The 57,671-nt window shown below is 36.7% G+C and carries 50 protein-coding genes and 3 tRNA genes (1 of these 53 running past the window's edge); 35 read left to right on the top strand and 18 right to left on the bottom strand.

From position 1 onward, the window contains the following. The 9 genes from BQ2683_RS13320 to BQ2683_RS00115 all read left to right on the top strand — a co-directional run. On the top strand, positions 1-918 hold a 918-nt coding region (locus BQ2683_RS13320), incomplete at its 5' end, for a hypothetical protein (RefSeq protein ID WP_159427338.1). Between the two features lie 10 nt (positions 919-928). After that, positions 929-1,588 carry a hypothetical protein gene (locus tag BQ2683_RS00080; protein ID WP_069986655.1) on the top strand — a complete coding sequence of 220 codons (660 nt, stop codon included), beginning with the start codon at positions 929-931 and terminating at the stop codon, positions 1,586-1,588. Positions 1,589-1,598: 10 nt separating this feature from the next. Beyond that, on the top strand, positions 1,599-1,826 hold the full coding sequence (locus BQ2683_RS00085) for a hypothetical protein (RefSeq protein ID WP_069986657.1): 228 nt from the start codon (positions 1,599-1,601) through the stop codon (positions 1,824-1,826). Beyond that, a complete protein-coding gene (locus BQ2683_RS00090) occupies positions 1,801-2,901 on the top strand; it encodes a right-handed parallel beta-helix repeat-containing protein (protein ID WP_069986659.1) in 1,101 nt (366 codons plus the stop codon). The genes BQ2683_RS00085 and BQ2683_RS00090 overlap by 26 nt, the downstream gene beginning before the upstream one ends. Next, a complete protein-coding gene (locus tag BQ2683_RS13575) occupies positions 2,898-3,602 on the top strand; it encodes a hypothetical protein (RefSeq protein ID WP_235843866.1) in 705 nt (234 codons plus the stop codon). Before BQ2683_RS00090 ends, BQ2683_RS13575 begins: the two co-directional genes overlap by 4 nt. After that, the gene (locus tag BQ2683_RS13945) at positions 3,603-3,941 is read left to right on the top strand and encodes a hypothetical protein (RefSeq protein ID WP_069986660.1); all 339 of its coding nucleotides are present in this window, start codon (positions 3,603-3,605) and stop codon (positions 3,939-3,941) included. Then, positions 3,931-4,206 (top strand): phage holin, encoded by a 276-nt coding sequence (locus BQ2683_RS00105; protein WP_083256300.1) that lies wholly within the window; start codon positions 3,931-3,933, stop codon positions 4,204-4,206. The genes BQ2683_RS13945 and BQ2683_RS00105 overlap by 11 nt, the downstream gene beginning before the upstream one ends. Positions 4,207-4,221: 15 nt before the next feature. After that, positions 4,222-5,283 carry a GH25 family lysozyme gene (locus tag BQ2683_RS13770; protein ID WP_069986662.1) on the top strand — a complete coding sequence of 354 codons (1,062 nt, stop codon included), beginning with the start codon at positions 4,222-4,224 and terminating at the stop codon, positions 5,281-5,283. Between the two features lie 289 nt (positions 5,284-5,572). Further along, on the top strand, positions 5,573-6,802 hold the full coding sequence (locus BQ2683_RS00115; protein ID WP_069986664.1) for a Fic family protein: 1,230 nt from the start codon (positions 5,573-5,575) through the stop codon (positions 6,800-6,802). Between the two features lie 260 nt (positions 6,803-7,062). Here the strand turns inward: BQ2683_RS00115 and BQ2683_RS00120 are convergent. The 4 genes from BQ2683_RS00120 to BQ2683_RS00135 form a co-directional block, all read right to left on the bottom strand. Further along, positions 7,063-7,153: transfer RNA gene (locus BQ2683_RS00120), tRNA-Ser, on the bottom strand. Between the two features lie 108 nt (positions 7,154-7,261). After that, a tRNA-Ser gene (locus BQ2683_RS00125) sits at positions 7,262-7,350 on the bottom strand. A 355-nt stretch (positions 7,351-7,705) separates the two neighbouring features. After that, positions 7,706-9,874, bottom strand: coding sequence for a heavy metal translocating P-type ATPase (locus BQ2683_RS00130; RefSeq protein WP_083256302.1), 2,169 nt, complete (start codon positions 9,872-9,874; stop codon positions 7,706-7,708). A gap of 30 nt (positions 9,875-9,904) precedes the next feature. Next, positions 9,905-10,282, bottom strand: a complete 378-nt coding sequence (locus BQ2683_RS00135) for an ArsR/SmtB family transcription factor (RefSeq protein ID WP_083256303.1) — start codon at positions 10,280-10,282, stop codon at positions 9,905-9,907. A gap of 282 nt (positions 10,283-10,564) precedes the next feature. Between BQ2683_RS00135 and nuoE the strand changes: the two genes are divergently transcribed. The 5 genes from nuoE to tnpA all read left to right on the top strand — a co-directional run bounded on the left by nuoE (position 10,565) and on the right by tnpA (position 20,163). After that, entirely contained in the window at positions 10,565-11,056 is a 492-nt protein-coding gene (gene nuoE, locus BQ2683_RS00140; RefSeq protein ID WP_069986668.1) for an NADH-quinone oxidoreductase subunit NuoE, read from the top strand. Further along, a complete protein-coding gene (nuoF, locus tag BQ2683_RS00145) occupies positions 11,046-12,929 on the top strand; it encodes an NADH-quinone oxidoreductase subunit NuoF (protein ID WP_069986671.1) in 1,884 nt (627 codons plus the stop codon). Before nuoE ends, nuoF begins: the two co-directional genes overlap by 11 nt. A 5-nt stretch (positions 12,930-12,934) precedes the next feature. Further along, on the top strand, positions 12,935-14,632 hold the full coding sequence (locus BQ2683_RS00150; RefSeq protein ID WP_069986673.1) for a [FeFe] hydrogenase, group A: 1,698 nt from the start codon (positions 12,935-12,937) through the stop codon (positions 14,630-14,632). 374 nt (positions 14,633-15,006) lie between these two features. Beyond that, positions 15,007-19,491 (top strand): family 78 glycoside hydrolase catalytic domain, encoded by a 4,485-nt coding sequence (locus BQ2683_RS00155; RefSeq protein WP_069986675.1) that lies wholly within the window; start codon positions 15,007-15,009, stop codon positions 19,489-19,491. 213 nt (positions 19,492-19,704) lie between these two features. Then, complete coding sequence (tnpA, locus tag BQ2683_RS00160; RefSeq protein ID WP_069986677.1) at positions 19,705-20,163, top strand: IS200/IS605 family transposase; 459 nt, start codon at positions 19,705-19,707, stop codon at positions 20,161-20,163. Positions 20,164-21,012: 849 nt separating this feature from the next. Here the strand turns inward: tnpA and BQ2683_RS00165 are convergent. From BQ2683_RS00165 to BQ2683_RS00175, 3 genes are all read right to left on the bottom strand, one after another. After that, on the bottom strand, positions 21,013-25,155 hold the full coding sequence (locus tag BQ2683_RS00165; RefSeq protein ID WP_069986679.1) for a glycosyl hydrolase: 4,143 nt from the start codon (positions 25,153-25,155) through the stop codon (positions 21,013-21,015). 991 nt (positions 25,156-26,146) lie between these two features. Continuing rightward, positions 26,147-26,239 (bottom strand) — tRNA-Ser (locus BQ2683_RS00170). 88 nt (positions 26,240-26,327) lie between these two features. After that, a complete protein-coding gene (locus BQ2683_RS00175; protein WP_069986681.1) occupies positions 26,328-26,576 on the bottom strand; it encodes a Smr/MutS family protein in 249 nt (82 codons plus the stop codon). A 78-nt stretch (positions 26,577-26,654) separates the two neighbouring features. Here BQ2683_RS00175 and BQ2683_RS00180 point away from each other — a divergent pair, with 78 nt between their 5' ends. Next, on the top strand, positions 26,655-26,900 hold the full coding sequence (locus BQ2683_RS00180) for a FeoA family protein (protein ID WP_069986683.1): 246 nt from the start codon (positions 26,655-26,657) through the stop codon (positions 26,898-26,900). Between the two features lie 323 nt (positions 26,901-27,223). Here BQ2683_RS00180 and BQ2683_RS00185 read toward each other — a convergent pair whose 3' ends face one another. The 4 genes from BQ2683_RS00185 to BQ2683_RS00200 form a co-directional block, all read right to left on the bottom strand. Next, entirely contained in the window at positions 27,224-27,670 is a 447-nt protein-coding gene (locus tag BQ2683_RS00185; protein ID WP_069986685.1) for a GatB/YqeY domain-containing protein, read from the bottom strand. 58 nt (positions 27,671-27,728) lie between these two features. Further along, a complete protein-coding gene (locus BQ2683_RS00190; RefSeq protein WP_069986687.1) occupies positions 27,729-27,947 on the bottom strand; it encodes a hypothetical protein in 219 nt (72 codons plus the stop codon). 10 nt (positions 27,948-27,957) lie between these two features. Next, positions 27,958-28,614 carry a Crp/Fnr family transcriptional regulator gene (locus tag BQ2683_RS00195; RefSeq protein ID WP_069986689.1) on the bottom strand — a complete coding sequence of 219 codons (657 nt, stop codon included), beginning with the start codon at positions 28,612-28,614 and terminating at the stop codon, positions 27,958-27,960. Positions 28,615-28,765: 151 nt separating this feature from the next. Next, the gene (locus tag BQ2683_RS00200; RefSeq protein WP_069986691.1) at positions 28,766-30,022 is read right to left on the bottom strand and encodes an ROK family transcriptional regulator; all 1,257 of its coding nucleotides are present in this window, start codon (positions 30,020-30,022) and stop codon (positions 28,766-28,768) included. 282 nt (positions 30,023-30,304) lie between these two features. Between BQ2683_RS00200 and BQ2683_RS00205 the strand changes: the two genes are divergently transcribed. Next, positions 30,305-30,640 carry a P-II family nitrogen regulator gene (locus BQ2683_RS00205; protein WP_069986693.1) on the top strand — a complete coding sequence of 112 codons (336 nt, stop codon included), beginning with the start codon at positions 30,305-30,307 and terminating at the stop codon, positions 30,638-30,640. Positions 30,641-30,861: 221 nt separating this feature from the next. On the opposite strand, the gene BQ2683_RS13950 is transcribed toward BQ2683_RS00205, so the two are convergent. The 4 genes from BQ2683_RS13950 to BQ2683_RS13590 all read right to left on the bottom strand — a co-directional run bounded on the left by BQ2683_RS13950 (position 30,862) and on the right by BQ2683_RS13590 (position 35,358). After that, positions 30,862-31,176 (bottom strand): magnetosome magnetite crystal formation protein family, encoded by a 315-nt coding sequence (locus BQ2683_RS13950; protein ID WP_069986696.1) that lies wholly within the window; start codon positions 31,174-31,176, stop codon positions 30,862-30,864. 26 nt (positions 31,177-31,202) lie between these two features. Further along, positions 31,203-32,723: a polysaccharide deacetylase family protein gene (locus BQ2683_RS00215; protein ID WP_069986698.1), complete on the bottom strand. Its 1,521-nt coding sequence runs from the start codon at positions 32,721-32,723 to the stop codon at positions 31,203-31,205. Positions 32,724-33,168: 445 nt separating this feature from the next. Further along, entirely contained in the window at positions 33,169-34,866 is a 1,698-nt protein-coding gene (locus BQ2683_RS00220) for an LPXTG cell wall anchor domain-containing protein (protein ID WP_235843867.1), read from the bottom strand. Between the two features lie 66 nt (positions 34,867-34,932). Beyond that, positions 34,933-35,358 carry a hypothetical protein gene (locus BQ2683_RS13590; RefSeq protein WP_235843868.1) on the bottom strand — a complete coding sequence of 142 codons (426 nt, stop codon included), beginning with the start codon at positions 35,356-35,358 and terminating at the stop codon, positions 34,933-34,935. Between the two features lie 205 nt (positions 35,359-35,563). On the opposite strand from BQ2683_RS13590, the gene BQ2683_RS00230 reads away from it, so the two are divergent. Both BQ2683_RS00230 and BQ2683_RS00235 read left to right on the top strand, forming a co-directional pair. Next, positions 35,564-36,589, top strand: coding sequence for an AraC family transcriptional regulator (locus tag BQ2683_RS00230; RefSeq protein ID WP_069986705.1), 1,026 nt, complete (start codon positions 35,564-35,566; stop codon positions 36,587-36,589). Between the two features lie 25 nt (positions 36,590-36,614). Then, complete coding sequence (locus BQ2683_RS00235; protein WP_069986707.1) at positions 36,615-37,019, top strand: DUF2500 family protein; 405 nt, start codon at positions 36,615-36,617, stop codon at positions 37,017-37,019. 227 nt (positions 37,020-37,246) lie between these two features. Here BQ2683_RS00235 and BQ2683_RS00240 read toward each other — a convergent pair whose 3' ends face one another. Then, complete coding sequence (locus tag BQ2683_RS00240; RefSeq protein WP_069986709.1) at positions 37,247-37,663, bottom strand: putative ABC transporter permease; 417 nt, start codon at positions 37,661-37,663, stop codon at positions 37,247-37,249. A gap of 379 nt (positions 37,664-38,042) precedes the next feature. Between BQ2683_RS00240 and glgB the strand changes: the two genes are divergently transcribed. The 4 genes from glgB to glgA all read left to right on the top strand — a co-directional run bounded on the left by glgB (position 38,043) and on the right by glgA (position 44,144). Beyond that, positions 38,043-40,220, top strand: a complete 2,178-nt coding sequence (glgB, locus tag BQ2683_RS00245; protein ID WP_076939096.1) for a 1,4-alpha-glucan branching protein GlgB — start codon at positions 38,043-38,045, stop codon at positions 40,218-40,220. A 54-nt stretch (positions 40,221-40,274) separates the two neighbouring features. Beyond that, a complete protein-coding gene (locus tag BQ2683_RS00250; RefSeq protein WP_069986711.1) occupies positions 40,275-41,477 on the top strand; it encodes a glucose-1-phosphate adenylyltransferase in 1,203 nt (400 codons plus the stop codon). Between the two features lie 12 nt (positions 41,478-41,489). After that, complete coding sequence (gene glgD / locus BQ2683_RS00255; RefSeq protein ID WP_069986713.1) at positions 41,490-42,617, top strand: glucose-1-phosphate adenylyltransferase subunit GlgD; 1,128 nt, start codon at positions 41,490-41,492, stop codon at positions 42,615-42,617. A 108-nt stretch (positions 42,618-42,725) separates the two neighbouring features. Further along, complete coding sequence (gene glgA / locus BQ2683_RS00260; RefSeq protein ID WP_069986715.1) at positions 42,726-44,144, top strand: glycogen synthase GlgA; 1,419 nt, start codon at positions 42,726-42,728, stop codon at positions 44,142-44,144. Positions 44,145-44,527: 383 nt separating this feature from the next. On the opposite strand, the gene BQ2683_RS00265 is transcribed toward glgA, so the two are convergent. Both BQ2683_RS00265 and prfB read right to left on the bottom strand, forming a co-directional pair. Beyond that, complete coding sequence (locus BQ2683_RS00265; protein ID WP_069986717.1) at positions 44,528-45,031, bottom strand: GNAT family N-acetyltransferase; 504 nt, start codon at positions 45,029-45,031, stop codon at positions 44,528-44,530. A 157-nt stretch (positions 45,032-45,188) separates the two neighbouring features. After that, positions 45,189-46,307: a peptide chain release factor 2 gene (gene prfB, locus BQ2683_RS00270; protein WP_069986719.1), complete on the bottom strand. Its 1,119-nt coding sequence runs from the start codon at positions 46,305-46,307 to the stop codon at positions 45,189-45,191. Positions 46,308-46,603: 296 nt separating this feature from the next. Here prfB and BQ2683_RS00275 point away from each other — a divergent pair, with 296 nt between their 5' ends. The 13 genes from BQ2683_RS00275 to BQ2683_RS00335 all read left to right on the top strand — a co-directional run. After that, a complete protein-coding gene (locus tag BQ2683_RS00275; RefSeq protein ID WP_069986723.1) occupies positions 46,604-47,527 on the top strand; it encodes an RING finger protein in 924 nt (307 codons plus the stop codon). A 17-nt stretch (positions 47,528-47,544) separates the two neighbouring features. Then, the gene (gene galU, locus BQ2683_RS00280) at positions 47,545-48,417 is read left to right on the top strand and encodes a UTP--glucose-1-phosphate uridylyltransferase GalU (RefSeq protein WP_069986725.1); all 873 of its coding nucleotides are present in this window, start codon (positions 47,545-47,547) and stop codon (positions 48,415-48,417) included. 91 nt (positions 48,418-48,508) lie between these two features. Continuing rightward, positions 48,509-48,805, top strand: coding sequence for a 30S ribosomal protein S6 (rpsF, locus tag BQ2683_RS00285; RefSeq protein ID WP_069986727.1), 297 nt, complete (start codon positions 48,509-48,511; stop codon positions 48,803-48,805). A 12-nt stretch (positions 48,806-48,817) separates the two neighbouring features. Further along, positions 48,818-49,300, top strand: a complete 483-nt coding sequence (locus tag BQ2683_RS00290) for a single-stranded DNA-binding protein (protein ID WP_069986729.1) — start codon at positions 48,818-48,820, stop codon at positions 49,298-49,300. A gap of 21 nt (positions 49,301-49,321) precedes the next feature. Further along, on the top strand, positions 49,322-49,555 hold the full coding sequence (rpsR, locus tag BQ2683_RS00295; RefSeq protein ID WP_069986732.1) for a 30S ribosomal protein S18: 234 nt from the start codon (positions 49,322-49,324) through the stop codon (positions 49,553-49,555). A 72-nt stretch (positions 49,556-49,627) separates the two neighbouring features. Next, positions 49,628-50,047 carry a GtrA family protein gene (locus BQ2683_RS00300; protein ID WP_083256309.1) on the top strand — a complete coding sequence of 140 codons (420 nt, stop codon included), beginning with the start codon at positions 49,628-49,630 and terminating at the stop codon, positions 50,045-50,047. 540 nt (positions 50,048-50,587) lie between these two features. Further along, a complete protein-coding gene (locus tag BQ2683_RS00305) occupies positions 50,588-51,889 on the top strand; it encodes a phenylacetate--CoA ligase family protein (protein WP_069986734.1) in 1,302 nt (433 codons plus the stop codon). Between the two features lie 34 nt (positions 51,890-51,923). Beyond that, the gene (iorA, locus tag BQ2683_RS00310) at positions 51,924-53,663 is read left to right on the top strand and encodes an indolepyruvate ferredoxin oxidoreductase subunit alpha (RefSeq protein ID WP_069986736.1); all 1,740 of its coding nucleotides are present in this window, start codon (positions 51,924-51,926) and stop codon (positions 53,661-53,663) included. A gap of 1 nt (position 53,664) precedes the next feature. Continuing rightward, positions 53,665-54,279 carry an indolepyruvate oxidoreductase subunit beta gene (locus tag BQ2683_RS00315; protein WP_069986738.1) on the top strand — a complete coding sequence of 205 codons (615 nt, stop codon included), beginning with the start codon at positions 53,665-53,667 and terminating at the stop codon, positions 54,277-54,279. 27 nt (positions 54,280-54,306) lie between these two features. Beyond that, complete coding sequence (locus tag BQ2683_RS00320) at positions 54,307-54,738, top strand: ACT domain-containing protein (protein WP_069986740.1); 432 nt, start codon at positions 54,307-54,309, stop codon at positions 54,736-54,738. Positions 54,739-55,194: 456 nt separating this feature from the next. Continuing rightward, positions 55,195-56,127, top strand: coding sequence for a LysR family transcriptional regulator (locus BQ2683_RS00325; protein ID WP_069986742.1), 933 nt, complete (start codon positions 55,195-55,197; stop codon positions 56,125-56,127). A 179-nt stretch (positions 56,128-56,306) separates the two neighbouring features. Then, positions 56,307-57,380 (top strand): AraC family transcriptional regulator, encoded by a 1,074-nt coding sequence (locus tag BQ2683_RS00330; protein WP_069986744.1) that lies wholly within the window; start codon positions 56,307-56,309, stop codon positions 57,378-57,380. A gap of 208 nt (positions 57,381-57,588) precedes the next feature. Next, positions 57,589-57,671 carry the 5' portion of a TrkH family potassium uptake protein gene (locus BQ2683_RS00335; protein ID WP_159427339.1) on the top strand. 1,288 nt of this gene lie beyond the right edge of the window, so 83 of the gene's 1,371 nt are visible here — the first part of the coding sequence; its start codon is at positions 57,589-57,591; its stop codon lies beyond the right edge, outside the window.

Here is a 57,671-nt window from a genome sequence, read left to right on the forward strand (position 1 = left end):
ACCATCAAGCTGATGTTAAACGCTGGTTCTTCCGCTCAACCTTGGGAAGAATATTTCAACGAAATTCCCTCCCCTACTCCGGAATATCCGCAGAAAATCCATCACGTTGGAGATAGTGGCAGTATTACTATAACTGTTGACGATGACAGTACAAGTACCCAACCGCTTGTAGTGGATACTACAGGGGGATTACCTGGTATTCCGGTAGCCTCCGGCGGAAACGTGACAATAGAGGGTCAGCAATATATATCAGAGACTATTCAACTATATTCTGATGGTACCGGCAAACGGGTTAGCCCTGTGAAAACCATTGTGCTGGATGGTTCGGAAACCTATTCGGTCAACGCTTCATCTACCAATACAACCAGATTTTACATTAGTGTTGCCGATATCAAAAGTTCCCTTGCACCAGCGTTATGTAGCCACGCCAAATATAAAGAAATTTGGGGTGGAGATGAGGTTGGATTCTATTTAAGTTCCAACTATATTGTGTTCCGCATGCCAAAAGCAGTGGTTGGTGAAACAAAAGACAGTGTCCAAAAGTGGATTGCGTCCCAACACAGCGCAGGTACTCCGTTAACAGTAATCTATCAGATTGCCACACCTACCGAATCAGAACTGGAAAAGGGCGAGGCGCCGAATGTCCAATCTGTACATACCTATTATTCCGATACCAATATCGAAAACGATAGTGATACTCATATGGATGTCCGGTATGTTGCGGACACAAAATTATATATTGATAACCACTCCGGCGGTGGAACGTCTTATAAAATCGGCGATGGACTTAAGCTGGAGGGTAACAAATTATCTGTAGACACTGCCACGGAAGTAGAGCGGGACAATACTAAGCCAGTTACATCGGCTGCGGTATATGCCCAAATTGGTAATATAGCAGCCTTACTGGCAGAAATTTAGGAGGGCAGACATGGAAGATGTAAAAATACAAATCGAACGTTTGCAGGGAGAAAAAGAAGCATTGCGAACAAAATTAGTAGGAATGGGACTTGCTAAATCTAGTGATGATCTAGAGGCATGTGTAACGGCTGTGGAAGGGATTGCGGATAATGGTGCAGTGTCCGGTAATATCAGTGCAGTGGCGGAACAATACTCTGTTCCAGCAGGCTACCACAACGGCACTGGGAAAGTACAGATTGCCAGTGTCGAACAAGCTAAAATCATTGCCGGCAATATCAAGAGCGGTGTTACCATTTTGGGGGTAGCCGGCTCATACGCTGGCGAAGGCGTAGACTTACAGGAAAAGACGGTAACCCCAACAAAAGCCCAACAGAATATTACTCCTGACGAAGGATATGATGGGTTATCCAAAGTAACGGTAGAGGCAATCCCTGCTAACTATGCAGATGTAACAGGAGTAACAGCAACCGAGGCGGACGTGCTAGCGACCAAAACATTTGTGACGGCGGCGGGCACAAAAACAGCAGGTACGATGGTTAACAACGGGGCTGTATCCGCTACGATTGACGGACTAACCACAGGCAGTTATACCATTCCAGCGGGATATCATGACGGCAAGGGGACAATATCCCTTACTGACGATATTGCGAACGCCCTAGCGGCTATCTAGGGGGGATAAGGTGAAATATGAGCGGGAAGAAAGATTTCTTATGACACTATCTCAAAACAAGCCATTAGGGACAATCGACAAATTTTTTTATCGAACAATTGAGACAAAAATAAGATTTTTGGAAGTTTTTGAAAAATACGGTATCGCCACACCTGATGGAGTAAGACTTGATGAGTTGCCAATAATATTGGCTGACTATTTGGAGGGATTAAATGCGGAACGAAAAAATACAGATTGATAGGCTTAATAACGCCAAAGCTGCTATAGCTGAGGCGATTGCAGCAAAAGGCGTACAAGTGCCAGAATCAACCAAACTGGATGGCTATCCTACTCTAATTAGTCAAATATCGACCAGTGGCTCTGGTGGCGGCAAGTCCATCCGTACCTGCCGAGTTGTCGTTGGCACGGCAGTAGCCGGATGGACAGAAAATGACTGTGATTATTTATGTGATGGAACATCAGATGAAGTGAAAATTCAGGCTGCTATTGATGCCCTACCGGAAGATGGCGGAGAAATTGTGCTGCTTGATGGACGATATGTTGTTACTGGAATTGATTTAAAAAATAACACACAACTTATTGGTAATGGATTGTCAACACAAATATATTCGGACACGAGCATTGGCCCTCAAGGAGTGTTGGTGTACGCTGGGTCAAATTGTGCATTGCGAAATATATCGCTATTGTTGGAAACCACAGACCTGAGTGGGACGGCTACTGCTATAAAAATTACGGGGAGCAATACCGAGGTGCGTAATGTACATTGTTCGGGGTTTATAGGAAATACAATTGAAATCGCTTCTTTTACAGCCGGAGCCATTAATAATATCAGTATTATTAATAATGTACTTGTAGGAGGAGCAAACAACTTGTCTGCTATTAAGATAAATAGTTGTACCAATTCGATAATTTCCGGCAATTATATTATTGATCACGAAGAAGATGGTATATCAATTATCAACAATATGTGCAAACACCTCAATGTGTCAAATAATGTGATTTCCAACGTGAAGGGATACGGGGTGCTTGTACAATCTGGATCGTGGTATAACATTGAAAATAACATCATTGAAACCAAGCAATCGGAATCAAGTGGTATTGCTTTTGGAGGAAGTTTTGGAAATATTTCTGGAAATACTATAGGCGGCGACCATGCCATGGCAAATTCCATCAAAATGTTGCCATCCAGTGTTAAATCATTCGTCACTGGGAATTTAGTGTTTGTCACAGGAATAGTGACCGGAGGAAAAGAAATTGTCGTAGAAAATAATGTCGTCATAAAAAACCAAGCTTCTGGGGGTGGAACAGATTGAAATATGAAGAAAAATTTTGCGTGCAAGGATTAACAATATTGTTATATCGGTATGTTGTTGCTTGGCAAGAGGACGAACAACATAAACAGTATTATTGTGTAGACAAACAGGAAGCAAACCAATACAGTGATAGATATGACGATGCGACAGTGCAACCAATAGAGGTTGATCCATCGGATGAATGGATAGATGGTATTACTATCCCAGAAACAACACATCCAATGGATGATGCGATTAAAATTTATGAAGCTGGGGAAAATGCCTGGCTAAATAGCAAATACATACCAAGTGCGGAGCAATCCGCACAGGCGTTAGCAGGAATACTACTTAACACCATAAAACCAGAAAACGACACCCAAAAATTAGAGTTATCAGGGTTGTACCCAGTATGGGTGGAAGGAAATCATCCATCCGGTGATATATGCAACGCTAGAGGTCAGACGTGGGAGTGTTATCAATCCCACGATACAGCAACCTATCCTGATATCACGCCAGATAACCCAGCATGGTATACCTTCTGGCGATCGTTACACGGGACAAGTCCGGAAACAGCCCGCCCATTTGTGCCAGTACAGGGCTCTCACGATATATATCATAGTGGCGAATACGCAATTTGGGAGGACGGCAATGTGTACAGATGTAGACAGGATACAAATTTTAGTCCCGGCGAATACCCGCAAGCGTGGGAGGTGGTAGAATAAGTGGATTTTATAATCGAATATTGGGTGGAATTTTTGTTCGGGGTACTTGCCGTAGGATTAACCGCTGTGCTATCTACTGGATATCATAGGCTAGCCAAAAAAGTGGAAGAACAGGAAAATGTTAAGGATGGCATACTGGCAATACTCCACGATAGGTTATATCAGTTATGCCAATACTATTTAGGGCAAGGGGTAATCACCCCAAATGCCCTTAAAAACGTAGAATACCTATACCGCAGCTACCACAGTTTGGGCGGGAACGGCACAGGCACAGAGCTATATACAAGGGTAACAAAATTACCCCTGGATTTGGAAGGAGTTGATGACAATGAAAATTAACTGGAAAGTACGAATCAAAAACCCTGTATGGTGGGCACAGATCATCATTGCTATTGTGTCCCCTATTTTGGTTGGGTTGGGGCTGCAATGGAGTGATATGACAACCTGGAAATCACTAGGACAAGCGTTATATGACGCTATCTGTAACCCTGTAATTGTAGTATCCGTCATTGCGTCCGTATGGACCGCCATCACAGACCCTACCACTAAGGGTACATCCGACAGTACACAGGCACTTACATATGACAGCCCAAAACAAGATTAATAGGAGGTAAATAATATGAGCATTAGAGGAATTGACTTATCTTATCACAATGGTACAGTAGATTTTGCGGCAGTGAAAGCAGCAGGCGCACAGTTTGCGATGCTACGGGCTGGGGTTGGCAGTGATATCGCTAGCCAGGATGATAAAAAATTTGTGGAATATATTACAGGCTGTGAGACAAACGGTATTGAATGGGGAGCGTATCTATACAGCTACGCTATGAATATGGACGAAGCAGACAGCGAAGCTAATCACATGCTACGGCTGTTACAAGGCCGTAAACCATCCTATCCAATTGTTATTGACATGGAGGACGCGGATGGATATAAGGCTAAAAGGGGTGGTATTTCCCGCCAAATGGCTACCGATATCATCAAACACTTTTGCCAAAAACTTGAATCCGCCGGATATTATGTAATGTGGTATGCAAATAAAGACTGGTACGAAAACAAATTATATCCAGGCCAGCTTACCGCATATGATTTCTGGTATGCCCGCCCTGATAAATCCGCGCCAGATAAATCTTGCGGTATTTGGCAGAATGAAATTGGTGAAACTGGCGGGCATTGGCCAGGTGTAAAAAATAATGCTGTAGGAGGATGTGATACCAATATTGCGTACAAAGATTATGCCGCAATGATCAAATCAGCAGGGTTAAACGGGTGGGTTGCTGGATCTTCCCCTACCCCACCCCAGCCAACAGGGACACAATATAGTGTTGGCGATGTAGTAACCGTATCCAGCTACTACGCATCTAGCACAGAAACAGACAGCAATAAGGCAGTAATTCCGTCCGAGTGGAAAACAGGCACGATTACCCGTATTGTAGAAGGCGCACGCAATCCATACTTACTGAATAACGGTAATTTAGGATGGTGCAACGACGGCGATATCAGAGGACGTGGGAGCATTACAGGTGGTTCCACTCCTCAATCTGTTACATACACGGTACAATCTGGCGATACTCTTTCTGGCATCGCCGCTAAATACGGGACAAGCTACCAGCACTTAGCTAGCATCAACGGTATTTCCAATCCAGATAAAATCTATGTTGGACAAAAAATCAAAATTAAATAGAACAACGTTGACAATTGAATAATAGACATAAAATAACCCAGCGGGACAAAATCCTGCTGGGTTATTTTTGTGCCATAGAAAATACATATAACATATATTATACTATAAACAAAGAATATTATTAATTAAAAACGAAATAATAACTTTAAGTTTTGCATATTGCAAGTAATTTGTTATTAGAAATTAATAAATATAATAATAAATTACCTTAATTCGATTTACTTTTTGCAATTTTGGTATTATAATAGTAACAATTAGCTAAATAATGATAAGTAAAGAGGAGAACAAAATGGAGTATGTTTTATTATCAAAACTTTTTTATCAAGATAGAGAAAAACAAAAAGCACTCTATCAAAAAAGGTACGAAAGTGAATCGACATATCATTTTAACTTTTATGTAAAAGAGCATCCTGCTTTTTGCGTTATATCAAAAGAAATACATGCTTTATGCTGTAATATTTACGAATATAAAAGTAAATTATATGAGATGCTATCCCAAATTCCAGGTGATATTATAAATCACTTTACTAAAACATGTTTAATTGATGAGGTAAAATTAACAAATGAGATTGAAGGAGTGCAAAGTACTAGGCAGGAAATAAATGCGCTTATTGAACACTTACCTTCACGCAAAAAGAATAGCCGGTTATATGGGCTAGTTAAAAAATATCTCCTTTTATTGGATATTAATGAAGAAATACCTTTAAACGCCTGTGAAGATATCCGTTCTTTATATAATGAGCTTTGCTTACCGGAAGTAATAGCAGAGGATAAAAATAACGCTCCTGACGGAAAGCTGTTCCGTAAAGAAATTGTAAATGTTTTATCACCTACCCAAAAACCTATACATCAAGGAAGTTATCCCGAAGCAAAAATTATATCAGAAATGGAACAAGCATTAAATATTTTACATGATGAAAAAATTCCATCATTAATACGCATTGCTGTATTTCATTATTTATTTGGATATATTCATCCGTTTTATGATGGAAATGGTAGAACGAACCGTTTTATTAGCAGTTATTTTTTATCAAAAGAGATAGAGCCTTTAGTAGCGTTACGTCTTTCGTATATGGTAAAATATCGGCTTAAAAACTATTATGATAGTTTTACTTATGGAAACGATCCTCATAATTTTGGTGATTTAACACCTTTTATTATTGAGTTTTTGACAATAATATTATATGCCCAACAAGATTTGTTGCAACGGCTAGAAGATGATAATAAACGGTTTTCTTTTTATCTGAATCAAATAGAAAACATGATAAAATCATCAGATGAATTAAAGGAGCCTGCATATAAAATATTATTTTATTTATTATTAAACTCTTTATTTAATGATAGAGGAATTAGTGTGGATGAATTAGCTAAAGAATCTGATATTAGTATTTCTACTGTTCGGAAATACATCAAAAAATTTAAAGAAGCTGGTTATTTGAAAATATCCAAAGAAAGTTACAACAATCTTTATGACATTGATTTAAACGTATTAGAAAGATATAATGATAAAACCCAGTAGGATTCATTTCCTACTGGGTTTATTTTTTATCAAAAATACTATTAAATTTTGTTACTAACGTGTTATTAGTAGAGTTCTTGAAATACATTTTACTGACCTCATTTTTATATTAAAACCGTGTTGCATTTCGTGTTGCATAATCTTGAAAATCATTAGATTTTTAGTCAAAAATCAAGAATTTTATGTAAAATCTTAGAACTAAAAAACATAAGAAAACCCCGTAACTACTGGATTTGTCAGTAATTACGGGGTTTTTGCTTTGGCGGAGAAGGAGGGACTCGAACCCTCGCGCCGGTTACCCGACCTACGCCCTTAGCAGGGGCGCCTCGTCACCAACTTGAGTACTTCTCCAAATGACAAGACACCTACCAAGTTTACGTTTGCTCCTTTTATAGAAGCGGTTACAGGGTGTCCACTTGCTAAAGGTAGACATTCCACTATAACACGTTAATCTTCGGTTGGCGGAGAGGGTGGGATTCGAACCCACGGTCCCTTGCGGGATCACTGGTTTTCAAGACCAGCTCCTTAAACCACTCGGACACCTCTCCAAATCAAATATTAAAATGATTTGCAACGACATTTATTATATCAAACAACTTGTATTTTGTCAACAAGTTTTCCAAAATAATTTAGAAAAACATCTTTCTTTGTAACAGTTTTCAGTGGAATCTATATGAAAAGCCTTATATAAAATTTGACAATATACTTTTTAAAGCAGAAAATGAATATACGACGGTATCTTTAAAAAATCTATTTTCTGTTTTATTTATCTCTACTATTGAATTAATAAAACAGCATTCTTGATATTTTTGAAATATTAAGAGTTAATTTTCAAAGGAAATATAATACTTAAACGCATATTAATCCCCCTCATTTCCATTAAATGAGGGGGATTGGCGATTTTTATGAAGAATATTTTTTCTTGCGCACAAAGGAGAAAATCCGTACAGAGTTAAGCATTGCTAGAATGGTAACACCAGTATCGGCAAATACGCCCAACCACATTGGTGCCAATCCAATCGCTACTAAGATAATAACAATCAATTTTATCAATAGTGCAAATGCAATATTAAATTTTACAACTCCCATACTGCGTTTTGCAAGGTGGATTGCTTTTGGAAGGTTTTGTAGTTGGTTTCCCATAATTACGACATCAGAAGAGTTGTTTGCTATTTCACTTCCTAATCCCATTGAAATTCCCAAATCTGCTGAAGCTAATACAGGGGCGTCATTAATGCCATCTCCAACAAAGGCTACTGTGTGGTTTGTTTTTAACCGTTGTAATTGTTCCACTTTATCCTGTGGCAACAAAGAAGCATGGTATTCGCTAATACCACATTGTTCTGCCACTGTTTTGGCAGCTTGAGAACTATCTCCTGTTAACATTACTACTTTTTGTACTCCATTTTGTTCTAATTCCTGAACAATTGTTTTACTGGCTTGTGGGATCGTTTCCTTTAAATAAATCATTCCAGCAATTTTACCATCAATACAAAGGTAGGAAGCCGCATAAGTTTTAGGGGTCATTTGATAACGAGCTAACAATTTTTGGTTTCCACATAATATTTGTTGCCCATCAATGATAGCGGAAACGCCAAAACCAGCAATTTCATTTACATCGGATACTTCCAGTTTTTCATTTTTTTGAGTATAATCACATATTGCCTGAGAGATTGGATGATTTGAGTATTGTTCTACTGCTGCCGCATAGGTATAAACCTGTTCTTGGGTAAATCCAGGCATTACATCAATCCGTTCTACCTCTATTTTTCCAGAAGTAATGGTACCTGTTTTATCCATAGCAACACAGTCAATTTTGGATAGGGTTTCCACATATTTTGTTCCTTTAATGAGGATACCTTGTTTTGAAATTGCTCCAATAGAGGAAAAGAAAGAAAGGGGAACAGAGATAACCAAAGCACATGGACAGGAAGCTACTAAAAAGATTAAAGAACGCAAAATCCATGTTTTAAAATCTAAAATTCCCAATAGTGGAGGAACTACGGCCAGAAGGATACCGCATATAATCACAATGGGCGTATACAGTTTGGAAAATCTTGTGATGAATTTTTCGGTTTTTCCCTTTTTTTCTGAAGAAGCATAAACCAAATTTAAAATTTGGGAAGCGGTAGAGTTTTCAAATGTCTTGTTCACCTGACAGGTAAGGGCACCAGATAAATTAATACTGCCGGATAACAATTGGCTACCTGTTTCTGCTGGAACTGGAATACTTTCCCCTGTTAAAGCTGAACTATCAATTGCGGAATGTCCAGAGAGGACAACACAGTCCAATGGGACTTTATCTCCAGCACGAACTAAGATTTTCTCTCCTATCTGTATTTCTTCCGCTTTTACCGGAACTGGAGTTCCGTCCTCTAATAAACGGTTGGCAGTATCAGGACGAATTTCGGTTAACGCTTTCAGATTTTTACGGGAGCGTTTGATTGCTACCTGCTCCAAAAATTCACCAATTTTAAATAAGAGCACTACCATACAAGCTTCTGGATGTTCCCCTAAAGCAAATGCTGCTACTGCTGCAATGGTCATTAAAGTATCTTCTTCAAATTTTAAGTGGAATAACCCTTTAATGCCGTTCCACAGTAAATCATATCCTGCTAGTAGGACACAGGCACCAAATAAGATGGTAGAAACAATTTCTGGAATCGGTAAAAACGCAAGAACAAAACAAGCAACAGAAATTCCATACAAAATGAAATCTATCTTTTTCATTTCCCCGTGGTCATGGTTGTGTTCATCTTGGTGTGTTTCCTGTTTCATCAAAGCTTCTCCTTCTACGCAAGCCTTACAGGAACAGTGTTCTTCTCCATGGTCATGTTCACAACAAGCATCATGGCACCTATGATGTTCTTCTTCATCTGGTGGATCATGGCTATCATGATGATGGTTGTGATGCTCATGACCTTCACATCCACAACTATCCTGTTCATGGCTTTCTACTTGCTGGCAGTGGCAATGTTGCTCATGGTTGTGATCATGGTGATGGCAATGGGAATTTTGAGGTTTTGTAAGCTGTTCAGCTGCCGCACATGCTTTACAAGAACATTTTGACATAATAAAACCGCCTTTCTAAAAATGTCTTTTTTATTTTGTAATAGAACGATCTTCCCGAATGTGGTCTAATGATTGGAAGATAATCCCTTTTACATGGTCGTCATCTAAGGAATAAAAAATTTGTTTTCCTTGACGGCGATATTTGACTAACTTGGAGGATTTTAAGATTCGTAACTGGTGGGATACCGTACTTTGATTTAAAGACAATAGTTCACAAATATCACAAACACAAAGTTCATCTTTTCCTAACGCACAAATAATTTTTAGCCTTGTATTATCTGAAAATATTTTATATAGTTCTGCTAACTCCTCAATTTCCTCTAAAGTAGGAAAATTTTGTTTTGCTAAATCAATCAAATTTTGATGAGGGCAGTTTTCACTACAAACTGGAACATTACATTCGTTCAATTTAGTCACCTATTTTAATATATGCACATATATTCATATGTTAATCTTATAATAACTCTTTTTTTATCTTTTGTCAAGGTTCATTTTTTATAAAATCCAACTTATTTTTTGCGTTATTACATAGTTTTTTACAATGTTTTTTGTTTAATAATACAAAAATAAATGTAAATTACACAAAAAATTATTGATTTTATTTGAGCCTTATCGTATAATGATTATGTTTTGTATATAATTTATATAAAAATAAAATACATTATTAATTTTAAAATAGGGAGTGTGCATATGTTGACCCAAAAAGAACAAAAGGTCCTGGATCACATTTTAAAAGATCATACCTATCAGCAATCAGAAATTATTGCGATTATGCAGGATATCCAGCAAGAATATCATTATTTGCCACAGGAGGCTTTATGCTATATAGCTGACCAACTAAAATTGCCAGAAGCAAAGGTATACAGTGTTGCCACCTTTTATGAAAATTTTTCCTTAGAACCAAAAGGAAAATATGTTATCAAAATTTGTGATGGCACGGCATGCCATGTAAGAAAATCGGTGCCAATTTTAGAAGAATTCCGAAAATCCTTAGGATTGTCCGATTCCAAACACACGACGGATGACATGATGTTTACTTTAGAAACAGTATCCTGCCTGGGGGCTTGTGGGCTAGCGCCAGTCTGTACTGTAAATGACAAAGTCCATCCTTCTATGACTCCAGAAAAAGCAAAAGAATTGATACAAACTCTAAAACAGGAGGAAGCATCCAATGAGAATTAATACATATAATGATTTGGTTCAGATGAGGAAAGAATACAAGGCTTCCCTGGATAGCCAGTACAAACAAATCCTGATTTGCGCAGGTACAGGGTGTGTTGCAGGTGGTTCTCTGGATATTTACGCACGAATGCAGGAATTGCTCAATGAAAAAGGGCTGCATACCTCATTAGTATTAGAAAAAGAACCACATGAACATGGTTCCGTTGGTATCAAAAAAAGTGGTTGCCATGGTTTTTGTGAAATGGGCCCACTACTCCGCATTGAACCACAAGGATATTTATATATCAAGGTAAAAGTAGAAGATTGTGAAGAAATCATCGAAAAAAGTATCCTTCATGATGAAGTTGTAGAACGCCTGATTTATAAAGACGCAGAACATTCTTATAGTAAACAAGAGGAAATTCCTTTCTATAAAAAACAGACCCGTATTGCTTTAGAACACTGTGGACATATCAACGCAGAATCCATTAAGGAATATATTGCTGTTGGCGGTTATAGCGCTATGGCAAAAGCTTTATTTGAAATGGACAGCCAGCAAATTGTTGATGAAATTTCTGAGAGTAATCTGCGTGGCCGCGGAGGCGGAGGCTTCCCCACTGGTGTGAAATGGGCACAGGTACTGGCTCAACCACAAGAGGAAAAATATATTGTCTGTAATGGGGATGAAGGTGACCCGGGTGCATTTATGGACCGGAGCATTATGGAAGGGGACCCTCATCGTGTCATTGAAGGAATGATTATTGCCGGAATCGCTACAAAAGCACATCATGGCTATATTTATGTGCGTGCGGAATACCCACTGGCAGTAAAACGGTTGAATACTGCTATTGCAAAAGCGAAGGAAAAAGGGATGCTGGGAAAAAATATTCTGGATTCTGGTTTTGATTTTGATTTACATGTTAACCAGGGTGCAGGCGCATTCGTTTGTGGAGAAGGTAGCGCACTTACTGCCTCCATTGAAGGGAACCGTGGCATGCCACGTGTAAAACCTCCTCGTACTGTAGAACAGGGCTTATTTGGAAAGCCAACTGTATTGAACAATGTAGAAACATTTGCCAATGTTCCTTCTATCATTTTAAAAGGGGCAGATTGGTTTAAAACAATTGGTCCAGAAAATAACCATGGTACAAAAGCATTTGCTTTAACTGGAAACGTAAACAATACCGGATTAATCGAAGTGCCAATGGGAACTACTTTACGTGAAGTTATTTTTGACATTGGCGGCGGTGTAAAAGGCGGAGAATTCAAGGCAGTACAAATTGGTGGTCCTTCTGGCGGATGCTTATGCTTAAACCATAACCATCTGGATTTACATTTGGATTATGACTCCTTAAAAAAAGTTGGCGCTATGATCGGAAGCGGCGGCATGGTTGTTATGAATGATAAAAGCTGTATGGTAGAAGTTGCCCGCTTCTTTATGAAATTTACCCAAAATGAGTCTTGCGGAAAGTGTGTTCCATGCCGTGAAGGGACAAAGCGTATGTTGGAACTGTTAGAAGATATTGTTGCTGGACGTGGTACCATGGAGCATATCACTATGTTAGAAGAATTATCTCAGATGATTTCCGAAACCGCATTGTGTGGATTAGGTAAAACAGCTGCTTATCCTGTCATTAGTACTTTAAAATATTTCCGTGAAGAGTATATCGCCCATGTAGTGGATAAAAAATGTCCAGCTGGGGAATGTAAAGCACTGTTAAACTACGTTATTGACCCAGAAAAATGTAAAGGTTGTAGTAAATGCGCAAGGGTCTGTCCAGTTGGCGCAATCAGCGGAGAAATCAAAAAGCCTTTTGTTATTGATACAAGCAAATGTATCAAATGTGGCAGCTGTAAAGAAGGCTGTAAATTCAATGCCATTCGGGAGGAATAAGAACAATGCCAAATTATATGATTGTAGATGGAATCCATGTGGAATTCGACCAGGAAAAAAATATTTTAGATGTTGTGCGGAAAGCAGGAATCGAATTGCCTACCTTGTGTTATTACTCTGACCTGTCCATTTACGGCGCATGCCGTATGTGTGTAGTGGAAGATGAACGTGGAAGGATTATGGCTTCCTGTTCCACTCCTCCAAAAAATAAAATGGTAATCCAAACCAATACTCCAAAATTGCAGAAATACCGGAAGATGATTCTGGAATTGTTGTTATCTGCTCACTGTAGGGATTGTACGGTTTGTGAAAAAAGTGGAAAATGTAAATTGCAGGATTTAGCATACCGTTTCGGCATTAAATCTGTACGCTTTGCAAATACCACCGTCAAAAAACCGATGGATACTTCTTCGAAAGCGATTGTACGTGATCCTGGAAAATGTATCCTTTGTGGTGACTGTGTACGTATGTGTAATGAGGTACAAAACGTTGGGGCAATTGATTTTGCATACCGTGGTTCCAATATGATTGTCAGCCCTGCGTTTGAACGGAGTATTGCGGAAACAGACTGTGTCAACTGTGGCCAATGTGCGGCTGTCTGTCCAACAGGGGCAATTACCATTAAAAACGAAATTGACCGGGCATGGGACGCAATTTATGACCCAACTAAACGAGTTGTCGTCCAAATCGCTCCAGCTGTCCGTGTTGCGTTGGGGGAAGAGTTCGGTCTGCCTGCTGGAGAAAACGTAATGGGTAAAATCGCGGCTAGCTTGAGGAAAATGGGATTTGACCATATCTATGATACCAACCTTTCCGCTGACCTAACGGTTACAGAGGAAGCGGCGGAATTTGTAAAACGAATCAAAAAGGGGCAGACAAAAGAATTCCCATTGTTCACATCCTGTTGTCCAGCATGGGTACGTTATATGGAGACCAAACATCCAGAGTTAATGCAATATGTATCCTCCTGTAAATCCCCAATGCAGATGTTTGGGGCAGTAATTAAAGAATACTATCGGGAACAGGACGAAATGGATGACCGTCAGACCTTTATGATTGCTATTATGCCATGTACCGCAAAAAAAGCAGAAGCCGCACGGGAAGAATTTGTCCGGGAAGGTGTGCCGGATATTGACCTAGTTTTAACTACTTCTGAATTATGCCAGATGATTAAAGAAACTGGTATTAAATTTAACGACCAGGAACCAGAAGCTTCGGATATGCCGTTTTCCTTGTATTCTGGTGGTGGTGCTATCTTTGGGGTTACTGGTGGTGTTACAGAAGCTGTGATTCGTCATGTGATGGATGACAAAAGTTCCGTCGCATTGCGGGAACTAGAATTTATTGGTGTACGTGGCGCGGACGAGATAAAAGAATGTGAAATCGAAGTGGAGGGAAATCCAATCCGAATTGCTGTAGTAAGCGGGTTAAATAATGCGGAAACAATTATCCAACAAATTACCAACGGAGAACGCCATTACGATTTTGTAGAAGTAATGGCCTGCCCAGAAGGTTGTATTTCTGGAGCAGGGCAGCCATTTAATCTTCGTGGAGGACGTAAAATGCGAGCAAGAGGTATTTATCGTGTGGATAAAGTTGCGCAAATTAAACGTTCTGGAGAAAACCCAATGGTAAAAGAATTGTATAATGGTATTTTGAAGAACCGGACCAAAGATTTATTACATGTTCATTACCATAAATAATACATAAAAAATAAACGGAAGATTTTATTGCTTCCGTTTATTTTTTATGTATAAATATCTTGCATGTCATGATATAGCTTTTCAGCAAATATATATGACACATTATCATATGATTCCTTTTAGAATGAATTAATTACCGGATTTTCTATATCGAGTCAATATTTTTTGAAGTGCCTATCAAAAGTAGAATGTACTGAATATCCAAATAAAAGTGCGATTTTTTCAATAAAAAAATTTATAGAGGTACTTTTAACAATAAACAGTTCAATATATCTAATAAAAATCAACTATTTTTGTTTATTTATTCTATTATGATGTAATTTATAGCAGAGTATAATAAACTTATCTTTTATGTTCAAGGAGGAAAAGAAAATATGAAGTTAAAACGACTTTTGAGCGTTGTGCTTTCTGCAACGATGGCAGTATCCGTTATTGGTACAGTGCTTCCAGCATTTGCATTGGAAGATGACGGTTTGGAGGTATCTGCTTTTCAAACAAGTTCCCGCTATGATCTGGGAATTGATGCTGATAATGTGCGGATTGGTTGGGAAATTGATGCGGAAAACCGTGGTATGGTACAGTCCGAATACCATGTAATCGTAAAGGATAGCAAAGATACCATTGTATGGGACAGTGGATGGGTTACATCAGACCAACAAACAGGTATCCGGCCACAAGGGCTAAAGCCGGAAACAGTGTACACCTATCAAGTCAATATTAAGGACCAAAGTGGAACAGAATCCGGTTGGAGTGATCCTAAAACGATCGAAACCGCTCCGGCAAAAGTGGATGGGCAATGGATTGCTTCCGATAGTTTATTGAGAAAAACCTTTGAGCTGGATCAGCCATTGGAAAACATAGATCGGGCACGTTCTTATATAGGTAGCACTTCTTATATGGAGCTGCGAATGAATGGTAATAAAGTAGGGGATATGGTGTTGGCACCTAAAAAACCGGTTGCTGATTTAGAATGTTATTATAATACTTATGATATTTTGCCTTATTTGCAGGACGGAAAAAATACAATTGGCGTTATGGTAAGCGGTGTCAATTCGCTGGGTGATCGTGCTGCTGGTATGATAAAAATTTATTATAAAGATGGTACGACCCAAACGATCTCTACTGATACCAATTGGAGGGCTTCTGCAAAATCAGAAATTACACGAGAAAATTTATCTACTGGGGAAGATGTCAATGCCAATTTGCGTGACAGTTGGGATACTAACGATTATGTAGAGGATGAAACCTGGTCAAACGCATTACCAGCAGGACCTACTATTGTGGATGGACAATTACGTATCCCTTCCAATAGCGGTATTTATTACAGCAAACAATCTTTTAGTGGGGATTATACCATTCACGCAACAGTAACTCCAAGACAGAATGCGTATGGGTTAGTATTTGGACATGGAAATCCAAACCCTGGCATGTGGCAGTTTAATGTGGAAGGGGCAGGAGTATTGCGTGCCCACCATCCAGGACAGTGGACAACAGTAGATACCATCCCTTGCGATGATATAAAAAAAGACGTTCCAATTGATGTTGCCGTTACGATCCAAGGAACAACAGTAACAACTTCTGTCAATGGAAACACTATCCATACCACCACTGTAGGAGAAGGGGAAACGACTGGTCCAATAGGAATGCGAGCGGCCTTAAATGAATCCTTTGATTTGGACAAAATGTGGGTAGAACAAAATGGAGAGGTGATCTTTGAAGATAATTTCGATACAGTAGATTATGAAAAATGGAATTTTCCATCTTCTCCTGATTTAGTCCCTTCTATCAGCGGTACAAAAGTAATTGATGAAATTAAACCAATTTCAGTCCATGAAAGTATATCTGTGGATAAAACTCGTCCCTATGCGGAAGATGGGGCGTTGGTTCTGCCAACCAACTGTGGTACATTCTATTCCAACCAATCTTTTAGTGGGGATTATACCGTTGAGGTAGCAGCAAAAACTAACAGTGTATTCGGATTTTTGTTTGGTAGTGGAAATCCAAACCCATGTATGTGGCAGATTAAACCAGATAACAACGGTGCGCTTTATCTGCATCGACCAGGAGATTGGACTGATATTAAAGGCATTTTTGGGACACCAGGGGTTGATCCAATCAATGATTGGGTACATATGAAAATTGAAGTAAAAGGCAACCATGTGGCTACCTATATTGGTGATATTTTAGTGGATGAAGTAGATCTTCCAGAAGGTAGTACGACAGGACCATTGGGATTCCGTACAACCATAGATGAAAGCAGTACAGTGGATTATGTACGTGTTACTCAAAACGGGCAGGTGGTATTTGAGGATAATTTTGATAAAATAGACTCTTCCAAATGGGCTGGTTTTATTGAACCAACTACCAATTATGTTTTGGATTACGGAAAAAATATGCAGGGTTATGTAAAAGTAGATACCACTGGACCAAAAGGTTCCACGATCTCTGTAAAATATGCGGAATTGCTAAATGAAGATGGTTCGATTAACGGGACATCAACCTTCCACCACCCATATTGTAGTTATACCCTTTCCGGAGGGGAAGATAGCTTTGAACCTAGATTTTTCTATACTGGGTTCCGTTATGTAGCGGTAGAGGGGGTTCAGGGAGAATTTGACCCGAATGATTTCACCGCTTGCTTTGTCAGCGATGATGTAACACAAACAGGTTATTTTGATTCTTCCAATGACCGTTTGGATCAGGTATTTGATATGTACTACCAATCCCAACGTTCTAATATGATGAGCAATTATACCGATTGTCCACAACGTGAAAAGAATGGTTGGACTGGGGATGCTTCCGTTATTAAAGAATCTGCGGCAATGATGTTGGATGATTATACTACAGCGGAAGCATTTATGAAAACTATGTATTTGGACATTACTGAAGAAGGGCAGCCATTTACAGTGGTACCTTGGGTTTCTACTGATATTGCCACTAATGCTGGATTTGATATTACCTGGACATCCGCTTATTTTGTTTTCCCATATCAGACCTATATGCAGACAGGAGATCCATATTATCTAGAAATGGCATATGAACCATTGACAAGGGTATTTGATTACTATAAATCTTTGGATAAAGATGGGGATTATATTGTAACTGATAATGTTTATGGTGACTGGCTGGGATACGATAACCAGGAAGGAAAAATTGACCGTGGATTTTTAACTGCGCCATATTTTTACTATTGTGGTTGCTTATTAGCTGAAATGGCGGATGTTATCGGAGAAGACCATACAGAGTTAGATGCTTATTTAGATAATGTATATCAGGCATTGCAGAATACCTATAATAAAGAGACTTATTTCAGTACCGAAACCCAAACTGCAAATGCAATGGCATTGGATTTTGAAATTGTACCACCTGAAAATAAAGAAGCGGTAGTACAAACATTGGTGAACGCTGTTACCAACGCTAATACCACCATTAAAACCGGTGTATTGGGAACAAAATCCATTTACAGCGCACTGGGAGAAGCCAACCAGCATAAAACATTATTGGATATGACTATAACCCCAGAAAAATGTTCTTTTGGCTATATGATTGATAACGGTGCGACAACCTTGTGGGAATATTGGGATAAATTTGGTGAAACCTTTAACTCTAACTTAACTCCAAATGATGTAGGTGCTTATGATTCCCAAAACCATGCCATGATGGGAGGCGGTCCAGCAACCTGGATGTTTAAAGGACTGGGAGGAATTACCGAAACCGAAGCAGGTTATGAGGAAATTACCTATCGCCCAGGTATCGAAAGTGAATTAGAATATGTAGATAGTTCGATTGATACCATTAGAGGGTTGGCGGAATCCAATTGGGATATAGTAGACGGCGACCTGATATGGGATGTAACTGTTCCAGCAAACAGTACCGCAACGATTAAAATCCCAATGAAAGACGCGAAAACTATTACCGAATCTGGCAATGATATTTTCCAGAAAGATGGAAATGGAATAACCTATGTAGGCCAGGAAGAAAACGGTGACTATGTATACACAGTAGGCAGTGGAAGTTACCACTTTGTAGCGAGTGAACAAGGTAGCGTAGTAGAAGAATCAGATAAAGATATCTTGAACAAAGTGATTACCTACGCAGAAGAACAGAAAGCATCTGATGACTTTAACAATGTCATCAAAGATGTACAGGAAACCTTTAATGCAGCATTGGATGCAGCGAAAGAAGTAGCAGCAGATCCAGCAGCAAATCAGGAAACAGTAGATGCAGCATGGAAAGCATTAATGACAGAAATTCATAAACTAGGCTTTGTGAAAGGCGATATTACTTCTTTGGAAGATTTGGTAGCATTGGCAGAAAGCTACGATATGGATGACTATGTAGAAGCAGGTCAGGCAGAATTCTTAGAAGCATTGAAGGCAGCACAAGATTTATTAATGGATAAAGACAATGCAATGGCGGAAGAAATCGAAACAGCAGAAAGTAATCTGTTGAACGCGATGTTAAATCTGAGATACAAAGCGGATAATTCTATCCTGGAAAAAGTGATTGCAGAAGCGAATGAAGTTGATTCCAATGCATACACAGCAGAAAGCTATGCAGTATTGGAAGCAGCAGTAGCAGAAGCGAACACAGTGATGGTGAACGAAGATGCAACCCAGGAAGAAGTAAACGCAGCAGTAACAAGTGTACAAGAAGCAATGAAAGGTCTGGTAGCAGTAGAAAAACCATCTACCGAAACATCAGATGACAACAAAGCGGATAGTACACAAACAGGGCAAGAATCTACCACACCAAAAGCAAACGCAGCGAAAACAGGAGATTTTGCTCCAATTGCAGGAGCGGCAGCAATGGCAGTAGTAGCAGGGGCGGTACTGTTGATTTCCCGTAAGAAAAAATAACTTGAATTAGGGACATTTTTTCTTTCTTAGTAATAAAAATCAGGGGATCCAAATCGGACCCCTGATTTTTATTATTTTACTTGTATAAGAAAACCCCCGACTGTGTCAGGGGTTCCCAAAAGCTTTAGCGGTGAGTATGCAAAAAAACTCCTTTTGGTAAAATATAAGTGCGGCCTGACAACTGCACAAAAAACCAAAAGGAGGGCATTCGAGATGAATGACAATAAAAGTTTAGCACACACAACATGGAATTGCAAATATCACATAGTCTTTGCGCCAAAATACAGAAGGCAAATTTTCTATGGAGAGCACAGAGTAGAAGTGGGGAAAATATTAAGGGAATTGTGCGAATGGAAAGGGATAACGATAATAGAGGCGGAAGTGTGCCCAAATCACATACACATGCTGGTAGAAATACCACCAAAAGAAAGTGTATCAGGATTCATGGGATATTTGAAAGGAAAAAGCAGTATATTGATACACGAAAGACATGGAAATTTAAAATATAAATATGGGAACCGAAGCTTTTGGTGCAGGGGATACTATGTAGATACAGTAGGGAAGAATAAGAAAAAGATAGCAGAGTATATACAAGATCAGCTGAAAGAAGACCAATTACATGACCAACTAACATTGAAAGAATACATGGACCCGTTTACGGGTAGCAAGTAACAATCCATTCGCAGGTGTGAGGACGTAAAAAGCGCCTGGGGGCGCTGCTAGTAACAGAGCCTTACAGGCGCATCTGTAAAACCCTCGGCTATGCCGGGGGATATTTATTTTTTATCTGTCGTTATTAGCAACATTATCATATTATAGGCGTTACTCTTACGGTATCTGTTATGACGGACGATATAGTTGAATTCAGCACTAATCTGAAACTATTTTTTCCTATGGTGTAGGTTTTAAATGAATATAACTTTTTTATAGATGAAAATAGATAAACTTTGGTAGTTTTTTGAGGGGAAGTGCTTTAAAAAATATCATGATTTTAGTATCTAATAAATTTTTTAGATAGTAAAAACAACAATTGGAATCTATTGAGTGATAAATAAAAATTATGCTTTTTTCGTAATATCTTTGTTTTGATTGTTACAAATAGTATAATACAATCTATAAATTCAATATGTAAATTTAGAGATTAAAAAATAGATCATATTTTGTGTAATTGAACAGATAAGTTATTTTATATGCTAAATAAAAATTCATGAAAACGAATGGGGTTTTATGACTTGTAAAATGGGTTATAGTGCAATAAAAATACTCATAATATTCATAACAATAATTTATACAAATAGACAATCCATTATTTCCCTAAAAGTTATCTTATACAAATAAAATGATAAAATATTTAGATGTAAAATTAATTTTAAAAAATGGATTAGAAGATTCTTTTTATATTTTTGTCAATATTTTTTTACCGTAAAAAACAACCACAGGTCACTATTAAAGTGACCTGTGGCTGATAAGGAGATTGTTTTAATTTATTTATAGAGAAAAAGAACATAAAGATTGATCATATTATTTTTTCTTGTGGGAAATCAACAGTACTGTTCCTGCTACTACTATTGTTATCGCTCCTGCGATTGGGGTTATATCCCCTGTTTTCGCTGCGTTTGTTTTGGTTGTTGTAAATTCTTGTCCTGTTTGTGTACCTTCTGTTTTGTCTGTGTCTGGTGTTTCCGTAGTATCTTTTTCTACTGCTACCAAACCTTTCATTGCTTCTTGTACACTTGCTACTGCTGTATCTACTTCTTCCTGGGTTGCGTTTTCATTTTCCAGTACTGCTTTTGCTTCATTTACTGCTGCTGTCAGTACTGCGTAGCTTTCTGCTGTGTATACGTTTGCATCTACTTTTCCTGCTTCCGCTATCACTTCTTCCAGGATGGTTTTATCCGCTTTGTATCTCAGGTTCAGCATTGCGTTTAGCAGATTATCTGCTGCTTCATTGATTTCTGACTGCATTGCATCACCATTTTGGTAAACTGCTTGTGCTGTTTCCAATGCTGCGGTGAAATCCGCTTTGCCTGCTTCTATATAACGGTCTAGTTCAGCATTAATTCCGTTTGCTGCTTCGATTAAGCTTGCTAGTTCTGCTTTATCCCCTGCGATAAATCCTAATTTATGGATTTCGTTCAACAAGGTCTGCCATGCAACATCCACTTCTTTCTGTGTTGCTACCGCATTGTCTGCCACTGCTTTCGCATTTTCCAATGCTTTATCAAAGGATTTTTGTACCGATTCAATGGCATTATCATATTCACCACTTGATTTTGCATTTTCTGCATAGGTAATCACAGAATTTAAGATATCTTTATTTACTTCTACAGTTACTGATTTGGTATAAGTTTTTAAAACAACATTACCTGTCATACCAAAATCGCGGGACTGATTGTTTTCAGAATCAGCGTTTCCTGTCCATCCAGGATACCGGTCATTTGTAGTGTGTTCCTCATATAATCCACCTGGACGATATAAATCCCTTAAAGCATTCATTAAAATACTGGTAACTTCAACTTTAATTGTATTTTCTCCAGGAGATAAGAAATCTGTTATATCGGCTACAGTGTCACGTGGATTTAATACAGATACCTTTTGTCCATTAACATAAACAGCACCTGTCTGTCCGCTAATGGATTCAATATCCAAATATGCACCATTACTACTATTCCAGTTATCTGGAAGGGTAAATGTTGTCTCATAATATCCAATACCGGATACATATTCACCTAATTCCGGAATGTCTTTCCAGGATATAAGGTCAGAGATTGGACCAACATTAATATTTTCTTTGCTAGTAGGCCAAATATATTCTGTAGAGGAATAAGCTGGAGAAACAGGATCACCAAAGAGACGTTCTGATGCTTCCTCACCGATAATATCAGAAGCCCAACCTTCTGGACGGGATTCTGTAGCATATTCTTGGATACCGTTCAAATCTGGAGACCATTTTTCAACAGTCAAATTCCAGGTTGGCAACTCAATATCATTTGGAACCGTGATATCTTGTGTTACAGTGGAACCATCACTTAATGTAGCCGTATAGTTACCGGTTTGAGAAGCGAGCATATAAACGGAACCCTCTGAAATATATGCTTTATCTGCAGTTGTACTGACAACATGTAGGCTATCGGCACTATTTTTATCCAGTACTACCATAGTGGCGTCACCAGGTTCAACTGTTAAGGAAAATACTGTTTTACCATTTTGTAAACTATAGTTCAATGGTTCTATTTCACCAGTATAAGCATTGTATTGATAAGGTTTACCAGGTATATCGAGTGTGATTTCAACTTCATAAGCTTCTTGCTGATCCCATCTGTGGTTATATGCGTACAGATAAACTTCATCATTAGTTTCACGCATTGTAGTTACAATATTGTGATTGGTTTCATCAAATGCTGCACGTGGATAAACGCCAAGTTCTTGCAATGCTAAGTAAGCATCATTATCAATACCATTTTCAGATGCAGTCACTGTCCTTGAGTTTGGTAAAGCTTTGATTTGTGCAACAACTGCCTGTACTTCTTCATCAGAATCATAACTGTACATGGATTTGCTAGCTGCTTCTCCATGCTGCCAGGTATTGTAAACAGTATCGCTTTGGCATTCAATTACTTCACTCAACCCATTTACAAATACAACTGGTAAACCTTGCTGAGCAAACTCAAGCAGTTTTTTTGCGCTGGAAAGTGAGATCTGTTCCTGATAGAGGATGACAGCTTTATATCCCATTGTGTCAGGATTAATCTGTCCATCTTTAAATTCAATATATTCTTCATTTTCTAAAATTGATGGAGCAAAGTACTCATAGTTATAACCCATCTGTTGCATAGTCAAATCTCTGAAGTAATGGCCTACTTCATATTGTGCAGGTGTTTGGAGTGCCTCCGCTCTACGGTGTAAACTATCAAAGTGATAGTCGGTACGTAGGATTGCAAAATCCATTTTTGAAACGCCTTGTTGCAACATTTTTTGATAGCGGGAAATCATGGTTGTCCATTCTTTGTAATGAATGCTGGATGGTTGCCTTTCACTAAACCGTTCTGGATAGGTATTTAGCATTCCGTCGTTTCCAGGCCATAATACTTGGTCGCTACCTACAATACTGGAATAACCATGTAACACATTTTTTTGGACACCGCCAGCAAATGCTGCATAAATATGTTGTGTATGCTGGTCAATATTCATTTTATAGGTTGCGTTACCCAAAGCGCCCATCTCAACAGAATATAGTTTATTAAATACATGGGCTCCTCCGGACATACCACGGTATCGGTCAATTTGTGATTCAAAGTCAAGGGATTCCGTCTCAACACCGTCTACAAACTCAGCCGGAGTCGAAATTTCAAAAGGCTGGTTGTAGGAAATTTCTGCACGCAGTGTCATACCTTTTTCATGCAGCCATTCACGCAGAGGTTCCAGTGTGTTTTCTGAATACATTTTAGTTACATATTCTAGGATATCGTTTCTGACCTGAGCAGTTTTGCCTTTATCTGCGTCAGAATAAGCTTCATAAAAGCTAGTAGCTCCACCGGAGCGGTGGTTACCACGGACAAATGGAATCCACGGAATAGGATCATATCCATATTCTTCCATAAATCCTTCTCTCATCTCTAAGCCCCAAATCATTTCCCGATTATTACGGTTAAAACAGCTTAGTTCAAGAGAGTCCATATACAGTTCTACCTTGCCGTTTTCCCGGATTAATTCTTCCATATCCGGTGTAAGAATATATTCATCCCAATATTCTTTCAAAGCTTCGATTCCATAGGGGTCCATATAATTGACAGTATAGTTTGTAGCCACGGATGGTTCAGCGGTTTGACAGGTACCATGAAGCCATATTGCCACAATATGGACAGGATAACCTGTGTTATTAGTATATTCTACTGTATTTGTGTTGGTATCCACTGCTCCTTCTGCCATTAGGTCAACAGGTGTAATATCATGAACCTGATATTCTCCAACACTAACATCATTGATCCTGCTACCATTGGATTCAGTGCTTTCCAGTGTATATGCATAAACACCTTGCAACTCAAACTCAGGCTCATATATTTCTTTGATTGCATCCGGGATTGTAGGGAGTGTAAGAGCTCCAGAATAGCTTTGTCCAGCTTCGACTGTATTGGTTGTTATATTTAATTGTTTCAAAGCGGCTTTATTGTCTGGATTAAAGCTTTCTCCATCATAGGTAAAGGTATCAGGGAGATTTGCAGATTCCCAGTTAGTACCACTTGTCATAGCAATACCCATATCCAGTTCAGTTGCTTTTTTTATGAGAAGTTTTGTATCATTGACCCATTCGGCAGAACCCCAGCCATAGTAGGAACGCTGTGAATCGTAAGCACCACCATTATCAGGCATAGCTAAAACTTCGACACCAGAAAAACCTTGATCATGTATTTTTTCCATTTCTTCTTCCAAAGTCGCATCGGTATGATGTCCTTCATTTAGCCACCAACGTGCCCATGGCCAAAAATTTTCTTCTGGTTCGTCATACATTTGATGTAATTTTTGAGTAAAAGAATCTTCCACATTTGTTGTGGGAATTTTTCCGCTTCCTGTTGCCGCAATAACAGTACTAATTGGCTGAAGCGATGCGGTAACAAGAATGGCTGCTAGTAATGCAGCTAGACTTGATTTTAATTTTTTGGACATATCTTTTTCTTCCTTCCTTTGCGAACGGCTCTTTTTTAAAAAATTAGTTTCCTCTTCATTATTATTTCTGGTTAGAATCTATTTGCTTTAAAAATATATTCCCCCTTTACTTTTTACCTTAAATTTTATAAAACAAAGATGCGGTAATATGCCATATACACCTCCTTTATGGCAGCTATCCATACTGTTGGAAAAATTGAAACTCAAACTTCAACATGGATCCGATTAGCAGTAGGTTAGATATTCGCATCTGTTTTAGTGAATATAAAAAATAGTAGCTATCCCTAAATATAAAGTTGTGATTTGCAAATTGATAATGATATTTTTCATTGTTTCGATCTATGAATGGAACTATATGTAAAAATGATATAAATATTAATAATTATGATAAAAATATTATATAAAACGCTAAAATTGTTGTCAATGGAAAGGGTTGCGGATTTAAAAAACAAAAACAGAAAGTTTCTTGTATAGTAAATGACAAACTTTTTATAGATGTATACAAAGGTAGAAACAATGCAGATAAAGCCAAAAATAAGAAAAAATTACCAGTATCTAATTATATTTTCCAGTATCCTATAATCAACATTTTATTTTTTGGTATCCATATATCATTCAATATTTTTTATACATTTTTCTTTCCGTAGATGTAATTATATCTTATTGTCTAAAGCATAAATTATATCTAAGATTCAGTTCGCCATATCACATGTTCAAAATAACAAGTTATTTATTGCGATCTATCATCATAATCTAAAAAAGAATTCGAATATAGTTTACATTCAAACTTATTTGTTTTATATTCTCAAAATAGATTATTTGATTGATGTGAGTTATGACACTTGTAATTTATAAAAAGAAAAAAGTCCGAATGCGATATACATTCGGACTTAGTTTAGAAAGGTCAAACAAAATAGATGCGATTTGGTTGTGAGAAAATTACCTTGATAAAAGAAACGAGTCCAAACACAATATGCGTCCGGACTCAATCTGGCGGAGAGAGAGGGATTCGAACCCTCGGTAAGGTGTTTGCCCTACACACGATTTCCAGTCGTGCGCCTTAGACCAGCTCAGCCATCTCTCCAGTTATAAAATTGTAAGCTGTTTCATCAGACAGCTTAATTATTATAGCATGATGATCGAATTATGTCAATATCTTTTTTAAAATTTTTTTATTTTAAATAAAGTATTGTAACCCCTTGATTAAATGATTTTATCTTTTGCTTGATACGAGGATGTTTCAGACATTTTTGAATCATATTTTGTAGGGTTGTACCAGAATGATACCCATGGATAATATGAACTTCTTTTACATTTATACTAATAGAGTTTAAAAGTTGTTCTAAATAACGTTTCGCTTGTTCTTTTACCATATTGTGTAGATCCACAGTTATAATTTGTTTTTTATTATCTAAAGTCATAATATTAACCTTATTCCTATAAAATTAGTACTAGTGTAACATAAAAGGGAGCTGAAATCAATAAAGTAGGTGAAAAAAGTGAAATTAACACTAAACCATTTACGGCCGGGACAAACATGTGTTGTATTGCACATATGGGGAAATAAAGCTTTGCGAAAACGGTTAATCGAAATGGGCATAACTCCAGGAGTACAAATAAAAGTTCATAAATATGCCCCTTTGGGGGACCCAATGGAACTACATTTACGAGGGTATTCATTGGCTATTGCTCGCTCTGCTGCGATGCAAATACAAGTAAAAATACTTTTTCGTAAAAAAGAATAATTAGTTCTACAATATCAGTTTTCTAGTTCGTCAAACGGGATTTAATTTATATTGTTTAGTGGATAAAAACGTTTTTTAAAAATGAGAATTTTGGTTTGTAACATAGAAGTTTTTTGACTAACAATACTTTATCAAATAATATTGAAAATACAGGTTTAGATGTTATGAAATAACGAGCAATACAATAGTACTAAAATAAGCGCCCCGTTAAAAAATAAATGGAACGCTTATTTTAGGATATTTAACATTTAATCTGTAAAGAATAGAAAAAAGAAAACTACTATTATTGATACATAAGAAAACTATTTTATCAAAGAAATATATTATTTTAGGTATTCTCCTACCAAACGATTAACTAGACCACCATCTGCCTTTCCCTTTACCAAAGGCATTAAGTTTTTCATAATAATACCTTTATCCTTTACGGTAGGTTGGGTAATTCCTAATTGATCTAATACAGATTGAATTACTTGTTTGATCTCTGTTTCATCCATCATTTTTGGAGCGAACTCATTTAATACTTCCAAACGGTTTTTGCATTCTGTAAGGATATCATCCCGTCCATCTGGAGCATTTTCCATAGTTTCCTGAGTTTGTTTAATTTCCTTTAATATAATTGCGTTTTCTTCTTCCTCGGTTAAGTCCTCCCGTTTATCAATATATTTTGCTTTTAGAGCGGATAACAATAAAGATAACGTTTCTTTTCGATCCATTTCCTTGTTTTTTAAGGCTTGCATCATTGCTTTTCTTACTTCGTCCATTTTACTCATATTAAAAACCTCCTACCATTTTAATAGATTTTAAAATTAAATTTAATATTGTTTTTGACTATGTGATATTATATTTTAACCTTTGTTCAATCCAACGATATTGTCTCTGGAAAAAGATGTATTCTTTTTTACAGATAGAACATACAAGCAATGGAAAATCTCCTTGTTTGCAATGAAGCATCCTACCAGTGGGAACCATATTATTTTTGCAACATTCGTACAACATAATAACTTTTCCTGGGACATGGGTACGATATGGATGATCTAAGCCTTTCATAAAAAGCTCCTTATGGATGAAAAGAGTCATTTTGCATATAATAATAGTTTCCTTCTTTTCTAAGAAAGCCGGTTTTTACCAGTTCGCTTAAAGAACGGTATAAACTGGAGCGGGCAATATGAAGAATTTTTGCTAAGGATACCATACTTTGAGAAAATTGAACTCGCCCTTGGCTATCACAATGCTGCGCACAGTACATAGCTACTTTTTGGTGAGAAGAACCCAATGCAAATCCTGCTATTTTATGGTTAAAAAACCGAACACCATTAGATAGAAACCGAATATAGTTTTCTGCTATGATATAATATTTTTTCATAATCAAAGCTAATGTTTGTTGGGATAAAAACAATATAGTAGTAGCTTTTTCCGCCTTAATTTCGTTTACATAATAGCTTTGTTCTTCAAATAAAGTAGTAGCGCCAAATATATTACCTGGTACAATTTGGTTTACTAGGATTTGTGATGTGCCATTCCCACAAGTTACTTGGGCAGCTCCACATAAAATAATACCAATCGCCTTTCGAAAATGGGACCGAGAATAGATAATTTCTCCTTTGGCAAATACTTCAGGAGATGGAAAATAAACCAGCAGTTCTTGAAACTCTTCCTTTGATAGTCCTTGAAATAAAAATGACTGCTGTAATATTTGTTGATTACAATCTTCCATTTTTTTCATTCCTAACAGCATATATTTTCATAAAAATGCTTTCATTAAGATATAAATAGTATACCATATGAACGTTATATAATCAATTTGAAATAGATTTGCTTAATAAATAGAAATACAGTATAGAAATCTATACTGTATCATAATTCATTTAATCCTCTGTTTCTATGAAAGAATTATCGTCCAATCCACCGCGTTTGATGAATAATTCTCTTACCGCTGTGGAGCAACCTGCCAAATAGATTGCTTTTGTTTTAATCTTACTAATAGAAATTAGGCTGAGCATTTCAGAATCTAAATAAGAAGAAAGCTGTTGCCGTAGAAAGTTTACCAAAGCAGAATTTTCAAACATTTTTCCAAAAAATACAATTCTTTCTGGGTCATACATTCGAACAGTGTTAATAATTGCCATTGCAAAATATTTAGCACAATCCGCAATAATATCACAAATTTTTGGGTCACCAAATAAATTTGCCTCATTTAAAACACGTTGCCCTGGTGCCTTTGAATCTGGCCCTAAAGCAGCAAATAGTTTAGGGGTGTTTTCAGGAGAGTAGATAGCATCTATTTTTTTAGTCATTGCTTCCCCTGAAATAATGGTACTTAAACAGCCGTCACATCCACAGAATTTGCAGTGTTGGCCATTTGGATCCACTACTAAATGGCCAAATTGGCATGCGTTATGATGGATCCCAAAATAAATGGAGTTGTCAATAATTACAGATGATGTAATATCCTTACGGTAGCGAACAAACACCATATTACGAGGTTTTTTATCTTCTTCGTAACCAAAATCAATATCAGCTAAAGCAAGAGAGTTTACCAATTCTTCTGCCACAACACGGTATCCTAATATTTCTTCTAACGGCTTTGTCAAAGGAGTAAAATCCATCTTTTCTCCTTTTGGAATCACGCCAAGTTCTGTAAAGTGTTGAGTTGGGATACAAAGCCCCATTCCAAGGATTTGATCATTGGTTAAACAACTTTCCGCTTTAATATCTTTTGCATGGCGTGCAATAGAATCTAGCATCCGTTGTACGTTTAACATATCAGGCAGACGTTCCGAACGTTTACCGAGAACATCTCCATTAAGGTTAGATAAACCAACACTAATCACACCACGGTCTACCACTACACCAAACACAAATTTATAGTTGGGCGCAATATCAATTAAAACTTTTTTTCGCCCTCTGGTTGCTTTTTTTCCGTTTGGGTTTGCCTCTCCTTTTTTATATAAAATGCCATTTTCCATCATTTCATTTGTGATAATTGTAACAGCTGCCCGTGTAAGCTCTAATGAACGAGAGATGTCTATTCTGGAAGTAGGTCCGTGCTGGCGGAGTAATTTAAGAATTTGCATACGGTTACAACGTTTTAGATCTAACTTGCTAATACCGGACTGTTCCATATTTATCAACTCCTTTTTTTTACAAAATTACTTATTAATTTTATTTTAACGTATTTTTCTGTTAAAGTCAATGAAAAAAGTGTTTGTTTTAACTAAAACTATAAATAGAAAGAAAAAATTTTTAAAAAATGCAATAGAAAGGTTTTATTTTGACAAAAAATAAATTTTTTTCATAATTTTTAACGCATCTGTTAAAAATTATAATCTTTATCAAAATATATTGTTTTTGCTTGCGCAATATGTTAAAATGAAAATAAAAGATAGTGTGGGGAGGATTTGGTAATGAAACTTTTGATTTTAGTATTGAATAATGTTAGTAAATTGGATAATTTAATGGTAGAGTTAGCAAACCAAGGAGTGAAGGGTGCTACTATTATTAATAGTACTGGTATGGCCCATTCTTTATATAATCATCAGGAAAGTAAATTGATGAACTCTTTGAAAGCTTTGTTGGATCCAGATTTACCAGATAATAAAACGATCTTTACCGTGGTGGATGATGAGCAGGAAGCTATTTTTGTGAAAGTAGTAGAGGAAGTAATTGGTGATTTGAGTAAACCTAATACAGGAATTATGTTTACCCTTCCTATAAGTGATGTAAAAGGATTATCCAAATAATAACACATAATGAGCCACTAGCATGAAAAATGCTGGTGGCTTTTATTGTATAAGAAAACCCCCGGCTATGCCGGGGGATATTTATTTTGATTTATTAATTATTAAAATACCTTAAAAAATTGTAGCCTTTATGTTTCTCCAATTTAGATGATCTTAAAGATGGATACAAGACATGCCTGCATGTCATTATTTATACTTGACAACGATAAATTTTTTGGATTTCATGAAAAAAACCTGATGTGGGAACCAATAAGAGGGATGGGCGTTTCGTTTCCAGAAAGGGCATGGCAGATTCCGCAAACTGCAAGGCAAACCCAAATAATAGTCAAACAAACTTGCAACACAAATCCTACAATAAAAATCCACGAAACAAAGTAAAGGAATATTTCTACTACAATACCTGATATTAACAGTAAAAAACCTTGATTCGCATGATATCGGCAAAAGGTGGGATGATCACCAAACAATAAAGGAAGAAAAAATAAAACCCCACTATAAGCAGTCGCTGACAACAGTTTGTCCTTTTTACAAATCATAAGCGCCACCTCATTGTTCTTAACTATTATTCTGCTTGGGAATATGTTTTTCCCCCTGTCATTGAGATTCCATACGCTTCAAAAAGTTCGCTCACTGTAACCAACTGGTATTGTTTTGCTAACTCTGGTATTATTGTATCACATGCATCTGCTGTTGTGCTATAGATATCATGCATCAAAATAATTTGGCCTGGGGCAGCATTTTTTCTAATATGGTCTATCGTAGCCTGTGCATTTCGTGTTTTCCAATCTCTTGTATCTACAGACCATAGCACTAAAGGCTGAGATAGGGTGGATTTTACAGTATCGTTTACGGCACCTCCTGGTGGACGTACCAAACGGGGTGACACTCCAGCTATTTCTTTTACAATCTGGTTTGTCTGGTCTACTTGAGATATCATTACTTCTGGTGTCTGTTTGGTAAGCGTAAGATGATCCATTGTATGGTTTCCAATTTCACATCCCATGTTTACAGCTCGTCGTAATGTATCAGGATATTGTTTTGCTTGTGGTCCCACAACAAAAAAAGTGGCTTTTGCATTATTTTGTTCTAATAAGGTCAAAATTCTTTCGGTAGAAGATGCTTTCGGACCATCATCAAAGGTTAACGCTAATAGTGGTTTACCATTTTTAGTTGGTTGATTAGATGGCGGCTGAGAAGGTGGTGTATCATCCGGTTTTGGTGCTTCTGTTGGCGGTTGGGGCTGCTCAGGCGAAGTACCAGAACTAGGATTTTCTTCTTTTTGATCTGGTTGTGTTGGAGTGGTTAACCCTGGTTTCATAATATCCTGTAGTTCATTCCAAGGAATTACAGCGGTACAAATCCCAATTTCATTCGGAAAAATGGTATTATAATTAAAAATGAATTTACAGTTTTCTTTGGTCAGTACAAATTGAGGGGATTCTGTTAACCAATTCTGAAGCTGGGGTTTTAGAGGAACATCTTTTAAGTAATTTTGATATTGGTTTTTTCGGGTAAAATATCGTTCCAATTTTGTAGAGAGGGGATCCACAAATTGATTCTGAAAAATATCTGTTAATCCAACTTTTTGTTTTGTAGAAATTTGATAGGAAACGCCAGTGTATTGTTTTGCGATTTCTTCCCCTTTTACAGACACTGTAGTAGTAAATAAAATAGAAGCTAATTGATCAGTCGCTTGATAACTTTCATAATCAATAGATAGCACTGGACGTTCGTCAAGATTTTTGGGCTTATTTTGCTTATGGTTTTCAATAAAATGATTGACAATGTCATCTACCATTGTGGCAATATCCTGATCTATTTCCTCTTGATTTAATTGCGGATACTGGATATCATATACATAGTGGCTGGTACATTCTGTTTTTTCCTGTTTTTCACCAATATCTCGCTGTGGATCTACTTTGTGATATGCAGTATTTTTTAATTGTAAATCGCTTTGTTCCCTAGTACGTTGATGCAAGACAACTGCCATACAACTGGCAATACTAAATAAAATAATTGCCAAAATTAAGGTTATAATACGGATAAAAAAATTTTTTTTGTTTTTTTCTGCTCTATTTTTCATTATGCCACCTTCTGTCGAATTTTTGCTTGACATGTCAATTTAATTTTAATTATAGTAGCTTATTATAGAAAAACAATAGTATTTATTGGATTGAGATGATTTGTAAAAGCTTTGTAATTTTTGAAAAAAACAGTATCATCCTCTGTAACCACCATGTTATTATTCGTTAAAGATTCTTTACATTTTTTCATGAGTTCATCTAATTTTACAACCCATATTACTTCATAAAAGGCAATAAAACGATACAGTAATTAATAGAGTTTAGATGGAATTCGGAACTTAACATGTTAAAATAAGAAAAGGACGGGTTGGAAGGAATTTAAGCATAGATATTGAAAAGATATTATGGTATTTCATCTAGAAAGTACCGCAGTCAATATAAATAAAAATCCGTCAGGAGTTTTTCTGACGGATTTTTTATAAGAAAAAGAATTTTAAAGTGATATTACAGTTTTTTTCTGCGTGAGATGACGATGGCAGTTGCTGTAATTCCGAATAATCCTAATATTCCTAGGATAGGACCAGCATCGCCTGTTTGTGGTGGTTTTGTTCCATCTGGTTGGGATGGAGTTTGGCTTGGATTTTCAGTAGATGGCTCTGATGGAACAGGAGTTTCAGATGGATTGGATGGGGTAGGTTGTTCTTCATCGTTTACTGTTACTTTGGTGTAAGTATTTAATGTAACGTCCCCTACCATACCATAGTTGTCCGGGGTAGCTTCGTGAGAATAACCGAGGAAATTCCAATATATATCATATCCCTGGACGATCATACGGTTTCTTAAACTGCTGGAAACACGCACTTCTAATTGGTTCGAGCCTGGGATAACATATTCTGAAATATCGGTTGACCGGCTGTTCATATTCATCGGTACAGGTTGCCCATTTACAAACAGGGTAGCGGTTCCACCGCTGAAAGATTCTGCGTTAAATATTAAGCCATTTGTTTGATTAGACCAATCTTCTGGTAAGTCAAAGGTAGTAGTATAGTAGCCAATCCCTGATACTTTGTCTCCAACTTGTGGGATATCTTTCCATGGAATTAATTCAGTTTCTCCAACGTCAATAGAAACTTTTTCGGTCGTATAGCTTACTTCAGTTGTCGTATAGCCAAGGCCTCTATCTTCGGTACGGTATTGTTTTTCTCCTGGCTGCCAATCTTCTACAGATAAATTCCATTTATCTAATACAATATTCTCTGGTACTTGGATTTCATTGGCCTCAATGGAAGTACCATCACTGTAGTTTACAGTAGATTTTCCTGAGTCGGATACATAAAGGGTAGTTGATCCATGATCTGTAACTACTTTATCCACATTTTCCGTAGAAACAACAGTTTTAGCGTCCTGACTGTTGGGGTCTAAAGCAAATACCATAATGTCACCAGGAGCAAGGTCAATATTTAAGATGGTACGGTTCTGTTGGATAGAGTATTCTGTAACCTCTTCCACTTCACCTGTCCAAGTATTAATCGTATATGGTTTATAAACTCCTTCTAAAGAGATTTGCCCCTGATAATTTTCTGTTTGTTCAAACATGTAGTTGTAAACATACAAATAGCTAGCACCGTCATCTTTACGTAGTACAGAAAGTAAGTTTTGGTTGGATTCTGTATATTCAGCACGTGGATGTACCCCTAAATTGATTAATGCATCATATGCTTCTGCCTCCGTTTGGACAGTTGTAAAACTCTCTAGTTGCTTCATTTGTTCCATTAAAACAGTGAGCTCTTCATCTTTACCGTCGTTTCCTGGTGTACTCAAAGCAGCACCTTGGTTGTATTTCATTTCGTATGGACGTACATGTTCTTCTGTAGCCCCATCTACAAGTACGACTGGCAAACCGTCTTTTGCCCATTGGTATAATATTTGAGCGCTTTCATAAGGTAATTCTTCCTGGTAAACTATCAGAGCCTGATATCCAACGCCATCGGCTTGTACTAGTTGGTTGGAACAGGTAATATCTTCGTCCTGCAACAAGTATGGTGAAAAATAATCGTAGGTATAACCGGCGTTTTGTAGGGTCATATCCTGCCAATAATAAGCTTTATTGGAGCGGAGATTATTTTCTCTAAAATCTACAGGAGCATGGATAAACATAGCATTATTATAAAAATAATCGGATCTTAAAATTCCTAAATCCATTTGAGGAACGCCAGACATCAAAGCGGTTTGAATCCTGGTAAGATGTTGGTTAATTGTTGGGAAATCCTAGGATGATGGTTGACGTTTATTAAAACGTTCGGAAAAAATTTCTGTCATTCCTTCATAACCAGGCCAGGAACAATGCACTTCTGGACCATAAGAAGAGGAATATCCATGTAAAACAGTTTTCTGAATTCCGGAAGCGAATTGTGTATAGTATAACTGGCGGTAATAATTATTGTTGCGATAGTAGTTTTCACTATGATAAGCTCCGGTTTCACTGGAATATACTTTGTTATATAAATGGGCGGCGCTAGATTGTCCACGGAAACTGTCAATTTCTGAGTTAAATTCATAAGATTCTGTTTCTACAAAATCCAATGATTTGACAGGCTGGGAAATATCGAATCTAGCTCCATAGGAGTTTTCTGCCCGTAATTTCATATCAAAGCCGTGCATCCATTCTCTTAATACGTCCAGACATTCTTCCATGTACAACTCTGTATTGGTTTGATATAAATCGTTCCTTACTTTTTCACAGAGTTGTTCTTGACCATCCAATTTTAAGGTGTGATAGGGAACAAACGGATGGATTATGGGAGGAAAACGAATTATTCCATAATTTTTTTATTGTATTTAACAAAAATATGTTTTATATGCTATAATAAAAGAAAATGGCAGGAAAGGAAAAGGGAACATGAAAAATGATTTGGATTGTATATTGAAACATTCTATTCAACTGGAACCTTATTTGGAGACTGCGGTAACTGAATCTATTGAATATTTAAAGCGGGTGTTTGAATACAACAAATTAATTGGTAAAACTTATTTTGAATCGAAACAGGTTTTCTCCAAACCGTTATTTTTAAAGGAAGAGAATATTGCTGTATCTTTACATATATTGGATACGAAATATTGTGATGGGAAAATGAACCCGGATAGTGGGCCGGTTTTACATCATCATGATTTTTATGAGGTTAATTATATTTATAAGGGTGGGGTAACCAATTATTTGCCAAATACGGTTTTTCATCAGGATGAGGGCCAAATTTTACTGATGAACCCCTATGCCCAGCATACCGTACAAACAGATGATGAGGATACTTTATTATTTAATATTGTAATCAAGCAGGGATTTTCCGCCACTATTTTAAATAATCCCGCCTTAAATAATCTAAGTGTAGCTAATTTGTTTTTGGATACAAGCCTAGGCATGAGTCCGATCCAGCCGTACTTGATTTTTCAAAATGAGCCGGAAATACAATTGATTTTACATCAGATGATTGTGGAGTATTATCAAAGGCAGCCATATTATCAGCAGCGTTTATACGCGAAATTTATTGATTTATGGTCTATGTTTGCAAGGCAAAAAAATAGGGAGCGTCAGCAGGGGGATAAAAGCAATTATCCTGAGAATATGGTGGAAATTCTTAATTTTATCCGGGAACATTACGCAGATGTTACTTTAAATGATTTATCAAAAAGATTTGGATATTCTACCCATCATTTATCCTTGAATATTCAGAAACATACTGGTTATAAATTTAACGAAATCGTTTCCAAATTTAAAATGCAAAATGCGATCACCTATTTGCTGTATACAGAATATTCTTTAAATGAAATCGTTGATTTAATAGGATATAAGGATGTGGGGTATTTTATTAAAATGTTTCGGAAGAATTTTGGAATTTCCCCCATTGCATATCGAAATCAACATAAATAAATTCTTAGAAGGAGAGAATAAAGTAATGATTTGGATTGTTTTGATAATTGCTGTAGGGATTTTTTTGTTAATCCTTTGGATGATCGTCCAGGATATGTTGAGTTCAAAAGAAATCGAGGTAAAAGAGGAAGAAAAGACATCAAATGAGGAGTCTCCTATTGAAAAGAAAAATGCTATTGTTGTGGACAAAACAATGGAAGATGTCATTATAGGAAGCTACCATATTCCAGAGCGTTACTTGGATTATAAAATATTATTCCAATTTGACGATGGGGAACAAAAATGGTTCTCTGTTACAGAGGATATTTACGATGATATTTCAGTGAACGAGTATGGTGAACTTATCACAGCTGAGGATGATTTTTTAGATTTTAATAATAGATATGGAGAAGAAATTTCCAGTGAAAATAAAACTACCGGCTTTGATTAAAAGCCGGTAGTTTTTGCTGATTAGGGAAAACGCCATCTCTGCTAGTGGAGGCTGCCTATCAAAATTCTCCAAACATTGAGTGAATAGGGCTACTAATAACAATCTTCCAATGATAGTAAGATACCGATCCGACCGTGATGTAAGCGGGATAAAATTCATCACATCTTGAGTCGACTTTCGATAGCCGTATCGGGATAATTTGAACTATCGGTTTTGTCCAGTAGCGGCTAAGAAAGGGAAGGTTTATTGTTTGTGGTCGGGCTTTGCAGCATTAAGCGGCAAAACCAGTTATCTACATGGAGGGCAATCCAACTTAATCCATACCATAAAATAGAAAATGGAAGGCAGATTTGCCCTAATATTTGAAATGGAAGTGCAGAATAATCCCATACATTTAAGTGCAATATTTTATTGACAATACATCCAGTGATAAATTCAATGGCTGTAATAATTCCAGATCCTGCTAAGCATTGTATCCAGATTGATTTCGAAGAAAGTTTATTGCGAATAATTCCAATTAAACGGAAACAAACCCCTCCCGCTAAAAACATGCTCCAATGGGAGCTCCCTTTCCAAAGTACCTCGATTAAATAATAAACTGCTCCTCCAAATTGGAACAAAATAATCTTATGCCGTAGTTTCATAGTATCCTCCACATTACCAAATAATCTAATGTTATGGTTTGCCGGGAAAAACTTTTTAAACATAACAATATGTGGAATTTTTCTGCTATGATTTATTTGAATTCGACAAGCTATTATGGTATAATATATGGGATATTTTGTAATTGAAGAAATGGGGTTTCATGGAAATGTAACAAAAGAGTTGAAAGAAACATAGCAAATTGTTAAAAGTTCCATTTTTAATAATTATGCAGATTAAATAGTTTTGTATATTTTACACGGAATATATTGCGGAATTTTGCACAATAAATAATTGATTTTATCGATTCAGTTTGCTATAATAAAAGTAATAGAAATAAAAGGAATTTCAGGCTGATTGTGACGGGAAGGGATGATTCCAATGAAAACAAAATATATAACTGACTTTTTTACTGGCAATAATACACATGCTTATGAATACTTCGGGGCACATCCGGGAAAAAAGGGAAATCAGGAAGGATACTGGTTCCGAGTGTGGGCTCCCCATGCAAAATCAGTTTCTGTTGTAGGCGATTTTAACGAATGGAATGCAGAGCCACACAGGATGAAAAAAATTCATGATGGTGGTATTTGGGAAATATTTATAAAAAGCTTAAACCAGTATGAGATGTATAAATACAGTATTATTACTGCTGATGGGCGTCAAGTCATGAAAGCGGATCCATTTGGTTTCCATATGGAAACCCGACCGGGTACAGCTTCTAAATTATACGATTTATCTGGTTATAAATGGGGGGATCAAAGATGGCAGACAGCCCAACAAAATAAGAATAATTTCCGTTCCCCAATGAATATTTATGAAGTGCACGCAGGTTCTTGGCGTACTTATGAGGATGGTTCCCCATTTAACTATGTAAAATTAGCAGAAGAATTAATTCCATATGTCAAACAGATGGGATATACCCATATCGAGTTAATGCCATTGGCAGAATATCCTTTTGATGCTTCTTGGGGATATCAGATTACAGGATATTATGCTCCTACTTCCCGTTATGGCACACCGCATGATTTTATGAAATTTGTGGATATGTGCCACAAAAGTGGAATTGGCGTAATTTTGGATTGGGTTCCTGCCCATTTTCCAAAAGATGCGCAAGGACTGTATGAGTTTGATGGACAGCCTTGTTATGAATACGAAGATCCACGTAAAGGAGAACACGCGAACTGGGGGACAAAAGTATTTGATTATAGCAAGCCAGAGGTTGTTTCCTTTTTGGTTTCCAATGCTATGTACTGGATGGAGTTATACCATATTGATGGTTTGCGTGTAGACGCAGTAGCTTCCATGCTATATTTGGATTATGATCGTGAAGAAGGAAAATGGGTTCCAAACCAATATGGGGGAAAAGAAAATCTGGAAGCCATTGAATTTTTACGCAAGTTAAATAAAGAAATTTTAACTGCTTATCCTTCCCGTTTGATGATTGCGGAAGAGTCTACAGCATGGCCAATGGTAACCCAGCCGGGGGATGTTGGTGGATTAGGGTTTAATTTTAAATGGAATATGGGTTGGATGAATGATATGATCAGCTATATTTCATTGGACCCTTATTTCCGTGGAGGAAACCATGATAAGGTAACCTTTTCATTCTTTTATGCGTTTTCTGAAAACTTTATTTTACCAATTTCCCATGATGAAGTGGTACATGGAAAATGTTCTTTAATCAATAAAATGCCAGGGGAATATGAACAGAAATTTGCTGGTATGCGCGTTTTCTTGGGCTATATGATGGCGCATCCTGGTAAGAAACTTCTGTTTATGGGGCAGGAATTTGGACAGTTCATTGAATGGAACTTTGAACAGGAATTGGATTGGATGTTATTTGATTATAAATCTCATCAACAACTTGCCCATTATACTGAAACTTTAAATAAATTCTATTTGAAAAATAAACCGTTCTGGGAAGTGGATGATTCTTGGGAAGGATTTTCTTGGATTTCCAGTGATGACAATACCCAAAACGTGATTGCGTTCCGCCGTATTGACGCAACGGGGCATGAACTGATTGTTGTTTGTAATTTCTCACCAATTACGTATTATAATTACCGGATTGGGGTACCATTCCAGACCAGCTATACAGAGGTATTTAATTCTGATTCCACTGAATTTGGTGGGCAAGGGAATTTGAACTCTACTCCAATTAAAGCGGAAAAGGTAGCAATGCATGGATATGAACAATCCATTGAGCTAGTTGTTCCACCAATGGGGGTAACCTATTTAAAACCACGTAGTATCCCAAGAAAGAAAACAGCTGATTCCAAAACAAAACCAGCGGCTAAAAAAGCAACCAAAAAAACGGCTGCTACTAAAAAATCAGATGTAGCAGAAAAAGTTGTAAAAGAAACAGCAAAAAAACCTGCTGTAAAAAAACAGGTGGAAAAAGAAAAACCAACGGTAGAAAAAACAGTAAAACAGGATACAGCAAAAAAAGCAACAACAAAATCTGTTTCTACAAAAACAAAGACAAAAACAGCAAAAGAAACATCTCCAAAACCTTCTGTAAAGAAAACAACAAAAGAAGAAAAAAATAAGAAATAAGAGAAAAAATTTTCAGGTTTTATTTGGGGTGTAATTTGAGATAGGAGGATTTTTATGTTTGTAAAGAAGGAATGTGTTGCGATGCTTTTAGCCGGCGGTCAGGGGAGCCGGCTGCATGTGCTCACGGAAAAAGTGGCAAAACCAGCAGTGCCTTTTGGGGGAAAATACCGTATTATTGATTTTCCGCTTTCTAACTGTGTTAATTCTGGCATTGATACTGTTGGAGTGTTAACACAATACCAACCATTGATTTTAAATGATTATATTGGGAATGGTCAACCTTGGGGATTGGACCGTGTTTATGGCGGCGTACATATTCTTCCCCCCTATCAAAGTGTATCCGGTGCAAGTTGGTACGCTGGAACAGCAAATGCCATTTATCAGAACATTTCCTTTATTGAACGTTATGATCCGGAATACGTTTTAATTTTATCTGGTGACCATATTTATAAAATGAATTATGATAATATGTTAAAAGTACATAAACAGCGTCAGGCAGATTGTACTATTGCTGTTTTGGAAGTAGAAATGCAGGAAGCAAGCCGTTTTGGAATTATGAACACGGATGAAAATGGGGATGTATACGAATTTGAAGAAAAACCGGAGCATCCAAAAAGTAATTTGGCATCTATGGGGATTTATATTTTTAATTGGGATGTATTAAAGCAATATTTAATTGCTGATGAAAATGATCCAAACTCCTCGAAAGATTTTGGGAAAAATATTATTCCAAATATGTTAAATGACCAGAAGAAATTGACTACCTACCATTTTGATGGATATTGGAAGGATGTTGGAACAATTGATAGCCTTTGGGAAGCTAACATGGATTTAATTAATCCGAATGTACCAATGGATTTGTATGATCCAGGATGGAAAATCTATTCCAGAAACCCAGTAGCACCACCTCATTATGTTTCCCGTAGTGCAGTAGTACAAAATTCTATGGTAACAGAGGGCTGTAAAGTATATGGAAAAGTAGACTTTTCGATTTTGTTTGCTTCTGTTACAATAGAAGAAGGGGCAATTATTCGCGACAGCATTATTATGCCAGGCGCCCATATCAAGAGTGGAGCTGTGGTTGACTATGCAATTGTTGGGGAAAACGCAGTAGTGGGTGAAAATGCTCATATTGGGGCAAGGCCAGAAGCTTCGATTGACTCGGAGAGCTGGGGCGTAGCTGTAGTAGGTCCAAATTTGACAATTTCAGATGGATCAATCATTCCTGCTAAAGCAATGATTGATAAGAACATGTAGGAGGTGGTACTGATGTTAGCAAGAGAACAAAAAGTAATGGGGATTATCTTTGCCAATATGCATGATATTGCGCTTTCAGATATTACAAAAAATAGAACAATGGCATCTGTACCATTTGGAGGCAGATATCGTTTAATTGATTTTCCATTATCCAACTTGGTAAATGCAAATATTTTTAATATTGGTTTAATTACAAAAGCGAATTATCAATCGTTGATGGATCATGTAGGTTCTGGACGTGAATGGGATTTGAGTAGAAAAACCAGCGGATTACATATTTTACCTCCATATGGTAACAAAAACTATGGTATTTACCGTGGAAAATTAGAAGCATTAGGTTCTGCTTTGGATTACCTAGCTGGAAGCCATGAAAAGTATGTAGTATTAAGCGATTGTGAAATTGTTTCCAATATTGATTTAACTCCATTTATCGAACAGCACCAGGAGAGCGATGCAGATATTACGATTATGTATTCTTCTGGTTATTTAGATCGCCAGGCTGCACAAGATTCTATTATTTTAAACTTTGATGATACAGGACGTTTAATTGAAACAATGTGTAATCCAGATATTTCTGGGGAATTTAACTATTCTTTAAATATCATGATTATGGAACGGGAATTCCTAATGCATATTGTGACAGAAGCGGTGAGCAAAGGAGAGTTTAGCTTTGACCGTGATATTCTCCAAAAAAGGAATAAGAATTATAAAATCTGTGGATACAGATATGATGGTCTAGTTCGGAAAATTGCATCAATAAAAGCTTATTACCAAGCCAACATTGATTTGTTGAACGAAAGTGTAAGAGATCAGTTATTTACCAAGGAAAGGTTGATTTATACAAAAATCAGGGATGAAGCCCCTGTACGTTATGGATTGCAGGCGCATGTAAAAAATAGTTTTATTGCAGATGGATGCATTATTGAAGGAGAAGTAGAAAATAGTATTGTTTTCCGTGGATGTAAAATTAAAAAAGGTGCAGTTGTTAAAAATTGTGTATTAATGCAGGGAACTGTGATTGGGGAAAAAGCGGAAGTGCAATATACAATAACAGATAAAAATGTTACGATTTCCGATTTCCGTACTATGATTAGTGCATCAACTTATCCTGCCTATATAGCAAAAGGAACTACGATTTAGTAAAAAACAGAGGGGATCCATGTTGGTTCCCTCTGGATTTTATCATAATAGTAAATTTATTTTTTCAACCAAATAATCATCCAATTGTAAAATGAATGAGGTGAACCAATGAAAGTTTTATATGCAACAAGTGAAGCCCGTCCCTTTGCTGCTTCTGGTGGTTTAGCTGATGTAGCAGGCTCTTTGCCAAAAGCAATTCGTGGAAAAGGGGTTGCTTGCCGTGTCGTAATGCCTTTATATGGGGACATTAGCGAGGAATGGCGCTCTAAAATGACCTATTTATGTAATTTTCAGGTAGATGTTGCTTGGAGAAAACAGTATTGTGGTTTATTTGAATATAACTATAATGGTGTGATTTTCTATTTTATTGATAATGAATATTATTTTAAACGACCTGGATTATATGGATACTATGATGATGCGGAACGGTTTGCGTTTTTCTCCCGTGCTGTTTTGCAAATGTTATGGCATGTCGATTTTATGCCGGATATTATCCATTGTAATGATTGGCAAACAGCGATGGTTCCTGTTTATCAGGATTTATTTTATCGGTATTGCGATAAGTTTTCCAATATTAAAACGGTATTTACAATCCACAATATCCAGTATCAAGGTAAATACGGCTTTGAATTGATGCAGGAAGTATTAGGTGTGCCTGATTACGCAAAACCGTTGATGCAATACGATGATTGCTTAAATATGATGAAAGCAGCAATAGAAGTAAGTAACCAGGTTACTACTGTAAGCCCTACTTATGCTCAGGAATTGTTGGATCCTTGGTATTCTCATGGTATGGATCGCGAATTAATTCATCATCAAGGAAAAATGCGTGGTATATTGAACGGAATTGATTACGAAACCAATAATCCAGAAACCGACCCTGATATTGCGGCACATTTTTCAGCCAAAGATTTATCCGGAAAGCGCAAAAACAAAAAAGCGTTGATGGAAGAAGTTGGTCTACCCTATAGTGATGAACCGTTGGTTGGTATTGTTACCCGCATGGTAGACCATAAAGGGTTGGATTTAGTACAATATGCTTTTGAAAATTTAGTGAATAATGGTTTTAAATTTGTAGTATTAGGATCCGGCGATTACGGTTATGAGAATTTTTTCCAGGCGATGAAAGAAAAATATCCAGACAGGGTTTCCACTACATTAGGGTTTATTCCAGCATTGGCCAAAAAGATTTATGCAGGAGCGGATATGTTTTTAATGCCATCTAAATCAGAACCTTGTGGATTAGCACAGATGATAGCATTGCGTTATGGTACAGTACCAATTGTTCGTGAAACCGGTGGATTAAAAGATAGTATTCAGGATTGTTCTTTGGGATCTGGCAACGGTTTTACCTTTAGTGGCTATGATGGGGAACAGATGAAAAACGCTTTGTATCGTGCAAAAGAAGTCTACTATAAAAAAGATGAGTGGGAATCGTTAGTCAAGTATGGTATGAGCTGTGATTTAAGCTGGAAGAATTCTGCTGCCCAATATATTGAAATGTATGAAGATGTTCTTCGCTTTTAAGGAATACGAGTAGATTGGTATCTATTCCTTCTAGAAATAGATAAAATAGACAAATAGGAAAGGAATCGGATAAAGTTATCATCCGGTTCCTTTCCTATTTTAGAAAGACCTATGTTAAAAAATATGTAAATGGTACATAACAGTATAAGATGCTACTAAGGTTTACAGCAAAACAATTAGAAAGTCAATTAAGTACTTAATATTACAAATTGGTCCAAAATTTACTTTTGGAAAAATGGCTAACAGATAATGGATAGAAACTTGTGTTCTCAATAAGATTACATCAGATTTTGCTATTGGAAATAAATTCCTCTATGAAGGGAAAACAATAATCGTATTTAAATTTGGAAGGAATAAAAATGTTAAATTCAAATAAATTATACTTATTGTATTTTGGAAAATAGGATACTATCAAAAAAATTGCCATTTTTAAAAATACTTTTTTGTAGAATCCCTTCCTGCTGAAAACCTGATTTTTTTAACACTTGGCACGATGCTAGATTATTAGAAAATACTTCAGCATAAATTCGATTGATATCCCAATAGTTCCATCCAATTTCACAAATTTGTTTTACTGCTTGAGTTGCAATTCCTTTATTCCAATATTCTTCTCCAATCCAATATCCTAGTTCTGCTGATTTTCTTTTTACGTCTAACTGTCTTGTAAGTCCAATGCTTCCTACAAGAGATCCATCTACTGTAATGGCAAAAGGAAGATCAATATTGGAATCTGCTTGTTGGCACATTTGGATGAAAAAAGCTGCATCTTTTGCTTGATATGGGTAGGGGAATACATCCCGTAAATAGTTTGCAATATTGGGATTATTGGCTAAGCGGGCTAATGGTTGTGTATCTTGGTTATTCCATTTTCTTAATTTTATTTCCATAAAAAAGCTCCTTTATTCATAGATTCAGTAAGTATAAGCCAGGAAAACTAGATTAAAATATAGATATGATGAATATGGATTATTTTTGATATCAAATGATTATGATAGAATACAAAAAGCTCCCTTTTGTAGAAGAAGGGAGCTTTTATCCTTATTGTTATAATTTTCCCTGGCTGTTTGCAACAAGATATGCGTTAATAAAATCGTCTAAATCGCCATCCATAACGGCATTAATATTTCCGCTTTCAAAATTAGTCCGGTGGTCTTTGACTAAAGTATAAGGCATAAATACGTAAGAACGGATTTGAGAGCCCCAGGCAATTTCCCGTTGTTCCCCCTTGATATCCTCGATGCGTTCTAACTGTTCCCGTTCTTTAATTTCCACCAATTTAGACTTTAACATTTTTAACGCCACAGCACGGTTTTGTAATTGGCTGCGTTCATTCTGGCAAGCAGTTACAATTCCAGTTGGAATATGGGTTAACCGGACAGCAGAGGATGTTTTGTTTACATGCTGCCCACCAGCACCACTTGCGCGGTATACATCCATTTTGATATCTTCCGGACGGATTTCTACTTCGGTATCATCATCAATTTCTGGGATAACTTCCAAAGAGGCAAAAGAAGTATGCCGCCTTCCGGAGGAATCAAACGGGGAAACCCTTACCAGACGATGGACGCCGGATTCAGATTTTAAATAACCATAAGCGTTTATTCCTTCTACTAAAACAGAAATACTTTTAATCCCTGCTTCTTCTCCTTCCACAAAATCCAGGGTTTTCACTTTAAATTCATGACGTTCTGCCCACCGGGAATACATACGGAATAACATTTCTACCCAATCCATTGCCTCTGTACCACCAGCACCAGCATGAAAAGTTAAAATAGCGTTTTTATCATCGTATTCCCCTGTTAACAAAGTTGAGAGAGTTTGTTCCGATACGGAACGTTGCATATTGGCAAGATTGGTTTTAATATCCTCCTCAAAACTATCATCCTGTTCATCCAATGCAAACTCTACCATCATAGCAGTGTCTTCATACATAGCAGATAAAGACTCAAATGCCTGTACCGTATTTTTTAATTTTGTGCTGCGCTTTAAGACCTTTTGGGAGTTTTCAATATCATCCCAAAAATTTGGTTGTGCTGCTTGATGGTCCAATTCGATAATCTCTTTATTTTTGCTTTCTATGTCCAAGGCTTGTTTCAATTCTTCTATTTGGGGCTTTAGTGCTGTAAGTTGCCCGCGGTATTCTTCAAATGCAACGGTATTCATTCCACATAATCTCCCAGTTCTAGTTTACTACATTCAATACGTTTTCTTCCTTATTATAATGAATCGAACAGAAAAAATCAAGCATATTAAAACGACCGTTGGCCCATACTTTTTATATCAGAAAAAAATCGCTTCCAAAATCGTCCTATAAAAAGGGAAATTAGAGGAAAATACGGATTTATAATTAAAGTTGTAATTCATTTGGAAAAATGTTATACTATTATACCAAGGTTAGTGGTATCAACTTTAAATTATGATAAATGAAATATTTTGTTATTTATAAGGGGGTAGAAAAAATGGGAAAATTCGTTGGACAAGTCTGCCCAGTATGCCAACAGAAATTTAAGGATCAAGATGATATTGTGGTTTGCCCAGAATGTGGAACACCACACCACCGCAGTTGTTATCAAGAAATTGAACATTGCGCTAATCAAAGTAAACATGGAACTGAATGGGAATATGAGACAAAACCCGTAACACCTAATAGAGAATCTCAACAGGAGCAGCCCCAACAATCTGGTCAGAAACATAATATTGTTTGTAGCCAATGTGGGGCGAATAATCCGCCGAATGGATTGTTCTGTCTTTTCTGCGGGGCTCCTTTACAACAAAAAGATGGAGTTCAAACACCACAGAATACGGTTCCACAACAATTGCTAATGGAGATGTCGTTGGGAGGATTGCATCCAGAAGATTCGATTGATGGAATTTCTGTAAAAGATTTTGCTGCTTTTATTGGAAGCAACACAGCTTACTATCTTCCAAAATTTAAGCGGTTCAGTGAAAAGAAATTTTTGTCCTTTAATTTTTCAGCTGCTATTATATCTCCCGTTTATTATTTGTTTCGTAAGATGATTCCGTTGGGTATCCTGTTTTTAATCATCAATCTATTGGCTACTTTTTGCTACACCATTGTACAGGTAAATACAATTGTGCCAATCCAAAATTCATTATTGTTAAACATAGCATATTATGGCATGCAGGCTATTGGTATTTTTTCTACGATTTTTGGATTATTAAGTGGATTGTTCGCAAACTGGATTTATTATAAATGGTCGGTGCGTACCATTAAAAAGTGTAAAGCGAAAGCAGGGGAAGATCTGGCAAAGTACCAAGAACTTTTGGTGAAAAAAGGTTCTGTCAGCCCATTGTTTGTAGGGATAGGATTAATTTTTATCTTTTTGTTTTCGATTATATTTAGCCTTGTATTGTCAATTTGATTTAGGAGAGTGATTATATGAAAAGAATTAGAAAAGCAGTTATTCCAGCAGCGGGATTGGGGACCCGTGTGTTGCCAGCTTCCAAAGCGATGCCAAAAGAAATGTTGGCGATTGTAGATAAACCGGCAATTCAGTATATCGTAGAAGAAGCAGTACAAAGTGGCATTGAAGAAATCCTGATTATTACCAGCCGAGGGAAAACCACAGTAGAGGACCATTTTGATCGTGCTCCTGAGTTGGAAGCTACTCTATTGGCCCGTGGAAAACAGGATATTTATGATGAGATTGTTTCTATTTCCAATTTAGCGAACATCTCTTATATTCGCCAAAAAGAAACCAAAGGGTTAGGACATGCTATTTTGTGCGCAAAGGCTTTTGTTGGAGATGAACCTTTTGCTGTTCTATACGGAGATGATGTTATTCGGGCGGATTATCCAGTTTGCCGCCAACTTTGTGACGCTTATGAAGAATTTGGTTTGGGTGTTGTAGGGATTAAAGAAGTATCCGAAGAAGCAATCCAAAAATATTCTTCTATGAAAGTACAGCCAGTACGGGATAATCTGTTTAAAATCAGCGACATGATTGAAAAACCAACACCGGATAAAATTATGTCCCTGTATTCTATTTTAGGCCGCTGCGTCCTACCACCAGAAATTTTTAATATTTTGGAAAAAACCCCTGCTGGTACTGGAGGAGAAATCCAGTTAACCGATGCAATGAAAAAGCTAGCGCAGGTAAAAGGAATGATTGGGGTTGACTTTGTTGGCAAACGTTATGATATGGGAAATAAACTGGGCATATTACAAGCAATTGTAGAAGTTGGGCTGGAACACAAAGAAGTTGGGGAAAGTTTTCGCTCCTATTTAAAAGAAATTTCTAAGACATTATAGTTGACAATCTTTTTATTGTTTGGTATAATATCAGAGTTATCCTTGCTCTACCCGAGTGAGGTAGGGCCAAAGACCAAAAGGAGGTGCTGAAATGGCAAAATTAACACAAAAGTATGAAACCGTTATCGTCCTGAGCACAAAAATCGGTGAGGATGGTATCCAGGCTCTTGTTGAGAAATTCAAAAATTTGATTTCAAAACACGGTACTCTTGAATCTGTTGATGAATGGGGCAAACGTAGACTGGCTTATGCAATCAACTATGAAACAGAAGGTTACTATGTTCTGTTTAACTTTGAAAGCAAACCAGATTTCCCAGCTGAATTGGATCGTATTTATAAGATCACAGACGGCATTTTACGTTCCCTGATCATTGCAAAAGAAGACTAAGCTGGTGATTCTATGTTAAACAAAGTTGTTTTAATGGGGCGCTTAACCGCTGACCCTGAGCTGAAACAAACAGCCAACGGGATTCCAGTATTATCTTTCAGCATCGCTGTTGACCGCTCTTTTGCGGCAAGAGGAACAGAACGTCAAACTGATTTTATCAACATTGTTGCATGGAGACAGACCGCAGAGTTTATCAGCCGTTATTTTACGAAAGGGCAGATGATTGCTTTGGAAGGATCGATCCAAACGCGCAGCTATGAAGATAGACAAGGAAACAAACGTACAGCGTTTGAAGTTGTGGTAGATCAGGCTCATTTTTGCGGTAGCAAAAATGAATCCACAGGCGCAAGACCTATGGTACAACAGCCAAGCTATCCAGCTCCACCAAAGTTTGAGGAACCAGCAAAAACGGGAGAAAGTTTCTCGGTAGGCGATTTTGATGATTTTGACGGATTTGAAGAAATAGGTACTGATGACAGTGACCTGCCATTCTAATTGTGTAAGGAGGATTTGATTATGGACAGACCAGTACGCGGTAGAAGACCTCGTAAAAAAGTTTGTGCATTCTGTGTTGATAAAGCAGAATACATCGATTACAAAGATGTTGCTAAACTGAAAAGATACATGAGTGAAAGAGCTAAAATTGTTCCAAGACGTGTTACCGGAACATGTGCTCATCATCAACGTCAGTTGACAGTTGCGATTAAAAGAGCTAGACATTTGGCTTTATTACCTTATATTAGTGACTAATATAACAGGATTTGGACGGTGTGGCAGGATCACATCGTCCATTTTGTTTTGTGGGAAAAGAGAGGATTGATTATGAACTCATTTTCCGGGTTCTTCCAAAAACACAGGGAATTTTTATGGTATACCTTATTTGGCTGCGGTACTGTAGCAATCAATTATATTACGTATCTTTTTTGTGAGTCTTTCCTACAAATTAATTATTTAATCAGCATTGTAGCTGCTTGGTTTCTTAGCTTTTTATTTGCTTTTATCACAAATAAGCTGTTTGTTTTTCAAAGTAAAAGTTTCCAATGGCTTTTACTGTTAAAAGAATTTGGGGGATTTCTTGTTTGCCGTGTGTTTTCCTTAGGAATTGAGTTAGTGACCATGTTTATCAGTGTAGGGATACTTCACTGGAATGATAAATGGATGAAACTGATTTCCAATGGCATAGTTATTTTAATTAATTATATTGGAAGTAAACTGGTGATTTTCCGTGACCGAAATAAATAAACCGTTGAATCCTACTAAGAGTAAGATTCAGCGGTTTTTTGTTTATATAATGATTGTCGATAAAAAATACACTTGTTTTCTTAATTGAATAATATTTTTGAATTTAAAAAAGTGATAGGTAAATATTAGCAAATGTATTTCCGTTGATCCGAGAGAAAATGCAAGAAAGGCATTCATATTTCTTCTAAGAATATTTAAGATGATTTATAGAGAAAATAGCTTTACTTTTATTATAAGAATTTTTATTGATATAAAAAGAAAGATGAAAGAATACAAATAATAATTGTTTTAAGGAAAAATTATTTTTGGTTCAAAAATAACTTAATAAGTACGCTTTGTTCTTATATGGTTTCAATATTTAATCATTTTTTAAAAAGTGTGTTATGATTTTTGCTTATTTTAACTTTATAATTCTATACAATTTTCACAAATAGCAGTTCTGCCACTTGTGAAAATAAAGAAACATGTATCATTTTGTTGATTTTAGCCTACAAACATGTTAAAATTATTAAAGATATTGTATATTTGAGGAGACTTAATATGTTTTGGGAAAAAGATATTGAAACCATGCCTCGTAACCAGTTGGAAGAATTACAACTGGAACGACTAAAATGGGTGGTTGACTATGCCGATAGAAATGTAGAATTCTATCATAAAAAATTTGAAGCAGCGGGGGTAACTTCAGAAAAAATAAAAAGCCTAGCTGATGTAAAATATCTGCCATTTACCACAAAAGCAGATTTACGTGACAATTATCCGTATGGACTTTGCGCAGCGCCAAAAAATAAAATTGTACGTACCCACGCATCTAGTGGGACAACTGGAAAACCAACAGTTGGTTTGTATACCAGAAATGACCTGGAAAACTGGGCAAACCAGGTAGCTCGTTTGGCGGTAGCGGTTGGAGTAACATCGGATGATATTATCCAAATCGCTTTTGGTTATGGATTGTTCACTGGAGCCTTGGGATTGCATTATGGTCTAGAAAAAATTGGATGTGATGTGATTCCAGCTTCTTCCGGAAATACCAAACGTCAGCTGATGTTAATGGAAGATTTAGGAGTAACTGGTTTAGTTGCAACACCTTCTTATGCGATGTATATGAGTGAGGTTGCAAAAGAAACCGGAGCAAAATTAGATGCCTTGAGAATTGGTTTATTTGGTTCCGAAGGATGCACCCCAGAGATGGCACATAAAATTGAAAAGAATTTCCATTTGTTTGCGACTGACAACTATGGTTTAACAGAATTAAATGGTCCAGGTGTTGCCGGTGACTGTATTGAAAAAACTGGGATGCATTTTGCGGAAGACCATTTCCTCCCTGAAATCATCAACAGCGATACATTGGAAGTTAAGGATAGAGGCGAAGAAGGAGAATTGGTAGTAACTACTTTGACCAAAGAAGGGATGCCAATGATCCGTTATCGCACCAAAGATATTACTCGTTTGCATTATGATGCGTGCCCATGTGGTAGGACCCATGTACGTATGGAAAAAGTAAAAGGCCGTTCGGATGATATGATGGTGATTAAAGGAGTCAATGTATTTCCATCTCAAATTGAAAGCGTTCTTGTGGGGATGGCTGAAATTGGTGGCCATTATCAGTTGATCATCCGTCGTGATGCAAAATATCGTGATACTTTGGAAATTAAAGTAGAATTAATTGATGGTTCCTTATTGGAAAATTTCAAGGCTTTGGAAGATTTACAGGCAAGAATTAACGCAAAATTGCGTGAAGTATTGCGTTTGGATGTAAAAGTTTCTTTGGTTCAACCAAAAACTTTGGAACGCTTTGAAGGGAAAGCAAAACGTATTGTTGATTTAAGAGATCAAGTAGAATAAAACAACCATATTGATAAATTGGAGGAATCTAAGGATGAAACAATTGCTTTTAGGAAATGAAGCGGTTGCCCGTGGTTTATATGAAGCAGGCGTATCTGTAATTTCCAGTTATCCTGGTACCCCTAGTACTGAGATTACTGAATTTGCAGCTACTTATGATGAAATGTACTGTGAATGGGCTTCGAACGAGAAAGTTGCTTTAGAAGTAGCCATTGGTGCCTCTTTGGCCGGAAAACGCTCTTTTACAGCAATGAAACACGTTGGTTTAAATGTTGCCGCTGACCCATTATATACTTTATCTTATATTGGCGTAAACGCCGGAGTAGTAATTGCGGTAGCGGATGACCCAGGTATGCACTCTTCTCAAAATGAACAGGACAGCCGCAACCATGCAAAGGGCTCTAAAGTTCCTATGTTGGAGCCTTCCAACTCCGCAGAATGTTTGCTGTTTACCAAATTGGGTTTTGAATTATCCGAAAAGTTTGATACACCAGTATTGTTACGGTTATCTACCAGGGTATCCCATTCCAGAAGTTTATGTGAGTTAAACGATCGGGTAGAATTACCAGATAGACCATATGAGAAAAATATCCAAAAGAATGTAATGATGCCGGCAATGGCAATTCGGAAACACCCAATTGTAGAACAACGTACTGCTGACCTTCGTGCTTATGCGGAAACAGCGGAAATGAACCGTGTAGAGGACAACAATAGTAAAATTGGTGTAATTACAGCAGGTTCCTGCTATCCATATGCCAAAGAGGCGCTGGGAGACAAGGTAAACTATTTGAAACTGGGTATGGCATATCCAATGCCAGTACAGTTAATTAAAGACTTTGTGGCAAAGTGCGATCAGGTTTTTGTTATGGAAGAACTGGATGACTTTATTGAAAGCCATTGTAAAAAATATGGTATTCCCGTTATTGGAAAAGAAGCGTTTTCTTTCTGTGGGGAGTACTCCCAGGCTACTATTAAAAAAGCGATTTTGGGCATTGAACCAGAGTGTTATCATATTGATACGGAAATACCAGGTCGTCCACCTGTAATGTGCGCTGGATGTCCACATAGGGGCGTATTCTATGCTTTAAAACGATTGAATGTATTTGTAAGCGGAGATATCGGCTGTTATACATTAGGTGCAGCAGCTCCATTACAGGCAATTGATGCTTGTGTCTGTATGGGTGCGTCTGTTTCAGGTGCCCATGGTTATTGTAAGGGAGTTGGTCCAGAAAAAGGAAAGGCAACAGTTGCAGTTATTGGCGACTCCACCTTTATTCATTCTGGTATTACCGGCTTAATTGATGTGGCTTATAACCAAGGGAATACCGTTACGATTATTATGGATAACTCGATTACTGGTATGACAGGACACCAGCAAAATCCAACAACAGGCTATACAATTAAAGGGGATCCAACTTCTGCTGTAGATCTGGAAGCTCTGGTAAAAGCAATTGGAATTAAACGGGTTACTGTTGTAGATCCATATGATATTGAAGCGACCTATCAAGCAATTAAAACAGATATTGCGTTAGATGAACCAACCGTAATTATTTCACGCCGTCCATGTGCATTGTTAAAAAATGTAAAACATAATCCTCCATTCCATATTGATACAGAAAAATGTATTGCATGTAAATCCTGTATGAGAATTGGATGCCCTGCTATGAGTTTACATAATGGCAAAGTTCAAATTGACGGTACCCAATGTGTAGGTTGTGGCGAATGCATTAGCCTGTGTAAATTTGGTGCAATCCAAACAAAGGAGGAGAACTAATATGAGTACAAGGTTCAACTTGGGTGTGGAATATGAAAATAAAAGCGATGTAAAAAGTATTATGATTGTTGGAGTGGGTGGTCAAGGCACTTTATTGGCTAGCCGTTTATTGGGAAATGTCATCCAACAAAATGGATATGATGTAAAGGTATCCGAAGTGCATGGGATGAGCCAGCGTGGTGGTTCGGTTGTGACTTATGTAAAATATGGGAAAGAAGTGTATTCCCCGGTGATTGAAAAAGGGGAAGCGGACTATATCCTAGCATTTGAATTATTGGAAGCAGCACGTTATCTGCCTTACTTAAAAAAAGGTGGAAAACTGATTGTGAACACCCAGCAGATTGATCCAATGCCTGTCATTACTGGCGCTGCTGTTTATCCGGAGAATTTATTGGATAAACTAAAAGCCTCAGGGGCAAATGTGATTGATGTAGATGCTTTTTCTACTGCGATGGAAGCGGGTAATCCAAAAGCTGTTAATGTAGCTTTAATTGGTACACTGGCAAAAAATTCTCAATTTACAAAAGAACAATGGGAACAAGCTATTAAAGAAACTGTACCAGAAAAATTTTGTGAATTAAACTTAAAAGCTTTTGAACTTGCTTATGAAAAATAATTCAATACAATAAAAGGAGGTTTGTCCATGTATATTAAGCAGATTTCCGTTTTTTTGGAAAATAAAGTAGGTCGTCTGGTAGAAATTACGGATACCATTGCAAAAGCAGGAATTGATATTAGAGCCGTTTCCTTGGCAGATACCAGTGATTATGGTATTTTACGGGTAATTGTAGATAATCCTGATCAAGCCGAGAAGGTGATTCGGGATGCCGGTTATACAGTAGCAATTACCAACGTGCTTGCAGTGGGAATCCAGGATAAACCAGGTACGTTTACCAAAGTATTGGCGTCGCTTTCTGAGAATGATGTGAATGTGGACTATATGTATGCATTTACAGGAACGCATAATGGTACGGCTTATGTTATCATGAAAATGGATAATTTAGAAAAAGGGATTCAAGTACTACAAAATAATAATGCGGTTGTGTTAAGCACAGATGAAATATATCATTTATAATATGAAATAACAAAACGCCTATTGTGTAATTGTAACAAATTATACAATAGGTATTTTATTTATCTTTTATAAAAGAAATTGGTTTGTAGAACAGATGGAAAATAATTTTGGTATTAAAAAATTGAGACAATAGCAAAACGAAAGATTATATTGCCTAAAATATAGATGTTTTACCAATGGCAGTGAATTTTGATAGAATTAAGCCTCTGCTTTTCGGATAAAACAAAGGAGATTGCTATATTTTTAATTGTTCATGTTTGCTAACATGGTTTTATTTAATTTTATGTTTTTTTGCAACTGTTTTAGTATAGGAATATATACTAAATGCAAAATTGAAATATCATGATTTTTAACCAATTATGATTATCGATCAAGAAAAAATGGAAAAAGGTTAGTTTGAACGGTTTCTCAAAAATTTTGGAATAACTTAAGTATATTGTACAAGAGGAAATAACGATGACATTGCAACAACTACGGTATATTATTGAAATTGTAAATAGTGGCTCGATGAGTGCAGCCTCTGAAAAATTGTTTCTTACACAGCCCAGCCTGTCCATGACAGTAAAAGAATTGGAACAAGAATTGGGGATTGAAATATTTTTACGGACAAACCGAGGAATTTCATTGACAAATGACGGAGTAGAATTTTTAGCATATGCCCGCCAAGTTGTAGAACAAGTTGACCTTTTAGAAAGTAGATATCATACAAAAAAACCTTCCCGCCGAATCTTTTCAGTATCCACCCAACACTATGCTTTTTCAGTCAACGCTTTTGTCAATCTGGTAAAAGAGTACAATCACAATGAATATGAATTTACTTTACGTGAAACCAAAACACATGAAATTATTGAGGATGTGAAAGAATTTCGCAGTGAAATAGGAGTACTCTTCTTGAGCAGCTTTAACCAAAAAGTTATTAAAAAAAACTTGCGGGAAAGTGGTTTGGTATTTCATCCCCTTTTCGAGGCAAAAGCCCATGTATTTATTAGTAAAAACAATCCACTGGCACAAAATCGTCAGGTGACATTAAAAGATTTACAAGAATATCCATGCCTTTCGTTTGAACAAGGACAGTATAATTCTGCTTATTATTCGGAAGAATTGCTTAGTAATGTATGTCATCCTAAAAATATTATGGTGAGTGATCGAGCAACTTTATTTAATTTATTGATTGGATTAAATGGTTATACCATTTCTACTGGTATTTTAAGCGAGGATTTAAATGGAAAGGATATTGTATCTGTACCACTTAATGTTGAAGAAAGAATGACAGTAGGATATATTGTACATAAAAATATTGGATTGAGTAAAATTGCCTTATCCTATATTGAAAAGTTACAACACTATATTTTTCAACAATTAAACGAAAAAATGAAGAAACTCTGGTAAAAAAATTATCATGTATCATTTTTTATGATGGTTGTTACAATATTTTGTGATTTTAGAAAAGATATTGATTTATATGGGAAATAATGCTATTATGAAAAATAAATAAAGGTATTTTGATCAATATAGAAGATAATAGTACTACTTTTGATCCAAAGAGAAGAAAAAAGGAGAGAAAGAATATGGCATCCAACATTATAAAAATTATGGAGCCAATAATTTATCAGCTGAGAGAAAATCCAATCCATATGATTCGAAATATCCAACGGATGAAACAATATAAAAAGAAACATAAAAATCAGTTGATAAATAAAGAGCATACCATGTTAGAAGAGGTATGTTTTGATCCACAGGAAAATATTACAGTCTATTTAGATTTTTTATGTGAAAAAATTTTTCCTTTAAATACAGCTAAAAAACCACTACAAAAACGGATACAGGGTGCAAAATTACATCAACATAACCATGAATTTTTTGAGATGTTTTATCTATATTCAGGAGGATGTACCTGTTGTTTAGGAGATCGGGAGATAGAACTTCAACCAGGATCTATTTGGATTTTAAATACAAAACTACCTCATAGCATCGTATTACATGATAATAGTACCAATTTAATTAATATATTAGTGCGGAGCTCTAGTTTTTCTCATACACTAATGGAGTTATTGAAACCGGATAATTGTTTTTATCATTTTTTTGTAAATGATGTTTTTGGGGAAGAAACAACAGCCGATTATATGTCGTTTCAATTAGAACCAGATTCTATGTCAGAAATTTATTTAAGTCAGATTTTAAAGGAATATCTGCAACAAGAAAAAGCATCTCAAACCATTATGTTGTATTTGTTTTGCTGTTTATTGGTGGAACTATCCCGCTTATATGAACAGCAAATTACAATAAAAGCAAAAGATAAATTGAGTTTATGCGATATTCTTGGATATATGAAAGAAAACTATACTTCAGTGACATTACAGGATTTATCAGAGCATTTTCATTATTCCTCCCATTATATTTCCGAGTTATTATTACAGTATACTGGAAAACGTTTTTTAAAAATTAAAAATGAGTTATGTTTGAAAAAGGCAAAAGAAATGCTTGCAAATACTGATTTATCTATTGATCATATCGCTATGACAGTAGGATATGAATACCGAAGTAGTTTTGATGCAACTTTTAAAAAAGAATTTCATATTACTCCAAAACAATATCGGAAGCAATTAGATGAAATTATAATACATAATAATAAAGCAGAATAAAAATATCTTTTGTTGTTTGATTTAAAGATGTAGGGGATACTATAATATTAACTTTTTTGTATTATTGTTATATAATTAAAAAAATATAAAAATATGACAAGAAAACATTAAAATAATATTGTGAAACGGTTTGGATTGTGGTATACTTTTAGACGTTCTTTGAAAGTCTTGCTAAGAGAATAGAATCAATACAATGGAGATGAATACTTTGCTGGATTTAACGCCTAAGCGCAATCGTCATACAATTGCTCCAGTACGGATTATTTGTTTTAGTTTTTTATTAATTATTCT

The sequence above is a fragment of the Massilioclostridium coli genome (assembly GCF_900095865.1).
Classification (GTDB): Bacteria; Bacillota; Clostridia; order Oscillospirales; family Ruminococcaceae; genus Massilioclostridium; species Massilioclostridium facile.

Excerpts from the sequence above, each read along its gene's own strand:
- BQ2683_RS00080 (WP_069986655.1), top strand. The coding sequence starts at position 929 with ATGGAAGATGTAAAAATACAAATCGAACGTTTGCAGGGAGAAAAAGAA.
- BQ2683_RS00090 (WP_069986659.1), top strand. The coding sequence starts at position 1,801 with ATGCGGAACGAAAAAATACAGATTGATAGGCTTAATAACGCCAAAGCT.
- BQ2683_RS00105 (WP_083256300.1), top strand. The coding sequence starts at position 3,931 with ATGAAAATTAACTGGAAAGTACGAATCAAAAACCCTGTATGGTGGGCA.
- BQ2683_RS13770 (WP_069986662.1), top strand. The coding sequence starts at position 4,222 with ATGAGCATTAGAGGAATTGACTTATCTTATCACAATGGTACAGTAGAT.
- BQ2683_RS00115 (WP_069986664.1), top strand. The coding sequence starts at position 5,573 with ATGGAGTATGTTTTATTATCAAAACTTTTTTATCAAGATAGAGAAAAA.
- BQ2683_RS00130 (WP_083256302.1), bottom strand. The coding sequence starts at position 9,874 with ATGTCAAAATGTTCTTGTAAAGCATGTGCGGCAGCTGAACAGCTTACA.
- nuoE (WP_069986668.1), top strand. The coding sequence starts at position 10,565 with ATGTTGACCCAAAAAGAACAAAAGGTCCTGGATCACATTTTAAAAGAT.
- nuoF (WP_069986671.1), top strand. The coding sequence starts at position 11,046 with ATGAGAATTAATACATATAATGATTTGGTTCAGATGAGGAAAGAATAC.
- BQ2683_RS00150 (WP_069986673.1), top strand. The coding sequence starts at position 12,935 with ATGCCAAATTATATGATTGTAGATGGAATCCATGTGGAATTCGACCAG.
- BQ2683_RS00155 (WP_069986675.1), top strand. The coding sequence starts at position 15,007 with ATGAAGTTAAAACGACTTTTGAGCGTTGTGCTTTCTGCAACGATGGCA.
- tnpA (WP_069986677.1), top strand. The coding sequence starts at position 19,705 with ATGAATGACAATAAAAGTTTAGCACACACAACATGGAATTGCAAATAT.
- BQ2683_RS00165 (WP_069986679.1), bottom strand. The coding sequence starts at position 25,155 with ATGTCCAAAAAATTAAAATCAAGTCTAGCTGCATTACTAGCAGCCATT.
- BQ2683_RS00175 (WP_069986681.1), bottom strand. The coding sequence starts at position 26,576 with ATGACTTTAGATAATAAAAAACAAATTATAACTGTGGATCTACACAAT.
- BQ2683_RS00185 (WP_069986685.1), bottom strand. The coding sequence starts at position 27,670 with ATGAGTAAAATGGACGAAGTAAGAAAAGCAATGATGCAAGCCTTAAAA.
- BQ2683_RS00190 (WP_069986687.1), bottom strand. The coding sequence starts at position 27,947 with ATGAAAGGCTTAGATCATCCATATCGTACCCATGTCCCAGGAAAAGTT.
- BQ2683_RS00195 (WP_069986689.1), bottom strand. The coding sequence starts at position 28,614 with ATGGAAGATTGTAATCAACAAATATTACAGCAGTCATTTTTATTTCAA.
- BQ2683_RS00200 (WP_069986691.1), bottom strand. The coding sequence starts at position 30,022 with ATGGAACAGTCCGGTATTAGCAAGTTAGATCTAAAACGTTGTAACCGT.
- BQ2683_RS00205 (WP_069986693.1), top strand. The coding sequence starts at position 30,305 with ATGAAACTTTTGATTTTAGTATTGAATAATGTTAGTAAATTGGATAAT.
- BQ2683_RS13950 (WP_069986696.1), bottom strand. The coding sequence starts at position 31,176 with ATGATTTGTAAAAAGGACAAACTGTTGTCAGCGACTGCTTATAGTGGG.
- BQ2683_RS00215 (WP_069986698.1), bottom strand. The coding sequence starts at position 32,723 with ATGAAAAATAGAGCAGAAAAAAACAAAAAAAATTTTTTTATCCGTATT.
- BQ2683_RS00220 (WP_235843867.1), bottom strand. The coding sequence starts at position 34,866 with ATGGATTTAGGAATTTTAAGATCCGATTATTTTTATAATAATGCTATG.
- BQ2683_RS13590 (WP_235843868.1), bottom strand. The coding sequence starts at position 35,358 with ATGGAAGAATGTCTGGACGTATTAAGAGAATGGATGCACGGCTTTGAT.
- BQ2683_RS00230 (WP_069986705.1), top strand. The coding sequence starts at position 35,564 with ATGAAAAATGATTTGGATTGTATATTGAAACATTCTATTCAACTGGAA.
- BQ2683_RS00235 (WP_069986707.1), top strand. The coding sequence starts at position 36,615 with ATGATTTGGATTGTTTTGATAATTGCTGTAGGGATTTTTTTGTTAATC.
- BQ2683_RS00240 (WP_069986709.1), bottom strand. The coding sequence starts at position 37,663 with ATGAAACTACGGCATAAGATTATTTTGTTCCAATTTGGAGGAGCAGTT.
- glgB (WP_076939096.1), top strand. The coding sequence starts at position 38,043 with ATGAAAACAAAATATATAACTGACTTTTTTACTGGCAATAATACACAT.
- BQ2683_RS00250 (WP_069986711.1), top strand. The coding sequence starts at position 40,275 with ATGTTTGTAAAGAAGGAATGTGTTGCGATGCTTTTAGCCGGCGGTCAG.
- glgD (WP_069986713.1), top strand. The coding sequence starts at position 41,490 with ATGTTAGCAAGAGAACAAAAAGTAATGGGGATTATCTTTGCCAATATG.
- glgA (WP_069986715.1), top strand. The coding sequence starts at position 42,726 with ATGAAAGTTTTATATGCAACAAGTGAAGCCCGTCCCTTTGCTGCTTCT.
- BQ2683_RS00265 (WP_069986717.1), bottom strand. The coding sequence starts at position 45,031 with ATGGAAATAAAATTAAGAAAATGGAATAACCAAGATACACAACCATTA.
- prfB (WP_069986719.1), bottom strand. The coding sequence starts at position 46,307 with ATGAATACCGTTGCATTTGAAGAATACCGCGGGCAACTTACAGCACTA.
- BQ2683_RS00275 (WP_069986723.1), top strand. The coding sequence starts at position 46,604 with ATGGGAAAATTCGTTGGACAAGTCTGCCCAGTATGCCAACAGAAATTT.
- galU (WP_069986725.1), top strand. The coding sequence starts at position 47,545 with ATGAAAAGAATTAGAAAAGCAGTTATTCCAGCAGCGGGATTGGGGACC.
- rpsF (WP_069986727.1), top strand. The coding sequence starts at position 48,509 with ATGGCAAAATTAACACAAAAGTATGAAACCGTTATCGTCCTGAGCACA.
- BQ2683_RS00290 (WP_069986729.1), top strand. The coding sequence starts at position 48,818 with ATGTTAAACAAAGTTGTTTTAATGGGGCGCTTAACCGCTGACCCTGAG.
- rpsR (WP_069986732.1), top strand. The coding sequence starts at position 49,322 with ATGGACAGACCAGTACGCGGTAGAAGACCTCGTAAAAAAGTTTGTGCA.
- BQ2683_RS00300 (WP_083256309.1), top strand. The coding sequence starts at position 49,628 with ATGAACTCATTTTCCGGGTTCTTCCAAAAACACAGGGAATTTTTATGG.
- BQ2683_RS00305 (WP_069986734.1), top strand. The coding sequence starts at position 50,588 with ATGTTTTGGGAAAAAGATATTGAAACCATGCCTCGTAACCAGTTGGAA.
- iorA (WP_069986736.1), top strand. The coding sequence starts at position 51,924 with ATGAAACAATTGCTTTTAGGAAATGAAGCGGTTGCCCGTGGTTTATAT.
- BQ2683_RS00315 (WP_069986738.1), top strand. The coding sequence starts at position 53,665 with ATGAGTACAAGGTTCAACTTGGGTGTGGAATATGAAAATAAAAGCGAT.
- BQ2683_RS00320 (WP_069986740.1), top strand. The coding sequence starts at position 54,307 with ATGTATATTAAGCAGATTTCCGTTTTTTTGGAAAATAAAGTAGGTCGT.
- BQ2683_RS00325 (WP_069986742.1), top strand. The coding sequence starts at position 55,195 with ATGACATTGCAACAACTACGGTATATTATTGAAATTGTAAATAGTGGC.
- BQ2683_RS00330 (WP_069986744.1), top strand. The coding sequence starts at position 56,307 with ATGGCATCCAACATTATAAAAATTATGGAGCCAATAATTTATCAGCTG.